Raw genomic sequence first — 57,671 nt, forward strand, 5'->3', positions numbered from 1 at the left:
CGATCCACCAAACCGGAAGCATACGGAGACTTTCTCAACACGATCTTCGACGAATGGATCACGCATGACGTGGGGCGCGTATTCGTGCAGGACTTCGATGCGGCACTGGGCGCATTGTTCGGACAGTATTCGGTATGCGTTCATGCACCGGAATGCGGCACCAATATGGCATTGGAATTCAACGGCGACGTGTATGCCTGCGATCACTGGGTGGAGCCTGACTGGCTCGTCGGCAATATCAACGACAGCGATTTTGCGTCACTCGCCAGCACGCCGGTCATGCAAAAGTTCTCCTTGAAAAAACATGCGCAACTGTCCGAACAGTGCCGCCGTTGCCCGTTCCTGCGTATGTGCAACGGCGGATGCCCCAAGGATCGGTTCGTCGGTGTTCACGACGGCGATGGGAAACCAGGGCAGAACTACCTGTGCCCGGGATTCGCAAGATTCTACGGTCACATTCGACCGGACATGATCGGCATGGCACGGCTGCTGCGCGCTGGGCGAGCACCCTACGAAATCATGGATCCGCAGGTGAGGAAAAAAGTACGAGCGAAGGTACAGGCCGCACAATGACCTGCCAGCACGACGGCACATGCCGATAGCGACAAAGGAAAGGATGACGCATGGATTTGGCGCTCGCATTGGTGATCGGACTCGGAGTGGGCGTGGTCGTTGGAGCACTGGGAGCCGGCGGCGGCATCCTCTCCGTACCCGTGCTGGTGTATCTGCTCGGGCAGGAACCACACGCGGCATCGGCCGGTTCACTGGTGATAGTCGGACTAACCGCATTGACTTCGCTGATTCCTCACGCACGTGCGGGACGTGTGCGTTGGCGCGACGGATTGATCTTCGGCGTGCTCTCATCGATAGGCACGATTCTCGGATCCCGACTCTCGGTAATGGTCGATTCGCAAATACTGATGCTGCTGTTCGGCATATTGCTGATTGGCGTAGGCATCATGATGATTCGCAAGGCGCGGCGAACCGCTGCGCCGGCGAAAAAACGACTGACTGAGGTTCATGTGGAAAGCACCGACGGCGCAGTATCCACTGCCAAACGCGGTAGCCTCCCTATGCTGATCCTGTGTTCCACAGCCACCGGCTTCCTTACCGGATTCTTTGGAGTCGGCGGGGGATTCGCCGTAGTGCCAATGCTGGTACTTGCCTTGGGATTCGGCATGAGAGAGGCCTCTTCCACATCACTGCTTGTCATGACGATTGCCTCTGCCACTGGGCTGCTGTCCCGTATCGGTACCGATATTCACGTGGATTGGGCAATCGTATTGCTTTTCGCCGTAGCCTCGATGATTGGCGGGCAGATCGGTGCGCCGGCCTCACGCAAGGTCAAGGAGTCAACGCTGACACTGTTGTTCGGAATTCTTCTGCTGCTGGTATCCGCGGGAACACTGACATCCACCGTTCTGGAAATGGTGTGAGCCAAGAGCAAGAAGGCAAACATCCCGTAGACAACAAGAATAGGATACGTCGCACGATACATCTTCAAATGTAATGCGATGCAAATTGACATTACGGTCTTTGGAACGGTGCTCCGGCGCTGGTTTGCTACCTATCTCTGAGTTCTGAAGTATTTTGGGGCCTTTGCAGATGTCAATCTCCAAGTTCTGAAGTACGTACATCGCAAATCCGGAGTATGAATGCTGCAATTCCAATGGTCATACTCCGAGTTTCCTTCGTGGAAACTTCAGAACTTGGAGATTGGTGTCTGCAAGGCTGCGAAATCACTTCAGAACTTAGAGATTGCCTCAAGAGATTGCCTCAGCTAGGAGCCCAACCGAGCTGCAGAGCGGTCTCCGGAATGGCTCGGGACTGGAAACCGAGCGAGCCCAGAGACAAAAAGTGGACGCAGTCGTTCCTAAGGAGACCGAACCCGGTCTGCCTGTGGACGACTGCGCCCACTTTCGACGCGCTGCGACTATCCCCGCGGCTAGTTACGCTTGTCGGAGCGGGCGGCGAAGCGGACGGCACCGAATCCGGCACCGACCAGCAGGATCGCGGCGGCCGCCACGATCGCCACATCCGTACCGGTCCTCGCCAGCGACTTGGCATTGGCGCTGGTCTTGACCTTGGCTTCGGTGTTTGCCGGAGCCTTGGATCCGTTGCCATTGCCGGCATTGGCGGTGGGCTTGCCGTTCTGCTGGCCCTGGCCCTGCTGCTGACCATTCTGACCGTTCTGACCGTTGTCAGCACCGCCGTTGTCAACGCCACCGTTGTTCTGGCCATTGTTGCCATTGTTCTGGCCATTGCCACCGGGCACACCGGCCGCCACCTTCATCGGCACGGTCACGGTGGTGCCGTCGGTCGCGCCGGTCACGGTCAGCGTCGCGTCACCCGCGGCCTGATCGGCCGGCACGGTCACCTTGAGCGTGGCGGTGTCGCCGTCCTTGACCTCGGCCTTGCCGACCTCGGTATCACCGATCTTGGCGGTCAACGCGGTCTCCTTCGGCACGCCCAGCGAGGTGAGGGTGAGCTTGGAGAACTGCAGTTCGAACGAATCCCCGGCCTTCACCTCGCCGGTCGGCAGTCCGGTGACGGCCACGGCACGGCGGTCGTAGCGGGGCTTGAGCGGCGAGTTCTTGGAGATGTAGCTGATCCAAGCGTCACGGTCGACGAGGCCCGTGTCCTTGGTGTCCTTGCCTTGGGCGAAAGCGCGGAAGTTGTCGCCGCCCTGCAGCAGGAAGCTGAACGAACCGATGCGGTATTCGGCGTTCGGATCGAGCGGCTTGCCGTTGACGGTCACCGACGTGATGTGCTCGCCCTGCTTGGCGTTCGGATCGTAAGTGTAGGACACGTTGTGCGACAGGCCGAGCTGCAGGTACGGGCGCGAGGGCGTGGTGCCGTCGGTCGTGGTCTGCCACTGCTGCTCGAGGGCCTCCTTGAACTGGGCGCCGGTAAGCGTGGTGGTCCACAGGTTGTTGAGGAACGGCAGCACGGCGTTGGCCTGGGCGTAGGTCACGGAGCCGTCGGCGGCGAGCGTGCAGGCGGCGTTGTCGCCGGTCTTGCAGAATTCGGCGCGCAGACCGCCGGGGTTCACGACGCCGATCTGGGCGCCGCCACGGTCGGAGCTGGACAGCGAATCGAGCAGGGAGTCGGCCACGAGGTTGCCCATCGTGGATTCGGAGGCGCGGTCGTCACGCTTGCCGTCCTTGAAGGCCGTGGTGATGTCGGCGGCCACGGAACCGACCTTCTTGTTGCCTTCCTCGGTGCCCTTGGCCACGGCCGCGTCCACGATCTTCTTGACGTTCGCAGTCACGCCGGACTTGTCGGCGGCGGCGAGCTGGGCGTCAAAGTCGGCCTTGCTCACGCCTTCCGGCGCGGTCGGGGCGGCCACGTTGCCGGACTTCTCATAGCTCACGGCGTGGGTGGTCTTGTTGTAGTCGAGCACGACCTGACCGACGTTCGCGGCGTAGTTGCCGGTCTGGATGACCGGACGGTTGTTGTGCGCGGCATCGGTGTACGAGTACTTCATGTGCGTGTGGCCGGTGAAGATGGCGTTGACGGACGGATCGGTGTCGTCGACGATGTGTTTGAACACCGGGCTGGAGGCCTTCTGCTCGTCGATCGTGGGCTTACCGGTCTTGTCGTCCTCGTTGGAGGGAGCGCCTTCGTGGTATTCGGCCACGAGCACGTCGGCCTCGCCGTTGGACTCGTCGCCGTCGGTGAGCTGCTTGGCCACGCGGTTCACGGCCTCGACCGGGTCGCCGAAGCTGATGTCCTTGACGCCGCCGGGCGAGACGAGCGTAGACGTCTCCTCGGTGACGGCGCCGATCACGCCGACCTTGACGCCGTTGACGTTCTGGATGCTGTATTCCTTGAGGGCCGGGGTCGTGGTGCCCTTCTTGTAGACGTTGGCGCCAAGGTAGTCCCACTTGGCGTTGCGGGCGCCGTCGGCACCGATCACACGGTTGGTGAGGTCGGCGTAGCCCTGGTCGAACTCGTGGTTGCCGACCGACGAGGCCTTGAGATCCAAGGCGTTGAGCACGTCGATGGTCGGCTGGTCCTTCTGGACCGACGAGTTGAACAGCGAGGCTCCGATGAGGTCGCCCGCTCCAAGGAACAGCGACGAATCCGGGTATTCGGCCTTGAGCTGCTGCACGGTCGAGGCGAACGGCACGGTCAGACCGGTATCGATACGACCGTGGAAGTCGTTGACGTTCAGCAGGTTGATGGTGGCGACATCGCCGTCCTCGGCCGGATTGGTCTCGGCGGCCGACGCGGCCTGTGCGGGGACGACCACCGCGGCGAGCAGCATCGCCGTCGCCAGCAGTCCTCCCTGCATACGTTTCATATTTCGCATTGTTCTCCCCCCTCCGTAGGCCCGCCGCGAACCGGATGATTCGCGCGAACATACACATAGACGTCTTCGACATTAGGTCCGCCACGGCAACGCGATACGGCTGGACGACGAAGTCCACGACAACACCGTATGAACAACAGAAGCCGACTACGTAGTCGCAGTCGGCTTCCATCACGTACGCCGCCGATTGTCGTCGACGACGTACGTAGTCGATATTCAGTTGTCGATGTTCAGCGGAGTGCGTTGGTCATCGTGATCATCAGTCACGACGACGTGCCATGCGCATGGCGGAGAATCCGATGCCGAGGATCACCGCCACCGCGAGCGCGACACCGCCGATGGCGACGCCGGTCTTCGAGAGCTTGCCCCTGACCGCGGACTGCCCGTTGGCGTTGGCGTGCGTGCCGGCGTTGCCACTGCCGTTCGGGCTGGCGGCGGCGTTGCCGTTCACGGAACCGTTGCCGTTGGTGCCGCTGCCGTTGTTCTGGCCCTGGCCGCCGGGCTGGCCGCTCGGGTTGTTCGGCTGACCACCAGGCTGACCGCCGGGCTGGCTGCCAGGCTGGTCGGGGTTCGTCGGTCCGGGCTGCTGCGAGGCCGTGGCTTCGATGTAGCCCATGCGCAGGGAGTGACCGTCGGTCACGGAGTCGTCGGCCCAGAACACCGGCTTGTAGGTCTTGCCGTCCTTTCCGCCGGCAATCTTGGTCGCTTCGGCGTCGGGAGTGATGGCGAATCCTTCGGTGTTGCCGGCGGCCACGGCGGCCGGTTCGTCGTTCAGCCTGGTGAGCTGGAGCGTGCCGTCCGTGCCGAACTCGTAGGTGGCGAGCATGGCCTTGGTGGGCTTCTCGTCAGCGCCGATGGTGTTGTCGCCCTGGGCGAGCAGCTGGTCGTGCTCGGCGTCCCACGTCAGGTCACGCGGTCCGGAATAGCCGGCGTTGGCGGCGGTCTCGGGCAGTGGGATCTGCGCGACCGGGAAGGCGTTGTCGTGGCCGTCCTTGGTGGTCTGGAGGGCGAACGCGTAGATGGTGTTGGTCTTCTCCAGGGCCACGAAGAACAGTCCGCCGTAGCTGTTGCCGAAGCCGTCCGGATCGTAGTCGTGCACGTTCTTCGGGTCCACGTTCACCTTGAACTTCTTGGCGGTGAGCACGGAGTCCGGAATGAATGCCACGCCTTCGACGCCGAGGTTGGCGTCGTCGCCGTCGGCGAGGTGAACGTCGAACTGGCTGAGGCCGCCGGTGAGGTTCCACTCGTGCGCAGCGGTGAGATCCTGCGCGCCGTCGCCGTTGGTGTCGGAGGTCTTGGCGCTCACGTCGTAGCTGAGGATGGACGGACGCGGCTTGTTCTTGTCGGTGTTGTCGCGTTCCGCGCCGATGAACACGCCCTTGGAGGGGTCGCCTTCGATGAGGGTGATGCCTTCGGAGTCGACTCCGCCCTTGCCGTCCTTGAAGTGCAGCTGCTTGCCGCCCTTGGCGACGCCGTCCTTGGTGAAGCCCCATCCGTCGTTCGGATCCTGCTTCCAGGAGCCGGACTTGTCGTCGTAGACGAACTTGTTGATGGAGCCGGCGCCCTTCGGCCCGGTGATGCCGAGCGTGGGGTTGAGGTCGTTGTCGGCCGCCCACAGTGTGCCGGGCTTGCCGTTGACGCCGGGCTGGTAGGCCAGTCCGGAGAGGTTGCCGTCGGTGTGTTCGCCGGTGGCCTTGCCGGCGCCGAACTCGTCAACGCCGTCGATAGCCTTCACCGTGTCGAGGCCGGGCCATGCGTCCACGGCCATCTTGTCGCCCTTGTCTCCGGACGGCTGGTCGGTGCCGCCCTGACCCTGCTTGACCATGGCGTCGGCGTCGGTGTTGGCTACATAGATGGCCTTGCCGTCGTCACCCTTCCAGGTGAACTGGAGGATCTGCTTGCCGGACTTGTCGAACACGCGCACCTGGTCGGACTTGCCGAGGCCGATGCCGGCGAGCTTGTCGAGGTTGAACTCGACCTCGCCGCCCGCCTTGAGCACGGTGCCATCCGGGATGGTGTAGATGTGGTCGGCGGAGTCTTTGTCGTCGCGGATCGTCCAGCCGGAGAGGTCGACGTCCTTGGTGTTCTTGGAGCCGAGCGTGACGGTGTCGGTGCCGACGTCGATCTTCTTGAGGTAGACAGCGGTGCCTTCGTCCTTGATGGTGTCCTTGAACGTCGGGGGAACCGGCGTCTCGTCGCCTGTGGTCTTGATGCCGACGACCACCGGATCGTGATCGGATGCGCGGAACTGGTCGGGCTGGTAGAGGTTCTTCGCGTTGTAGTTGTAGCGCGAGTACTCCAGGGCCACGGACTCCACGGAGTTGATGTTCCAGATGTCGGCGCCGGTGACGTCCTTGAGGGCGGCCTCGTTGGCAAAGATGTGGTCGAGCGAGCCGACGCCGCCGTTCGTGTTGCCCTTGCCGTCGGTCACGGTGTAGGCGTACGTGTACTTGCCGGTCTTTTCGCTCACCTGTTCGCTCAGGTCGGTGTACTTGGCGTCCACGATCTTCTGGATGGGCTTCTCGGCGTAGTAGGCGTTGAAGTCGCCGACGAGGAACACCTTCTCAAGGCCGAGGTCCTGCTTCACCGAGTCCGTGAACTTCAGGAGCGCGTCGGCCTGGGCCTGGCGCGTGTAGTCGGCGTTGCCGGATCCGTCGCCCGGATCCTTGTTCTGGTCGTTGCTGGCCGAGCCCTTCGACTTGAAGTGGTTGGCCACCACGAGGAACGCATCCTTGTCGGCGGCGTTCTTGGCCTTGAACGCCTGCGCGTCGGGCTGGCGTCCGTGCTCGTAGCCGTTCTTGCCGTTGAAGGCGTCGGAGTCGGTGAGGATGTGCGTCTCACCCACGGTCGCGACCTTGGCGGGCTTGTAGATGAACGCCGTGCGGATCACGTCCTCGGTGTCGAGGGCGGGCAGCGTCTTCGGGCTGGGCACGTACGCCCAGGTTCCGTCGCCGGCCTGTGCGTTCAGCGCGTCCACGAGCGTGGAGAGCGCGTAGTCGCGGCGGTTGCCCTTGAACGAGTCGGGCACCACGCTGGCGGCCTTGGCGGAGTTCTCGATCTCCTCGAGCGAGACGACGTCCGCGCCGAGGTTGTTGATGGCCTTGACGATCTTCGCGCGCTGGCGTTCCATGTTCGTCTTGTCCCAGGCGCCTCGCACGTCGCAGTTCTTCGCGGTCACGGGGTTGCCGTCGCGGTCCACGTAGGCGTTGCTCACGGCGCATCCGGTCTCGTCGGCCGTGGTGGAGAAGTAGTTGAGCACGTTGAACGTGCCGAGCTTCACGTCGCCGCCGACCGTCTTCAGGTCCGGAGCGTCGGTGCGGGTGTTGGAGAACGTCACCGGCTGGGCGTCGGCGTTGTCGCCGGTCAGGCGCGTCGTCGGCTGGAACCGCCACGCGTTGTTGCGGTAGTCGAACACGACCGGCTTGGTGAACGTCACCTTCTCGCCCACGCGCACGGGCTCGGTATTGCTCAGGTACGGCAGCGGGGTGTCGGCGTTCTCCGGGTACTTTGTGTCGAGGAAGTTGCGGCTGGAACCGTCGTCGAGCGTCACGCTTTCCGCTTCCAGACGGTCGACTTCGGCCTGGTATGCGGCACCGGTCTTGGCGTCGCCCTTGAGTCCTTTGACCGTCGGGTTGAGGAACGGCTTGTCCGATGCGGCGAGACCCACCTCGCCGTACTTGTTGGTGTTGTACACGTCGGAGACGGTGTAGTCGCCCTGCGGGGCCACGAGCATGCTTTCGAGGCTTTCGCGCTGGGCGTCGGTCTTCGGGAACGCGACCTTCGCCGGCGTGGGGGCGTTCACCTTGTCGGGCAGCTTGGTGGCGGCAGTGGCGTTGAGCTCGGTCAGACCGTAGTATTCGCTGACCTTGCCGCTCACCTGTACGTAGTCGCCGGTCTTGAGGCTCTTGACGTTCTTCGCGTCGTAGACGAACAGGCCGTCGGAGGCCGTGTGCTTGGCGAGGTCGACGTCGCCGCCGGTGGCCGGAGTCTGGATGGTGTAGCCGTTGAAGCCGCCGTCGGGGTACGTGGCGGTGACCACGCCCTTGGTGGTGACGGTCTGGTCGACGAGCGGGCTGGCGTCGCCGGTCCCCTGGATCTCGGCGATGGTCTTCTCGCCGGCCGGCTGGGTGCCCGGATCGCCCGGATCGGGATTGGGCTGCGAGCCGCCGTCGGTCGCGTTGGCTTTGCCCGGCGTGATCGTGGCGCTGAGCGTGAAGTCCTTGCTGTTGTCGTTCGTGTCGACGCCGTTCGTGCGGTCAAGTGACTTGACGTCGCTGTTGGACGTCGGCGCGGTGGCCGCGGCCTTTTCGAACGTGTTCGTCGCGCCGTATCCGAGCGCGTCGATGATCTGCGCGTTCGTTGTGGTGTCGCCGGCCGCGGGACTGAGCTTGTCGGTCGTGGCGGCGAGGAACAGCGTGCCCTTGGTGCCGCTGGCGTTCAGACCCGTCGCGTCGACATCGGCCGCCGGCAGGTCGGCGCCGTTGTCGCCGTTCGATCCGGCCTTGACGAGGTAGTAGCCCTTGGCCTTGATGGTTCCCGTCAGGTTCGCGCTGGCGTTTGCCGCGCCGGTTCCGGCTGCCGAACGGTACTGCAGCGACGACCCAGCCAGGTCGATGTCCTTATCGGTCGTGTTGTACAGTTCGACGAACTTGTTCTTGTATGCGGCGCCCTTGCTGCCGCCCGAAAGATACGCCTCGTTGATGACGACGCCGGCGTACTGTGACGTCGCGCCGACGGACGGCTGCACGCCCTCATCGGCGATCGCCGTCTGCATGGGAACGACCGCCGCGGCGAACAGCATCGATGCCGCCAGCAGTCCTCCCTGAATACGTTTTGAGAATCGGTCCATGTTCTTCCCCGTTCTTTCCCCCCAGTCGATTCCGTAGGCGGAACATCCGCCATACGAATCCACGCTATCGCCGCAAACGCAACGGGACGCGGAGGGAAGATGAACCATGCGACGACACATGATGAACATCGGACGCCGACTACGTAGCGGCATGCGGAAAAGCGTCGCCGCTACAGGGAGCGGACCGCCGCCGGGTTCTTTGCCCGGTACGTGCGTATACGTACATACGATGGGAGGGAACCCGGCCGTGTATGTGGATGGGGGACGATTCCACGGAATGTGGAACCATCCCCCTCCGGCTCAGCGGGTGAGGTGCAGCGCGGTCCAGGAGACCGGCGGCAGGGTGACGTGGACGGACGCGTGAGCATCGTCCGTCTCCACGCACGCGGTCGGATTCGGCTGCAGGGTCACGTGGTTCTGGTCGTCGATCGTGTTGCGGGCATTGATGTCGTCGTCGTGCAGGGTGCGGGCGTCAACGCTTACTCCGGCAACGGTTCCGGCCTTGTCCTCATGCAGCCACGACTCGGGGATCGGGATCGTCAGATCGACTGACGAATCCAGCGAGCGGTTCGTCACGAACATGGCGAGCGAGCCGTCGGCGCAGCGGACGGTCACCGAATCGATCACCGGCACGTCGCCGTATGCGGCTGTGGTCACGGTCGGACCATCCGTGCGGGATTCGAGCACGGTGCCGCCCTTGGCGAGCGAGGCCACGGCAGCGAACGGGTAGAAGATGGTCTGACGCCATGCCGGGCCGCCCGGTTCGGTCATGATCGGGGCGATCACATTGACCAGCTGGGCGAGCGACGCCGCGTGCACACGGTCGGCGTTCCGCAGCAGCGTGATGAGCAGATCGCCCACCACCACGGCGTCGAGCGCACTGTACTGGTCCTCGAGCAGGCGCGGCGCGACCGGCCAGTTGCCGATGCCCTCGGGCGTGCGGCTCGCCTCCTCGCCCGCATACCACACGTTCCATTCATCGAAGGAGATGGCCACGTTGTGCGTGCTCTTGCGCTGCGCCTTGACCGCGTCGATCACGGAGCCCACGTCCTTGATGAACCCGTCCATGTCCACGCCGGACGCGAGGAAGCTGGCGATGTCGCCGTTCGCCGGCTTGTAGTAGGCGTGGCAGGAGACGAAGTCGACCAGATCGTAGGTGTGCTCGAGCACGGTGCGTTCCCATTCGCCGAACGTGGGCATACCGTGCGAGCTCGAGCCGCACACCACGAGTCCTAGATCCGGGTCGATCTGTCGCATGCCGCGCGCCACGTCGGCCGCGAGCACGCCGTAGTCGTGCGCGGACTTGTGACCGAGCTGCCACGGGCCGTCCATTTCGTTGCCAAGGCACCACATGCGGATGTTGAACGGCTTTTCGTGGCCGTTCGCGCGGCGGGCGTCGGAGAGTGTGGTGCCGCCGGGGATGTTGGCGTATTCGAGCAGGTCGAGGGCGTCCTGGAGTCCGCGGGTGCCGAGGTTGATGGCCTCCATGAGTTCGGGCGTGGCGGGGACGGTGGCGGAGGAGGACTCAGCTGATTCTGGTTCGGAGGTGGTTTCGGCGGCGCCGGGCTCGCCGTCCTTCTCCCCTACCTTTTCCAGCCATTCGGCCATTTCGTGTAGGCCGAACGCATTGGTTTCGGTGGAGTGCCAGGCCAGATCGAGTCGGCGCGGACGCTGATCGCGCGGGCCCACGCCGTCTTCCCAGCGGTAACCGGAGACGAAGTTGCCACCCGGGTAGCGCACGGTGGTTACGCCGAGTTCGCGTACCAGATCGATGACGTCTTGCCGGAATCCGTGTTCGTCGGCCGTGGGATGGTCGGGTTCGTAGATGCCGGTGTATACGCAGCGGCCCAGGTGTTCGACGAACGAGCCGAAGATACGGCGGCTGACCGGGGCGACGGTGAAGTACGGGTTGATGGTGATGGAAGCAGAGACGGCTGGGTTGGGTGAGGTGGTTGGGTCGGCTGAGTGGGTGGAGTTTGTTGGAGTGGCCGAACTGGCTGACTGCTGTGTCATGGTTCCTCGATTCTCGCGTGCTCATGTGAGCGCGAACGTAGAATCCAGCCTACTCGCCAAGGGACACAGATACTTGGCATGCATACGGTTTCGGATGAAAAGCACTCTGGGCGGGAGGGCTTCATCGCGCGGCCGACTGTTCTGGGCAGGAGGATCCGCGCATGTTCTCGGCGAAGTTGGTTCTGCATGACCTATCTGCCGTTCGGTAGGTGGTTCAGGCTCCCCGTAGAGACCTATCCCCCGTTAAGTAGGTTCTTGCCAAAGTAGAGCATCGGCCAAGGTCTCTCAGCAACACTGTTTTGAGCGAAATAAATGATAGTTTTCGCCAAGACTCTATGGATAATGGCCGGTTGGGGGTGGGCCGCTACTTTGCGAAGGACCTACCGAACGAGGGTTAGGTCCGTGCAAGCCCCTCGAGCAACCTAGCGAAAGGCAGATAGATCATGGCAACGCCGGCAAGGCCATGAATCGGGCAGCGGGAGGTGGACGGATACGAAGACGGGAATGAGGAAAGGAGACGGCCCGGGCCTTGAACCGAAAGAACGGTGATTGCCCGAAGCCGTCTGAGGGGCTACTGCTGAGGGGCGAGGCGGGAACGGAGGAGGGCGAGGTCATCCTCGAGGTGCTGCATATGGCGGAGTTGCTGGCGGAGGAGGGCTTCCATGGTGTCGATGCGTCGGTTGAGAGCAACCAGCGAAGCTTGCTGCGAGGCGACGCCGGAAGATTCAAAAGAGGAAGCGACAGTGGGCGCGAACGGCTCGGCGTCGAATGCGGTCCGCGGCGCGAACGGCTCGAGGTCGGGGGCAAATTGCGTACCGGACGGAGCGAACGGCCCGACAGCAGGGGCAAAGGACTCGGCGTCAGAAGCGAGCGGCGTGCGCCCGGAGGCACGGCCCCTCGGCTTGCCGCCCGGCACGAACGACTCGCCATCGGAGGTAACCGACATGCCGTTCGCGGAAGACGCGCGCGGCGCATCGGCCGAAACTACGACACCATCGGTGCCACCGGAATTCCTTGCTTTACTCGAACCGACGACAGTGGCATCGGCAATCGTTGCAGCATTGTTATTCTCACCGGTCAGCTCGCCTGAATCGTTCGTGATTCCGCTCGCGCTCGAGGGATCTCGGGAGTCGGGAGATGAAGGGACAGCGTCAGTCCGGAAGACCTCGGTGTGACTGGCTTCGGCACGGGCGGCGCGGGTGCGCCAGCGCGCCACACAGCGTTCGATGCGTTTGCGACCGATGATCGAGGGGCCAAGACCGGCCGCGCGGAAGATGCGCGTAGGGGAATCGCCTGCCTCGCAACGCTGGACCACGTAGTCCTTGAACGCGTCGTTGTAGTAGATGCGACCGCTCATCACGGATTCGACGGCGGGCAGCGTTTCCAGATATGCCTTGGTCTCTGCGTCGAGTTCCTTGCCGGCCATGATTCCGACTCCTCTCAATAGGGGGATTAATGAGGGGGCATTGACCCCGTGGAATGAAAAATGGTCCGATCGCAGCCGCAAGCGCGCCGCGGTCAGACCATGACTCCTCCGGATTCGAGCGCTGCTCTCGAAGCGGGCGGATGATGTTTGTTTTTGGGGACTGTGGGGAAGGACATGGGGACAAGGAGCGTCGCCAGATGTTCGACCCCTCCCTCAGTCGCGCTTTGCGCGACAGCTCCCTCCCTCGGAGGGAGCACACAGGGAAGGAAGCCTCCCGGGGGCATCTCCACCAGTCACCTGATGAAGGGGTTCTCCCTCCGAGGGAGGGAGATGTCACGGCGAATGCCGTGACAGAGGGAGGGATTCGATTCCAACCAGCCCGCATTGACCGATCAGCCCGGACCGACTCCCCTTGACCCCATATCGTCCTTGCCAACCACAGGCCGCTGCGGACAATCATTCCTTGGCTCGAGTTGAGCGTCGGAATGAGTTCTGACGGAGAAGGGGAAGGAGATTGCGCGCTGACCTGCATCGAAGCCCTCCCTCAGTCCGGCCTGCGGCCGGACAGCTCCCTCCCTTGGAGGGAGCACGAAGGAGGAGGGCCTTCACGCGGAAGGAATCGGCGACGGGTGAAGGACGTCGATTCCTTCCACGTGTTGTGACTCCCTCACGCCGAGGGAGTCACGGAGTCGCAGGCTCAGGCGTTGAGCAGGCGACGGGTGCGGGTGGACTTGGCGTACACCGCGGCACCAGCACCGGCGAGCAGAGCACCCACAGCCACGAACAGCGCGATGCCAGCAGCACCGGTGACCGGCAGCTGGGTGAGGCTCTTCACGTTCTCCACAGTCACGGTCGAAGTGTTGCCGTCGGAGACAAGATCCAGCAGATCACCAGTCACGGTATAGGTCGGGGTTGCAACCGCTTCGCTACCGGAGCCGGAGATGTTGGCGTCAATCTTGACATCGAAGGTCAGACCAACGCTGACATAGTCGTCGGGAGCCGCGATCTCCTTGATGGTGTAGGAACCGGCGTCCAGACCCTTGAAGGAGACCAGACCATTCTCACCGGTAGTGAATACACCATCGGCTTCGGTCTTGTTCTCGTCAGCGGTCGGCTCAGCAGCGAGCTCAACCCAGCGAGCCGGAGTTTCGCCAGCAGCAGCAACATAGCCCAGCCACTTTCCAGAGGTCTTGTCCTTGATGGCGAACTTGGCGCCCTGCAGCACAGCACCGGTCGTGCGATCAATCTTCTTCAGGTTGTAGTCGAAGTTGAACACCTTGACCGGGGTACCGGGGATTTCGTCCTTCTTCTCGTTGTCGGACGGATCGTTCGGGTACACGATGGACGGGGAGTTGGGCGCACCCTGGTTACCGATGGTGCCGGTAACCGTGGCCGAGTAGGTGATCGTTACGGTCTTGCCAACCAGATCGGTCTTGTCGAACAGGGACTTCTCATCGGCGGTGCCGCTGAAACCCTGAGACTGAATGTAGGAGCTCAGGTCCACGGTGAAGGTCTTGCTGGCGGCGTCAAATCCGGCGACCGTGTACTGGTCAGAAGTCAGAGGGGTATCACCAACCTTGACGGTGAGGGTGCCAGCCTTGTACGCCAGCGGAGCATTGTCCGCGAACTTATCCTTCACCTGGAAGGTGTAGCCCTGAACCTTGTAACCGACGTAGTTCGGGATCTTCGTGGTGATGGTGTACGTGGCGTCCTTGCCGATGGCGACGGTCTGGTCATCAACGGTCTTGTCAACAGTGGCGGTCTGATTCTTCACGTTGATCGTGCCGGCGGACACGACAGTGCCATCAGACAGCGTCCACGGAGTACCGACGAGAATGGCCAGCGACTTGGAAGACTTGTCATTCACGGCGTTCTGATCGACAATCAGCCAGTAGCCGACTTCACCCAGATTGAACGTGGCGGTCGCGCCATTCACCTGCGGAGTGACTGGCGTCTGGCTCTCAGCGGTGGACTGGGCAAGAGCGTCGGCGAACTTGCGGGTCACGCCAGTGGTGCCATAGAACGGGCTGGTGCCAGAAGCATCCAGCTTGTTGTTGCTGATAGCCCACTGGAGATAGTCGGAACTCTCAGCCGGAACATCCTTGACGCCAGCAGCTTCAAGAGCGGACTTCACCAAGGCATTCATGGCCGGCGAGGCGACCAGCACCTGAGCACCAGTGGAGACATCGTACTTACCGATCTTCACGGCCTTGTAGGTGTGGTCTTTGAACTGAACGGCATTGTCGGCGTTCATGGTGATCGTCATGCTGTCCGGCCGCGTCTCAGCCGCGTTGGCGGCGGTGGCGCCGAGGGCTAGGCCGCTGAGCAGGGTGGCCGCGGCGGCTACTCCTGCGAAAAGCTTCCTCATCTTCATGAGAAACCTCTCTTTCTTCCTTGTTGTTGTGGTTGTTCTGCAACCGCGGAGGCCGAGACCCCGTTGGAGGCCTCCGCGATCCGCAAATCTTGAATCTCTTCGGTTGTGTGGAGCGTGATGCTCCGGGGCGCTCCCCTCTGTCCGACAGGGTCGGACATCTCCCCTCCGGGGGAGGGGAGACGAGAAGGGCAGTGTTGAGTTATGTGGGGCGTGACACCCCGGGGTCTCCCCTCTGTTTGGCGAGGCCAGACATCTCCTCTCCGTGGGGAGGGGGCGGGAGTTGGTATTCGGTTATGGAGGGTGGTCGCCTTGCAGCCCTCCCCTCTGTCCGACGGGGTCGGACGTCTCCCCTCCCCTGGAGGGGAGACCAAGGTTGGGGACGTGTTTGGTTATGGAGGGTGGTTGCCTTGCGGCCCTCCCCTCTGTCTGGCGGGGCCAGACATCTCCCCTCCCTGGGAGGGGAGACCAGGTACCTTATCCGTCCGGTTTGGCCGGACACCTTCCCCTCGAGGGGAAGGAGGGGTCTGGGGCGAATCGGGTTAGAGGGCGCCTCCTAGCTGCGCGTCTTGTCGGCGCTTCCAGAGGCGGTAGGTGCCGCCGCCCAGGGCTCCGGCCAGCGCCAGCGCGGCGCCGAGGAGCAGCCAGTCGCGAGCCGTCCTTCCACCGGTGAGCGGCAGGGTCGACACGTTGACGGTATGGGTGTTGGTGAAGTCGGACACCAGCACTCCGTTCCACTTGCCCTCCGAGTCGGCCTTCACCTCGACTCCGCCACCAAGCAGACCCGGCTCATTGCCCGCGTCGTTCAGCAACCTCGTGAGCTTCGGCGTGGCCTTCATCCCCTCGCCCGCCTTGTAAGTGACGGTGATGTCGAGCCGGTACTTGGCCTTGGAGTAGCGGATCATGTTCGCCATGCCACCCGAGCCGGCCTCGCCATCGCCCGACGAGTCAGTCCCAGCGCCGAGCTCCTGCACGATGTAGCCGTAGGTGACCGAACGCACACCGTCCTTAGCCGTCACGCCCTTGATGTCGTCCCAGTTGAACGAGAACGTGCCGAACGTGTCCGAGTTGACCAGACCGTCGCCCTTGTCGCCGCCGTTCGTTCCCGGCTTCGAGATCGTCACCGTGCACGACGTCGCCGCAGAACCACCGTCCGAAGAACCGCCCACAGCACCAGCACCAGCGCCCTCGCCCGACCCCGTCGACGGTTTCACGCACGCATCAGCCGGCGCCTCCGCAGTCCCCGCGCCACCGGTCGGCAGCGGCGCGTCACCAGCGCCCTTCGGCTCGACCTTCGACGCATCCAACCGGAACTTGAAGCTCACGCCCTCCGGCCACTTCGGCTCCAGACCATCCACGGTCTTCCTCACCGCCGCGGTCGCGGTCGTCGGCTCCGGCGTATCGGCCACCTGCACCATCGCGGAACCGGTGACCAGCGAACTCAGCCGCTTGCTTCCCAGATCCACACGTCCCACGCTCTTCTCCGCACCCTTCGGCGCAGCATCCTGCGTCGTGGACGGCATCAGGTAACCGGTATCCGCCACGTACACGAGATTGCCGTTGCCGGCCAGCGGACCGTACTCCTGCACCACGCTGCCGCCGGCCACCGAACCGTACGCCACGCCGATCGTCGTGCCCTTCGCGGCGCCCGTCGTCTTCACGGCACCGTCGGTCACACGCGCCGTCTGTACGTTGGTCAGCGACTCGTCCTCCGCGGCCGCAGACTCGTCGGTTCCCGTATACAGGTGCGGCGTCATCCTCAGCCAGGTCAGCGTGCTGTCGACCGTCGGCGAACTACCGTACGTGTTCATGGTCTTGACGAGGTTGCCCACGCCGCGCACCACCTTCACGCCGTCGTTCGCCTCACCGGCGTTCACGAACACGCCCCACTGGTTGATCACGACCTCCACGACCCTGTCGCTGGCCGTGTAGCCCTTCGGCGCCTTGGTTTCCACGATGTAATACGTGACGCTCTCGTCGCTGCCGTCACTGTTCGACCCACCGGACAGTTTCACGCCCGCGCTGTTCGGGAACGTGCCGGATCCGCTGAAGCGCGGTTCGGTCACGCCGGCCGCGTTCACGTCCTTCGCCGCGCCCGACTTCGTATGATCGGCCGTGGTCAGCGAGTCGACGGGCGTGCACGTATTCTGCACCATCTGCACGGCACTGGTCTTCCCATCTGAGGAACCCGTCGCCGAGCAATCGTCATCCTTGCGATAGATCTTGAACTCCGCCCCGTTCAACGGCGTCCCGTCCTGATCCACCTTCTGCACCGACACCGTGTTGCGGATGTTCGACACGTACAGCATCACGGCGAACGTGCGCTTGAACGCGCTGTCGGAATTGGTATCCGTCTCGTCGGTGTTCTCCAGCAGATGCGTGTTGTTCGCGTTCACGTCTGCATTCGTGCCGACCTCCGACCAGTAGTAGCCGACGGAATACTTGGCCGCGCTTTCGTCGCCGTTCCAGTAGTAGTAGTCGCGGATGTCGCCCGGCAGATCCTCGAGCATCACGTCGTAACTGCCGCTCGACGACAGGCGGAACTTGTGCGGACTGTTCTGGAACGCCTCCATCACGGCCTTCATGTCGGAGTCGCCGCCCTGGCTCTCCGCGGATGTGGTCTTCCAACCGTCGATCTGATCGCCGTAGATGCCACGCCACTTGCCGTTGGCGTCCTTCTGGAACACGACGGCGAACAGCGTGCCGTTCTTCACCTTGTCGGCGTCCAGATGATGCTTCTTGCCGCTCTTGTCGGTGTAGTACAGATTGCTTTCGTCGGGCGCGCTGACCTGCACCTGCGCCATGGCGAGCGAACCCGTGTCCCACGCGTTGCCGTCACTGCTCGACGTGCTGGGATCGCTGACGAGCACGCCGGAGTCGCTGGCGCTGCCAACGCTCGACGGATTCGTCTGATACAGCAGATGCATGTCGCCGGCCTTGCGATAACCGTCCGGCACGGTGGTCTCCGACAGGATGAAATGATTGCCGTGCTCCTTGGCGATGACGTCCATGAACACCGGTTCGCCGTCGCTCGGATCGACGAGGTTCAGATGACCGTTGTCGTCGGTGGTGCCGGCCGCGACGATCTCGCCCGTCTTCGAGTACTTGTCGTCGCTCGCGTACAGCGTGAATCCGGCACCCGGGACGGCGTTGCCCTCCTGGTCGATCTTGATGACGTTGCTCTCCGGCGCGGTCACAAGGTTGAAGCGCAGACTCATGTCGGAGTCCGTCCAGCCACGTTCCATGTAGTAGAACTTCAGCGTGTGGTAGGTGTTGTCGGCAAACTTGTCGCCATCCCACGAGGTGGAGCCCAATCGACCCGCCGCCGCGAACGCCTCCCTGAGCGTGGTGGTCTCGACCGGACTGACCACCTCGTTCTTGTTGTTCAGTACGGCGCGCTCAATCTTGCCGGTGCTGAAGTCGATCTTCAGCGAGGCGCTGTCGTGGATGCCGCCCAGATCGCCGACGAGCACGTCGTCGATGAACACCCACACGTCGTCGTCGCCGGAGAACTCGTAGGTCACCGGCGTGGTGGGGTCGACCACCGTATGACCGCCGTTCTTCTGTACGAAACGGCTGCTCATGGTCAGGCCAAGATAGTGGTTGAGTCGCGGATCGCGCGAGGTGACGCTTCCGTCGTACACCAGGTGACCGTTGCCGTCCGTCACCGGCTTGGTGCCGTTGTCGGCGGTCTTGAACACTTCCGCAGCCGTGTTGAGCGGGAAGAACTGGCCGGGTGCGGTGTTGTTTCCTGACATCACGGCCTTGGCGTCGTACAGACGGAACGAATTGCTCGTCTTGTCGTAGGACGCGAAGTTCTGCTGGCTGTTGTACGTGTAGTAGCCGTCGATGAGCTGGAACAGCCCCTTCACACCCGTGTACGAGCGCTTGCCGTCCTGTGCGGACGTGTCGAACAGGTACGACAGCGATTCGTCCCGCACGAGACCGGTGACGTTGTGGTCAGCGCTGTCGTCCTTCTTAAGCTTCGGATAGCCGTCCACCAGCGTGTTGTAGACCATGCCGGATCGGTAGGGGCCATAAGTCTTGCCGGCCGGAGCCATCCAGCTGTTGTGCAGCTTGTACTGTTCCAGGGAATACGGATAGTCGGGATCCTTGTGCGCCTCGCGGTTGAAGTGCAGCTGATGGCCGTTGTTGATGCTGCCGGTCCAGTACGGGTAGGCGCCATTGATCGCCTGATACTGCCCGTCGGACGCGTCCTCGGCATCCCACCAGTAGTCGAACAGATTCGTGGTGGTGCCGCTCGGGTTCTCTACATCTTCAGTGACGATGTGCTTGTCGAAGATGCTGTTGTCGACGGCGGTGGCCGGACGCTTGCAGTGCAGCTTGGACTGGTAATCAGAGACGGTCTCGCAGTCGATCAGGTCGGCAGCGGTGATGGACGTATCCGCGGCGGCGGAATCAGCGGACTGATCGGACTGGGAGTCGGGTTCGTCGGAGGACTGAGAGTCGTTGTTGCTCTGGGTGTTCTGCGTATCGGCGCTGGCGGACGCATCGGCGTTCGCGTCACTGGTGGTTTTCTGCGACTGGCCGGCGTCGGCGGACGCGCTGTTGGACGCATTGCCGGACGCAGAATCGGTGTTTTCTCCGGACTGCGAATCGGACTTCGCGTCGGTGGAAGAGGATGCGCCGGATGTCTTGGCATCGGTCGCGCCGGACTTGGTGGAGTCATCGGCGGTCGCGCTGTCGGATGCGGACGTGGTGTCGGTCGACGCAGTCGATGCGGCACTGTGCGCGGTCGCAGACGAAGTAGATGAGGACTCCGACGGGGTGGCTGCGGAGGCGGTCTCGACGGCTGCTAGGGATCCGAGCATGCACACGGCCGCCGTCGCGGCAGCGACGGAACGCAGGGAATGTCCGATTAGAGGACTCCAAAACCGGAGCCCCCCCCCCGCGAAAACTTCGGCAACCTCATGCTCTACTCTCTCCTTCCAGCATGTCACCGGGATGTCCACGCAATGTTCCCGATACGACGTAGCGAATCAATCAGCATTACCGCATCATTGGGCCACATACCCTCGCATACGAGGTAAGTGTACCCACCATGTATGATTTTCGGGGGCATATCTCACAAAATGATTCAATCGTTGCAACCGTTGCAACCATTGACATACACCCCTTTTTGCGAGCATAACCCCCTATTGCCATAAGGGGTATAGGGGTTATCGTCATTGTCCGATAGAAAATATGAGAGCGTTCACTTGGCTGGAAATCCCGGCGTCGCGATCATCATTAATCGCCATTCGCACGAGCACACCCAATCGGCGATGCGGAAAACACGAATCAGAAAGTGCCCCCCGTTATCCACCCTTTGCAAGAACGTATCACACTGTGAAACGCCCGACATGGGTGTGCGGTTGACACACCGGAAGGAGGGCCGAGGAAATTGGGGGTCGAGTTGCTTTGCTCTCGGTCGTGCGGCTCGAGCACGAAAGACGGTGACGGGATGCGGGGCGCCCACGGAGTTGACCCCTCCCTCAGTCCGCCTTTGGCGGCCAGCTCCCTCCCTCGGAGGGAGCACGCGCTTTGTATCGTTGTGCTCCCTCCACGGGAGGGAGCTGTCACGCAAAGCGTGACTGAGGGAGGGATCGCACACCAGCATCACACACCCCATACAAAAAACGGGACCAGGCACAGGCCTGATCCCGAATATTGACTAATCCGCTCGCGCGAGCGTCAGTACACGCGGCGGGGCTGGAAGCCGGCGGCGCGCAGAGCGGCGAGAATGCGGTCGATATGATCCGGACCGTTCGTCTCCACCGTCACGCCCAGCGACACGGCATTCGTGTAATGACCGGATGCCTTGAACTGGTCGTGATCCAGCTGGATCACGTTCGCACGCTGCTCGGCCAGCAGCGTGGCCACCTTCACCAGCTGACCCGGCGTATCCGGCAGCTCCACCTCGAAGTTCATGATGCGACCACGCGCGATCATGCCCTTCTGGATCACCGCGCCGATCGTCACCGTATCGATGTTGCCGCCGGACATGATCGGCACCACCACATGCGGGCCGGGGGCCGACGCAAACTTGCGCGAACGCAGGTTCAGATGCTCGAGTGCGGCCAGCGACACCGCGCCGGCGGCCTCAACCACCAGCTTGTGCTTCTCCAGCATGAGCAGGATCATCTCGTTGATGTCGCGCTCGGTGACCGTCACCAGATCGTCAAGGAACTCGTTGAGCAGCGCGAACGTCAGATCGCCCGGATGCTTCACCGCCACGCCCTCGGCGGACGTGACCACCTGCTCGGCCTCAACCACATGACCGGCGCGGAACGAATTCAGGAACGCGGGGCTGCCCTCCGGGATCGCGCCGATCACGCGCACCTCCGGACGGAACGTCTTGATCGCGAGCGCCACGCCGGCACCCAGACCGCCGCCGCCCAGCGGCACCACCACGTCGGTCACGTCCGGAACATCCTCGAGGATCTCCAGACCGATCGTGCCCTGACCGCACACCACCTCGTAGTCGTCGAACGGCGGCACGAAGATCATGCCCTGCTCGTCGCTCAGCTTCTGCGCGTAGGCGGCGGCCTCGTCAAACACGTCGCCGTGCAGCACCACGTCGGCGCCGTACGCCTTGGTGGCATCCACCTTGAGCGGCGGGGTGATCTGCGGCATGCAGATCGTGGCCTTGGCGCCACGCTCGCGGGCGGCGTACGCCACACCCTGTGCGTGGTTACCGGCGGACGCGGTCACGATGCCGCGGGCCAGCTCCTCGTCACTGAGCGAAGCGATCTTGTTGTAGGCGCCGCGGATCTTGAACGATCCGGTGACCTGCAGGTTCTCCGGCTTAAGGAGAATCTTATGGCCGGTCAGGTCGGACAGGGCGGGGGATTCGATGATGCGGGTATGGCGAGCCGTGCCCTTGAGTCGCTTCGCCGCGAGCTTCAATTCCTCGGCATGGTCGCGCTGCAGATTTTTGATGACGTCTTTCTGATCCATGAGTGTCAATCTTAAGAGGCTGTCTCAACAAGCGGGCGGCATGACGGGGGCGGATTCCGTCATGCGGGCAGACGGCGGGGCGCGGTCAGGTCGGCGGACGGGACAGGGGGACGGAGTCGCGCAGGGGATGATGCATGGGGCGACATGTGAGAACACACATGAGGTGCATGAGGTGGAGGATATTTTCAACAAAACGTAACGCGGTATTCAGTTTGGTAAGCGAACTTGGCCATATTGGGACTCTAGATTCGGCATTGACAGTCAAAGGAAACAGGAAACGGCATGATGAGCATGGGCAAGGAGACGGAAATGGGCGACTTGATCTTCTCCAGGGAACCGCAGAGGCCGGCAGTGAAGGATATCGCGAATGAGCGCGGCGGGCGGAACGGCAGCGAGCAAAGAAACGTTGGAGGCAATGAAAACGGTCTTGGTGCACGTGGAATGCGTCGGATGAGGGCGAAAATCGCGGCCATTCTGGTCGGCGCCGGTGCGGCGCTCGCCATGCTGCTGTCGCCGGCACTGGCACTGGCCGCCGAGGCCACCGGCAACGTGGTTTCCGACCGTACGCCGCTCACTGGCATGGACATGGTCAGTGTGGTCGGGCTGATGGTTGTGATGGTGGCGGTGGGCGCGTGCATTATTCTTCACCGCATGCACTCCGGCAGTTCTTCCAGTCGAGAATAGGATCCGGCAAGTAGGATCCAGCCGGACGGGAATGAGGTTATGGCGTTGCGCCGCCGCAGGCATCTGCCATTCATCCGCCTATCCATGCTTCGCTAGGTTGTTTATGGGAGCTGCAAAGGTCTATCCCTCGTTCGCTAGGTTCTCGCGAAAGTAGAGCCTTCGCTGGAAGTGCAATAAAAAGCAGATGTGCCCATAAAACAATGAAATCAATGCAATTGTCGATTGCGCGCATTCATCGGCTACTTTGCCAAGAACCTAGGGAACCGAGGTTAGACCCACGCGAGGTCGCCAAAGCACCTAGCGAGAGGCGCATAGGCGCTGTCGAATCGAGCAATCCCCTGATTCGGAGGTCTTTAAGGGCCACGGTCGAAAGCTATCTAGCAATTGCGAGGTCCTTGGAAAAGTAGAGTTCCAGCTCCCACATACACAAACCTGCAATATCTCATCGTTGGAGCAGAAAAGCTATCTTCCAGAACCACCCGCAACAATGGGTCCGCAGACGGGACAACCTCCAAATCGATGGATAGATCTCTGCACGGGCCCGCAACAACATCACAACTGCGAGATAGGTCCGCTGCCATAGAAAATGCCGCCTTCCAACGAACTCGTGCAGCGGACGTTGGAGGACGGCAAGCGTTATTCTCGGCCATACAGCAGCAGAGCCGAGGTCCTACAGGCGGAACCGGTCACTTGGAACCGAAGCCTAGTCGAAGCGGACGGCGGGCCCGACCGACTCGGGCTCCGAATCGGACGAATCCTCCGCATCCACCGGCATGGTGACGGTCACGCGAATCGTGTGATCCGCAGGACCCGCGCCGAAAAACTGATCGGACACGAATCGCAGAATATCGATCCTGCTCATGGCGAAATCCATCATGCGCCTCCTTTCGGTCCGTATTGCGCACGGCACCGGCCTTCCGGCGCGTACGCCGATGATCAACGATCATCATGCCGCTAACGCTAGGCGCAGCAGGCACGGATTCGATTGCCTCATGGTTTCGTAGGCGTTACCCGTGTAACGCGAACATGACGGGATATAGCGGATGATGGGGGCGCCGGGGATTTGCGGCGGCACGACCAGACGGCAGCCCCGGCCGCCCCGTCTCCGCCGCATGCCTGACGATCACCGGCGAGCGGTGAAGAACTCAGCGAGCAGGGCGCGGCACTCGGCTTCGCGAACATCTCCGATCACTTCAGGGACTGAGCCGACATGCGGATCACGGGGGATGTCCCACACCGAACCGCAGGCGCCAAGCTTCGCGTCCCACGCGCCGAACACGATACGACCAATGTGCGTGGTGAGACAGGCGCCAGCACACATCGGACACGGCTCCAATGTGACCACGAGCGTGCAGTCCTCCAGATTCCAGCGGCCGCGGGTTGCGGCGGCCTCGCGCATGGCTTGTACCTCGGCATGAGCAAGCGGGTCGCCGTCCTCCTCGCGACGGTTGCGACCACGGCCGATCACTGCACCGTTCGTGTCAATCACCACCGCGCCCACAGGAACGTCACCGTGCGCGGCGGCCTCACGGGCGAGCGCCAACGCCTCCTCCATCATCCGATCCACATTGCTCATACCGTCACTCTAACCAATCGCCGCCCCTCCGGCGCCCTTCTCCCAATCGCCTCCGGCTCCCCTCCCGGGGAGGGGAGCTGTCTGCGAAGCAGACTGAGGGGAGGGATCAGCCCCCTGTAACGGCTGAGATACCAGGCCCATAAGTGACCAAACCCGCGCAGACCCCACCCCACCGTCACCTCATCGGTCATGATTACGTCCGACAGCGTCCTGCAGGTAATGACGGACTACGGCCGCAAGTTTTCTGCTTGCCTGTCGGCTCGTCTTCACCTCATCAGTCAGGCTACGCCTGACAGCTTCCCCTCAAGGGGAAGCGAGGGTGGAAGAGAACCTTTACGACTCAGCCCCTCAAGGGGGAGTCGGGTTAGTCCATAATCCGGCTCCTCTCCCCAGTCATCTCCGTCTCCTCTCCCAAGGAGGGGAGCTGTCTGCGAAGCAGACTGAGGAGAGGGATCAGCCTCGGCAACGCTCCAAATGGCAACAACACTCATGCGGCTTCGTGTTCGGGGGAAGTCGGGGGCGGTCAGCTACTAGACTTGGACAGTATGAGTATGGAACTGCATGTCGTATCCCACCCGCTGGTGGAGCATAAGCTCACTGTTCTGCGCGACAAGAACACCCCGTCCAACACCTTCCGCGAGCTCGTCAGCGAGATCGTGATGCTCGAGGCCTACGAGGCCACGCGTGATCTGCTGCTGGAGGACAAGCCCATCGAAACGCCGGTCGCCCCCATGGTCGGCAAGCAGATCGCCCCGCCGCGTCCGATGATCGTGCCGATCCTGCGCGCCGGTCTCGGCATGCTCGACGGCATGATGAAGCTGCTGCCCACCGCCGAAGTCGGCTTCCTCGGCATGAAGCGTGACGAGCAGACTCTCGACATCATCACTTACGCGAACCGTCTGCCCGACGATCTGACCGGCCGCCACGTGTTCCTCGTGGACCCGATGCTCGCCACCGGCGGCACCCTCGTGGCCGCGATCCACTACCTCGCCGAGCGTGGTGCCCGCGAGATCACCTGCATCGACGTGCTTGCCGCGCCGGAAGGCCTCAAGCGCCTCGAGAAGGAAGTCAACCCGGACGTCAACTTCAAGGTCGTGGTGGCCGCGGTCGACGATCACCTCAACGATCAGGCGTACATCGTGCCGGGCCTCGGAGATGCGGGCGACCGCCTCTATGGCGTGGTCGACTGATCAGGCAATCTGAATCTGTAGGTTTCGCCTCGATCTCTTGATGCTTTGGCGTGGAGGGAGGGGCATGCGTTTCTCGATACACTCAAGGCCGTTCGGCCTCGCTCCGGGATTTGTTTGCGAAGCATAACAAATCCCTTCGCTGCTTACGATCGAGAAACGCATGCCCCTCCCTCCACTTGCGTGTATCGGAATTTGGGGCGCGGGTACGGCATCTGGAGCCCGACAGGGAACAGCGAGGCGGTCGGGGCCCGGGAAGGGAAAGGAAAGAGGAGTATGAGGATTACGGTTATTGGGGTGGGGAAGATCAAGGAGCGGTATCTGCGCGACGGCATCGCGGAGTACGCCAAACGACTTGGCCGCTACTGCAAGCTCGACATCGTGGAAGTGGCCGACGAGAAGACGCCCGAGCATGCGAGCGAAGGCGTGGAACGACTGATCAAGGCCAAGGAGGGCGAGCGCATCGCCAAGCATCTGCGCGACGACGCGTACGTGATCGCACTGGCGATCGACGGCAAACAGTCGACGTCGGAACAGTTCGCCCGGCAGATCAACGATCTCGGTCTGCACGGCATGAGTCACATCCAGTTCGTGATCGGCGGATCGATCGGTCTGGATGATGCGATTCTGAAGCGCGCGGACTATCACCTGAGCTTCTCCAAGATGACGTTCCCGCATCAGCTCATGCGCATGGTGCTGCTTGAGCAGATCTACCGCGCGTACAAGATCAACGCGGGCGAGCCGTATCACAAGTAGTTCAGGCGGTGCGATACGAAATTGAGAAGCTGCGCCGATAGACAAGCGGACCAAGGCGAACCGGAATAGATCGGGGTTGGTTCCCTCCCTCTGTCACGGCTTTGCCGTGACATCTCCCTCCCATGGAGGGAGAACGCGGGTATGCAGTGTGCTCCCTCCATGGGAGGGAGCCGGACGGCGAAGCCGTACTGAGGGAGGGATCCGCCCCACCCCGCTCCCCTACTTCGCGGGGGCTCCGGGCACGAACGCCTCGAAGATCATGTGATCGAAGTACGGCGCGGACCGCTGGAATTCCACGGAACTACGCACCGTCCACGACACGGTGGTCGCGCCGAGCTTGCGCGCGAACCGCACCTGGGCGCTGTCGCCGCCATGCCAGTCATAGGCCACGAAATCCGGGCGCCCCAGCCAGTTGAACACGAGCAGGCCGCACAGCCAATCCTTCCAGTTCTTGGCCGGATTGCCCTCCTCCGCCAGCTGTCCGCGGTTCACCTCGGGGCAGTGCTGCCGGTACCAACGCACGGCACTCGGATGGAACGACTCGATCACGTACGGTCCGTCGTACGCGGCCAGCAGCTCGGAACCCTTCCGCATCAGCTCCTCGCAGGAATCATCCCAACCGTAGCCGTCGAACTTGTACTCCACGATGATCGGCACACGCCCGCCCACCACAGCGAGCACGTCGGAGAACAGCGGCACATGCTGGTAGTAGCCGGCCGGCTTCTCATCCCACTTGCCGTCGGCGCGCGTGGCCGCCACGGCGTCGCCCGGCTTGGCCGGATCGGGGAACAACGGAATACGAGTCAGCTCGTCGTAGGTCAGATCCTTGATCTTCCGCGGATCGCCGGCCACACGCTTGAGATCGGCATCATGCACGACCACCACCTGACCGTCGCGCGTCAACTGCAGATCAAGTTCGATGCCATACCCGGCCTCACGCGCGGCCGCGAACGAAGCGAGCGAGTTCTCCGGCGCGATCGGACCGTCGAAGTCGGCGCTGCCATAGCCGGCCTTGAGCGCGCTGCGCCGGGCGAGATCCACGTACGCGCAGCGCTCGCTCACCGTGCCGACGGACAGTCCGGAACCGGCGTCGTGCAGTCCGCGATGCGCGTAGTGCACGTACGGAATGGACGGCACACGATAGCGGCGGGTCTCGATGCGCGAGCGCGGGGCCAACGCCCATGCGCCGATTCCGGCGGCCATGCCTCCGGTGATCACGGCGTTGCGGAACAACGCACCGAGGCCGAATCCCCCCAATCCCCTGCCATGCTTGGCGAGTTTTGCCGATCGAACCGCAACCGTCTTTGCCCTACGCGACATCGGTACCTCCTGACTGGCCGTTTTCAGCCTGACCGCAGTCGTCCGCATCATCCGTTTCAACGACCCGCGGAGCGCTCCCCATGGTGTCGAACACGACGGATCAGACGACGTTTCTTCCCGTCATTATCGCCCAAACCGCGCACAACACCCAGTGCGACAAGCCGCCAAATTCGGCACGACGCCCGACGCACACCGAATCTTCAATATCGCGCATATCGCCGCTCGCGGCATCATCACCGATCGCGGCCACGATTACGGTCCATCACGGAACTTCATCGGAACGTAATCGGAACGATGTTCATGAGTACGTTCCGTCGAGAACCGTCAACGGAACGTAACCGAAGAGGCGCGTTCGAGTACGTTCCGTCATGCGTTACGAACGCATCGTAACCGAAACGTCTCATCCGAGTACGGTCCGTTGTGAATCCATGCCGAAACGTAATCGAATGCACGCGGCCCGATTCCAGTGCCGGCACTCAACCGCTCGGCGCCGTCACCGCCGCCACCACCGGCACTACCATCACCACCTCCGTCACCATCACCGAATCACCTGGCGACATTCGCGCGTCTGTTCGTAACAGTCGCCGTTGCGTTGGTCGTTTATGCTTGTGCCGAAGTCGACGGACCTCATACCTTTCCGGGCCTGCCGACCGGTCCGACCCACCCTGAAGGAGGCACGATGCTGAGCGTAACGGACATGTTTTCGACTGGCATCGGACCGTCGTCGTCGCATACCGTGGGTCCCATGCGCGCGGCATGCGAGTTCGTGACGTCGCTACACGAGCGCGAGATTCTCGACCATACGAATCGCGTGCGCGTGGTGCTGTCGGGATCGCTGGCGCAGACCGGACTGGGTCATGGCACTGATCGAGCGGTGCTGGCCGGGCTGGAAGGCAAACGTCCGGAGACGGTGGATCCACAGGATGTGCTGCATGATCTGGATCGGTGCAGTGAGCGCGGTTCGGTGACGCTGGCCGGCGTGCATGAGGTGCCGTTCGCACGTGACGACATCGAGTTCAATACGTGGCATGCGCCGCGTTTGCATCCGAATCGTATGGAGTTTCAGGCGTTGGATGCCAAGGGGCATGTGATCGCATCCGCGGTGATCTATTCGATCGGTGGCGGGTTCATTGCGTACGAGGAGGAGCTGCTGCGGCAGCGCGAGGCGCAGAAGCGCGCGGCCCGGCGCACCGACAGCACGAGCGTGGCGCCTGGCGTGGGCGGCGGTTCCGGGAGCGGCGAGCGTGGCGGTGGTGCCGACGATGGGTCGACCGTGCCGTATCCGTTTACGTCGGCGGCGGAACTGTTGGCCATGTGCGATCGGGAGCGGTGTTCCATCGCGGAGATCATGCGGCGCAATGAAGCGGCAATACGCCCGGCCGAGGAGACGCGCGCGGCGATGTTTCACGTGTGGAAGACCATGCGCGACTGCGTGATCAATGGGTGCACGAGTACTGTGAAAACACTGCCCGGAGGGCTTAATGTTCCACGCCGCGCAGCACCGTTGTATCAACGTCTTCGTCCGCGTGGGCACGATATTTTCGAGGGGAATGTTTCACGTGAAACATTCCATGAAAACGCGTCGGACGGCGAGTGGGTGGATCTGTTCGCGCTGGCCGTGAGCGAGGAGAACGCCGGCGGCGGTCGCATCGTGACTGCGCCGACGAACGGTTCGGCCGGCATCATCCCCGCCGTGCTGCACTACTACTGGTGGCTCACCGAAGGTGCGAGTCTGGACGGCGTCTGCGATTTTCTGCTTACCGCCACCGCCGTGGGATATCTGTTCAAGCGCAACGCGTCGATCTCCGGCGCCGAGGTCGGCTGCCAGGGCGAGGTCGGCTCGGCGTGCTCGATGGCGGCGGCGGGACTGTGTGCAGTACTCGGTGGCACGCCGCATCAGATCGAGAACGCGGCGGAGATCGGCATCGAACACAATCTCGGCCTCACCTGCGATCCGATCGGCGGACTCGTGCAGATCCCCTGCATCGAGCGCAACGCCATGGCCGCCAACACCGCCATCAATGCGGCACGCATGGCACTGCTCGGCAACGGCTCGCACATCGTCTCGCTCGACTCCGCCATCCGCACCATGAAGGAGACCGGCCGCGACATGATGAGCAAATATAAGGAGACGTCGGAAGGCGGCCTCGCCGTCAACGTAACCGAATGCTGAGCCAGCGAATCTCCGGGTGGTCTGCCCCCGCTCGCCCCGGCGCTGAATCCGGTTTTGGTAGTCAAGACGCGACATTTTCCAACTTGGTAGTCGAAACGTGACGTTTCGGAGGATTGTTACCCCTCACAATGTTGCGTTTCGACTACCAAGTTCGCTCCGACTACCAAGAAATGTTGCGATAGTCCATGTTCGTTCCGACTACCAAAACCAGCCCGTCCCCAACGACCGCGCCCGGAAACGCCAAAAAGTGTCCCGCGGACGACTGATATCCGCGGGACACCTCAAGGCGTGAAACGAAAACAATGTAGTACGGAGAGTTGGTCTTACAGGCGGCTCCTTTTCTTGGTTTCCTAGGGTTGGGTACCGATCCGGCACCAACGTTTGGCTGCTAACCGTCGGACATCAGCAGCCAGGGCAGGCGTCGATTGGCAGCGACGGCAGATGGATCAGGCTTCGGCAGCCGCGGCGGCGGCGTGACGTTCGGCGAGCTCCTTCTTGATCTGCGGCTCCATCTTCTCGAAACGACGGTAGAAGAGCATGATCACGGCCACGATGATGTAGACGATGATCGGCAGCCAGATGAAGCAGAAGCTGATGGCGTCCTGTGCGGACTGCGACTGGGTCGCGAGGTTCGCGTCATAGCCGGCCGCACCCATGATCTCCAGCGGCAGGAAGGCGCCGAAGCCGGAACCGACCTGGATGCAGAAGGCGGAGCCGACGGCGGTCAGGAAGCCGGCCGCGTGCACGCCGGTCTTCCACTCGCCGTAGTCGACGGTGTCGGCCAGCATGCCGAACGGCATACCGATGGCGATGGCGGCGCCGAGCACGCCGATGGTCCAGAAGGCGACCAGGAGCGGCACGTTCTGACCGGCGAGCGGCATGAGGGCCTGGCCGATGCCGCCGATGGCGAGACCGATGAGCATGGTCAGGGTCTTGTTCTTGGTCTTGTTGGCGATGATCGGCATGGCGATGGTGCCGAGCAGGCCGACGACCTGCACGCCGTTGAAGAGGGAGGTGAGATCGCGGTTGTTGAGCACGTACTGGGCGTAGTAGGTGGACACACCATTACGGGTGGACTGGGCGATCCAGTAGATGAGGAAGGCGACCACGAGGATGATCCACGGCCAGTTGCCCTTGGCGGCCTTGAGGGAATCCTTCAGCGGAATCGACTTGTTGAGTTCGGGGTGGTAGTTGTGCTCGGTGAGGTTCTTGAAGGAGAACAGCAGCAGCACGATGGCGACGATGCCCCAGATCGCGGTGACGATCATGAAGCCGGTCTTGTCACCGCCGCCGAAATGCACGCCGAACCAGCCGACCAGCGGGATGGTGAAGGACGAGGTGATGAAGGAGCCGATCTGACCGCCGGCCATACGGAACGAGTTGGCGTTGTTGCGCTCGGTCGGATCGTCGGTGAGGTTCGGCAGGATGGCGGTGATCGGGGTCTGGATGCCGGTGTAGACGGCGCCGGCGGCCAGAATGTAGGTGATCAGGGCGTACCAGAACTTCGGCGCGCCGTCGGGCAGACTCGGAGCGGTGAACGCGATGAACACGGTCACGGCGAACGGGACGCACAGCCACAGGAACCACGGACGGCTCTGGCCCCACTTGGTGTTGGTGTGGTCCACGATGGAGCCCCACACCACGGCGGAGATCGCGTCGGCGAAGCGTGCGACCAGCAGGATGGTGCCGGCGCCCAGCGCGCCGGCGGCCGGGATGTGGAACACGTTCGTGTAGAAGTACATGATGTACGAGGAGATCGTCACGTACAGCAGGTTGCCCGCCATATCGGTGAAGGAGTAGGCGATCTTCTCCTTTGTGGTGAGCCTGATCGCCGAAGCGGTCGAAGCGGTCTTGGTTGTTGCGCTCATGGTTTCCTTCTTCGTTGATTGTGGCATGAGTGTGCCATTGGGTTATAGAGCCCCCTTACCCCCGCTCGAACAACGGCAAAAGAGCGAGGGATGAGGGCAAATCTTGAATTATCGGAGGGATGATGATCGAGGATTGGATCCGTCGAATCAGAAATCGGAGTCGAACCACACCTGCATTTGACCGACCTCGCGATTAGCCCAGGCGTAGTACGGAATCAGTTTCAACGTGGCCTGTGTCGGCGCGGCGATGCCGGCGGCCACGTCGGCATACAGCGGGGCGTCGGCCTCCTCGTCCACGCGCTTGGCGGCGGGAACGGTGAGCACGGTCACGCCGTCGAGCTCGTCGGAACGGTATTCGGCGGTGGCGCCGGACACCGCGGCCGCGGACAGACGGTAGTTCCACAGCGGCCCCTCGTTGTCGGCCTCCTCGGCGCAGTACACGACCGGGCCGCGCATCACGGCGACCTTGCCGGCGTCCTGACGCACGGCGTTCTTGGAACGCATGAACTTCACGCGCATGTCCAGACCGAGCCTGATCACCACGGCGGTGCCGGACGCGACCTCGACGGTCACGAATCCGTCGTTCACCGGAAGATCGGCGGCGTCGGCGCCGTTCACGGTAAGCGTGTACCGGCCGGCAGACCACGATGGGATGCGCACCAAGAACCTCACGCCCTCAACGCCCTTCGGCACGGTCACCGTGAAACGAACGTCGCCGTCCCACGGGAAGTCGGACTCCTGCACCACCTTCACGCCATCGAAGAACTCCGCCTCGTTGGCGATGAACTGGTGGGCGACGATCGTGCGGTCGGACTCGCGCACGTTGTACAGATAGCGGTCGATCGAGGCGATGAAGCGGGCGATGTTCGCCGGGCAGCACGCGCAGCCGAACCATTCGGCGCGGTGCATGAGCACATGCGCCTGATCGGGATTGTGCGCGCTGGCCTTCGGATCGGCCTCGAGCGGATTCACGTAGTAGAAGTGCTTGCCGTCGAGCGCGATGCCGGAGATGCCACCGTTGAAGATCTCCTTCTCCAGCACGTCGGCGTACTCGCCGCGCGGCGCGATGTCGAGCATCTGACGGGCCACGAAACTCAGGCCCACGGACGCGCACGACTCGCCGTACATGGTCTCGTTCGGCAGATCGTAGTCGTAGGTGAACGCCTCACCGATATGCGTGGAGCCGATGCCGCCGGTGATGTACATGCGACGGCGAACGATGTCCTCCCATAGGCGCTGCGCGGTTTCCACAAGTTCGGCGTCCTTGGTCAGACGGGCCACATGCGCCACGGCGGTGAGCAGATACACCACGCGCACGGCATGGCCCTCGGCGGTCTGCTGCCGGCGGATCGGACGGGCCGACTGCGTGTACTCGTGCGTCCAACCGCGCATCTGCGGGAAGATGTCGGTGGAGCCGTTGCCGATCTTCGCGTTCTGCTTGTCGTAGAACGCGGGATCTTGGCCACGCACGTCGATGAAGAACTTCGACAACGTCAGATAGCGCTGCTCACCGGTCACCTCGTAGAGGCGCGCGAGCGCCAGCTCGATCTCCGGGTGGCCGTCGGAACCGTGGATCTTGCCGTCCTCGGGGCCGAAGTTGGCGTCCAGACAGTCGGCCATCTTCCTCGCCACATCGAGCGCCTGCTCGTTGCCTGTCACCTCGTAGTAGGCCACGGCCGCCTCGATGTAATGGCCCATCACGTACATCTCGTGCGACTGCTGGATCTGCGTGAAGCGCTCGCGGGTCTCGAACGCGCCGGACTTGATGATGTACGGGGTGTCGAGGTAGCCGTCCTCGCGCTGGGCGCGGGCGATCAGGTCCACAAGGCTATCGCACAGTTCGCGCAGATCGGCGTCGTTGGTATAGGCGAGCGCGTAGGCGGCCTCCTCGAGCCACTTGTACACGTCGGAGTCCTGGAAGACGAAGCCCTTGAACGGGCCTTCCTCGTCGCCGGCCGCGATGCGCAGGTTGCGTACGGCGCGGCTGTAGTGGTTGTCGATGTCCTGCTTGGCGCCGGAGGGGTCCTCGGGGATGTCGATCTCACGTTCGTCGTTGATGACCGACCACTGGTAGGGGATGACCTCCTTGGCCACGTTCTCGCGGTAGCGTGTCCAGAAAGGCGACGTTACCTTCACTGTCGTCGTGCTCATGTAGCTGCCCTTTCATTGTTTCACGGTTGCGCGCATATGCGATTTTGCATACGCGGATCCCGTGATGTCCCATCGTTTCGTTGTCGCGGTTTTCGCAGAGCTTCCCCCATGGTCTGGCCATTGCGTATCGGCGGAAAACTACTCCATCGAGTCCGCCCATGAAGCATGATCGCTGGAATCCCGGCCATGGAACCCAATCGATCAGCCCCTGCGATTGCTGTTGACTGTGATATTAAGAGACCGTTTTTCGCCTTGTGCCCGGTTGTTGCGAAAGGGAAAATTTTCCCATATCGTGGAGGCTGCGACGACATGACTACGACGGAAAGAGGCGACGATGCCGAAGAAGGTGACGTTGCATGACGTGGCGAACGCGGCGAATGTGTCGGTGGCCACGGTGTCGAAGGCGCTCAACGGCACGGGACGCATATCGGCGGCCACACGGCGACAGGTGGTCGCGACCGCGCAACGGCTCGGCTATCACAAATCCACCGCTGATACGCACAGGCGTTCCGGCCTGGTCGGTCTGATCACGTCGGACTACAACGGACGGTTCTCGCTGCCGCTGCTCACCGGTGCGGAGAGCACGCTCGGCGCATCAAATCACGCGGCGCTGCTGATGAGTTCGCACGGTCGGGCCGATCTGGAACGCAATCACATCGATCAGCTGGCGGCGCGCGGCGTGGACGGGCTGATCGTGGTGGGTGACACGACGAATCCACGGCCACCGCTCAAACCGTCGACCACCATGGGACTGCCCGTCGTGTACACGTACGATCCGTCGACCGATCCGAACGACTGCAGCATCATCTGCGACAACGTGGGGGCGGGCGCGCAGGCCATAGAATATCTGCTCTCGCTCGGCCGACGTTACATCGCGGTGATCGGCGGATCCGAGGATTTCCAAGCGGCGAAGGATCGCGCGCGAGGAGCACAACGCACGTTCACGCTCTACGATTTCCACCCCGTGGAAGTGCTGTTCGACATGTGGAGCGAGGAATGGGGCGAGCGATCCGCGCGGATACTGCTTGATCGGCATCCGCATCTGGACGGCATCTACTGTCTGAGCGACGAGATCGCGCGTGGCGCGGTGCGCGGACTGCTGGCCGCGGGGAAACGCATACCGCAGGACGTGGCGGTGATCGGGCACGACAATTGGTTCGTGTTCTGCTCGAACTCGCATCCCACGCTCACCACGTTCGACAACAACATTCCGTTGATCGGCAAGATGGCCGCAACGTATCTGATCGACGCGATCAACGGACGGCCGCACCGTGGCGTCTTTGCCGTGGAGTGCCCGATGATCGTGCGCGAATCCACCGATCCGATGCGCCGCACCGCACTCGACAATTCCGACCGCATATTCCGCAAGCGCTAGCTGGTCCGATCATGCCGATTTCGGCTTGGCGCCGTCCGTGCGGGTACGTAGGTGGGTTTGGTAGTCCGAACGTGACATTCCGTACCGAACTTGGGAGTCGAAACGTGACATTTCCCAACTTGGTAGTCGAAACGCGACGTTTTGGAGAAGTGTTATCCCTCACAATGTCGCGTTCGGACTACCAAGTTCGCTCCGACTACCAAAAATGTTGCGATAGTCCATGTTCATTCCGACTACCAAATCCGGTCACCGAGTCTCACCGCGTCTTACCTCGTTCTCGATCGCAACGCGGAATTTTCTGCACCATTTTCTGCATCATCACCGCTTTTCTGCATCATATTCGTACGATATGATGCAGAAAACCACCCCATGAGGCAGAAAAGCAGAAAAGGCGAGGCGCCAAATGAAGGAATTCGATTACATACAAGCGGCAACGACGTTGCTCACCCCGCAAACCACAAGTCTTCTCACGGCGATCCATGAGGCGAAGGGCCGGCAAAGCGTAACGGCGGCCATACGCCCAGACGTATTGGATACGCTGACCACCGTCGCGCGAATTCAAAGTACCGACGCGTCCAATCGCATCGAGGGCATCTCCACCAGCGACAAACGACTCGGCGAACTCGTCATGGAAAAGGTCACACCGCGTAATCGCGCCGAGGAGGAGATCGCCGGATACCGCGACGTACTCGCCACCATCCACGAGAGTCACGACTATATTCCATTGACTCCAAGCGTGATTCTGCAGTTGCATCGCGACCTGTTCCGGCATACCGCGCCGACGTTCGGCGGCCATTTTAAAGACGGTGACAACGTCATCGTCGAACGCGACGCCAATGGCAACCGTACGATCCGTTTCGCTCCACCGAACGCACTCATCACGCCGGAATTGGTGGATCGCGCCTGCACCGCCTATGCGGAGGCGCTGCATGAAGGGCATACGGATCCGCTGCTCGCAATCGCCATGTTCATATTCGACTTCACCTGCATCCATCCGTTCAACGACGGCAACGGACGGATGAGTCGTTTGCTCACACTGCTACTGCTCTATCGCAGCGGCTATATGGTCGGCAAATACATCAGTCTCGAGCATCTCATCGAGCAGTCCAAAGACACCTACTATGAGGCACTGGCGGCCAGTACCCGCGGATGGAACGACAACGACAACGATTACGCTCCATTCGTCAACTACCTGCTTGGCGTGATTCTCCGAGCATGCAAGGAATTCGACGAACGCGTCGGCACGCTGCTCAACGGTGCGAGCAATGGTCATGGAAACGGAACGCCTACCCGCACGGGAACGCCAACGAAGGAACAGCGAATCGCCGCCCTACTCGATCGCACATTGTCTCCGATATCGAAGGCCGACATCCGTACGCAACTGCCCGATATCAGCGTCTCCACCATCGAGCGCACACTCAAATCGCTGCTCGACGCAGGTGAGATTCTGAAAATCGGCGCCGGACGCAATACGAGGTACGTCAGAAAACGATAATCGGAATGAGCATCTCAGAATCCCGTCGTTAATAGTTCACCCAGAAAATAAAAGGCTCTTCGCGATCGATGGGGATCGTGAAGAGCCTTGGAATGCGCGGAAAACGTTGATCAGCGAGCGGTGATCTGGAGTACCGTGCGACGGTAGGGTGCGGCGGAACGACGTACGCGCTGCACTTCGATGACCTCGCCGTCGGCGGCGGCCTCGAACACCACGTTGCCTTCCATACGACGACGCAGCTGACGGTTCTGGCGCTTGAGCTGACGGTTCTCCTCCATCAGCTGCAGGATGCGCGTGATGCCGGCCAGATTGATCGATTCCTCCTGGCTCATGCGCTGGGCCTGTGCCAGACGGTCGATGTCGCGCAGACAGTAGCGGCGAGCGCCACCCGGCGTGCGCTGCGGCACGATCAGTCCCAGACGATCGTACTGACGCAGCGTCTGCGGATGGATGTCGGCCAGTTCCGCGGCGCGACCGACGCTGAAAATCGGAAAGTCGGCGTTGAGCCCGATCTGATCGACGGTGTCGAGGCTCACTCGGCCAAGTACCAACGCCTGAGCGCACATCGTGTATGCCTGACGAATCTTCGGCGTGATCTTAGCCATGGTTCACCTTCTTTCCGAAATGTTGCGATAGTCCATGTGTTGGGTGGGGGGACTTGGGCCTTGCGGGTGGGCATCCCTCCCCTCAGTCCGCGTTGCGGACAGCTCCCCTCCTCAGGAGGGGAGCCCGAGGAGTTTGGGCTCACCTCCGGGGAGGCTGAGTCCGTGAAGTAAACGCCAGAGGCGTTTATAGGACTCAGGCGAGCCGACAGGCGAGCCAGATATCGCGGCCAAAGGCCGTCCATTCTTGCAGGACGAGCTGGCGGCGCAGCCGACTGAGGGGAGGGAGACACAGCGAAAGCCTCTGCTTCCTCCGCAAGCCTTAGAGGCCACCGCCTCATCTCGGCACAGAGGTCAAGACCCCATTCGCTCCCCTACCGAACCGGCTCACTCGCCGGAGCGGGAGGCGGCCACCTTGGCGTTGAAGTCCTCGCTGAGGTTGTCGAAGTCCTTGAGGGCCTTCTTCTGGCGCAGGCCAAGCGAGCCGGGCACCTGAATCATGATCCGGCCGATCAGATCGCCGTTGCCCTTCGGGCTGGCCACGCCCTTGCCCTTGAGCCGAACTTCGGCACCGCTGGACGAACCGGACGGCACCTTGAACGTCACCACGTCGCCGTCGATGTCGCGCGCGGAGACCTTGCCTCCAAGCGCGGCCTCGGAGATCGTGACCGGCAGGTCCATCACCACGTCGCGCCCACGCATGGAGAACGTGTCGTCGGACTTCACGTGCACGGTGAGGTACAGATCGCCATGCGATCCGCCGTTCAGTCCGGCATGACCCTTGCCGGCCAGACGGATCTTCTGCCCGTCCTTCACACCGGCGGGGATGTGCGTCTTGAACTTGCTGCCGTCCATGCTCAGCGACACGGTCGCGCCCTTCACGGCCTGACGCATCGTCAGCGTGATCTTGGAGTTGCGGTCCCTGCCGCGTTCCGGCTTCGGCGGCTCCTCGTAGGAGTATCCGCCGGCGCCGTAGCCGCCGGCACGCTGGCCGGCCGCGCCACCGAACGCGGAGAAGATGTCGTTGAGGTCCGGGCCGCCCTGGCCGCCCGTGGAGAAGCGGATGCGCGAGCCGCCGGGGCCGCCGGCGCCCGCACCGAACATCGAACCGAAGATGTCGGAGAATCCGCTGGCGTCGAAACCGCCCTGACCGGAGCCGCCTGCGAAGCGGGCCCCGCCCATGCCGAACTGGCGGATCGCATCGTACTTCTGACGCTGATCCTTGTTGCTCAGCACGTCGTACGCCTCGGAGATGTCCTTGAACTTCTCCTCGGCCTCCTTGGTCTTGTTCAGATCGGGATGGTATTTGCGGGCGAGCTTACGGTAGGCCTTGGTGATCTCTTCGGCCGAAGCGTCTTTGGAGACACCGAGGACTTTGTAGAAGTCTTTGTTCAGCCATTCATTCTCAGCCATTCAGGTCTCCTTTCAAAAGTCTGTTGATTTGGTATGTTCCTACTGTTATGGTGCTCCCTCCTTGGGAGGGAGCTGTCGGACTTGTCCGACTGAGGGAGGGATCGGTTCCGGAATGGTTCCGAAGCCCTCCCTCAGTCACGGCTTTGCCGTGCCAGCTCCCTCCCCGGGAGGGAGCATGAATCCTAATGCGCGCTCAGTTCTGCGGGGAGACGACGACCACACGGGCGGCGCGGATCACGCGATCGCCGATGCGATAGCCGGCCTCGACCACGGCGTCGACGGTCTCCTTCTCGGCCGCCGGGTCAGGACGGTGCAGGATCGCCTCATGCTTGGTCGGGTCGAAGTCCTCGCCCTTCACGCCGAACTTCTCGACGCCGAACTTCTCGAACGCCTTGTCGATCTTGGTCGCAACGGCCTTGAAGGAGTCGTCCATCTCGCTGTGCTCGCGGATGCGATCGATGTCGTCGAGCGCAGGCAGCAGAGCGGTCAGCACGTCGATGATGCCATGCTGGCGGAAGACGTCCTTCTCCTTGGCGGTGCGGTTGCGGTAGTTGATGAACTCCGCACGCTCGCGCTGCAGGGCCTCGAGGTAGTCGGCGGCCTCCTTCTTGGCCTTGCCGAGCGGGGTGAGGGTGTCGTCGTCGCCCTTGGAGGCATCGGCGTCCTTCTCGTCCTTGGAATCAGCCTTGGCATCGGCCTTGGGGGCGTCCTTGGAGGTCTCGGACTCTCCTTCGGTCTTAGCGTCCGCCGAATCGGCGGCCTTGTCGGAGGGAGCGTCCGAAGCGGGGGCAGAGCCGGCGGATGCCGGGTCGTTCTTCAACGACTCGGCATCCTCCATGTCGTTCAGGTAATCGTCCTTGTTGAACTCAGACATGATTACTTGTTGTCCTTGTCGTCATCGTCGTCCACGACCTCGGCGTCCACCACGTCGTCGTCGCCACCGTTGTTGTTGGAGGCGGCGCCAGCGCCAGCGGCACCCGCACCGGCAGCGCCGGCGGCACCGGCCGCGGCCTGCTGCGAGTACAGGGCCTCGCCGATCTTCTGGGCGGAGGTCATAAGCTCGGTCTGCGCGCTCTTGATCTTCTCGATGTCGTCACCCTTCAGGGCTTCCTTCAGAGCGTTCACCTTGTCGGTGACCTCCTTGGCGACCTCGTCGGAGACCTTGTCCTTGTTGTCGTTGACAAGCTTCTCGGTCTGGTAGGCGAAGGCCTCGGCCTGGTTGCGGGCCTCGGCGTCCTCCTTGCGCTTCTTGTCCTCGGCCTCGTGGGCTTCGGCTTCCTTGACCATGCGGTCGATTTCGTCCTTGGGCAGGCCGGAACCACCGGTGATGGTCATCGACTGCTCCTTGCCGGTGCCCTTGTCCTTGGCGGACACGTGCACGATGCCGTTGGCGTCGATGTCGAAGGTGACCTCGATCTGCGGGACGCCACGCGGAGCCGGAGCGATGCCGGTCAGCTCGAAGGTGCCCAGCGGCTTGTTGTCGCGAGCGAACTCACGCTCGCCCTGGTAGACCTGGATCAGCACGGACGGCTGGTTGTCCTCGGCGGTGGAGAACACCTCGGAGCGCTTGGTCGGGATGGCGGTGTTGCGGTCGATCAGCTTGGTCATGATGCCGCCCTTGGTCTCGATGCCCAGCGAAAGCGGGGTCACGTCGATCAGCAGCACATCCTTGCGGTCGCCCTTGATGACGCCGGACTGCACGGCGGCACCGACGGCCACGACCTCATCCGGGTTCACGGACTGGTTAGCTTCCTTACCACCGGTGAGCTCCTTGACGAGCTCCTTGACGGCGGGCATACGGGTGGAGCCACCCACCAGCACCACGTGGTCGATCTGGCTCACGGAGATGCCGGCGTCGGACAGCACGTTGTTGAACGGGGTGCGGCAGCGACCCAGCAGGTCGGAGGTCATTTCCTCGAAGTGCGCACGGGTCAGGGTCTCGTCCAAGTGCACCGGAGTGCCGTCGGGCGTCATGGCCAGGTACTGCATGGAAATGCTGGTGGAGGTCGAGGAGGACAGCTCCTTCTTGGCCTGCTCGGCGGCTTCCTTCAGACGCTGCAGGGCGATCTTGTCCTTGCTCAGGTCAACACCGTACTTGTTCTTGACTTCGCCGACCAGCCAGTCGATGATCTTCTGATCCCAGTCGTCGCCGCCCAGACGGTTGTCGCCGTTCGTGGCCTGCACCTGAATGGTGGAGAAGCCATCGTCGTCCTTGCCGATCTCCAGCAGGGAGACATCGAAAGTGCCGCCACCGAGGTCGAAGACCAGGATGCGCTCGTCTTCCTTGCCCTTCTCAAGACCGTAGGCCAGTGCGGCGGCGGTCGGCTCGTTGATGATACGCAGCACATTCAGGCCGGCGATCTTGCCGGCGTCCTTGGTGGCCTGACGCTGGGCGTCGTTGAAGTAGGCCGGGCAGGTGATGACGGCGTCGGTAACCGGCTCACCCAGGTAGGCTTCTGCGTCCCTCTTCAGCTTCATCAGCACCTGAGCGGAGATCTCCTGCGGAGTCCACTTCTTGCCGTCGATCTCGACGGTCCAGTCGGTGCCCATGTGACGCTTCACGGAGCTGATAGTGCGGTCGACGTTCGTCACGGCCTGGCGCTTGGCGACCTCGCCGACCAGAATCTCACCGGACTTGCTGAAAGCCACGACGGACGGCGTGGTGCGAGCGCCCTCGGCGTTCACGATAACGGTGGGCTGGCCACCTTCAAGAGTAGCGATGCAGGAATTCGTGGTTCCCAGATCAATACCAACTGCGCGTCCCATAATTTCCTCCTATGGTTAGGTTTCGTTCTACGTTTATCGCTCAAGCTTCCGGCCTCGGCGACCTTCCGCGACCGACTGCGTCGATCAACCGAAGCCCGGTAGGCTTTTTCGCTTTCCAAAACTTGAGCCTACACCACTCAACTTTAGAAGTCCAATTATTATTCCCGGATTCTCGGGAAAAATTTTTGGGAAATGTGCTCGATTGTTTTGGAATCGCCTGCGGCGATGCTGTGTGGCCGCCTGCGGCGGGTCACCTCATCCGTCGGCTAGCGCCGACACCTTCCCCTCAAGGGGAAGGCAACAATACTTATGATCTTGCCCGGGAATGCTTCACTTGCAATATGCCGGCTTCCCCTTGAGGGGAAGCTGTCGAGCGAAGCGAGACTGATGAGGTGACCCGCCGCAGGCGGAAAACATCGCATCGGCCGCGGGCCGATTCCATTACACTCGCCGTCCTGCACCCCGTTCCTATAGAAAAACGCCCTTTCCCACGCATCGAATCAACACATGGGAGAGGGCGTCGGCAAATCCGGTCGGACGATCCGATCACGGGATCGAATCAGTTGATCGGATCAGGCGTTGTCGCGGGACTTGGCGAACTTGATGGCCAGACCGCCGGCCACCAGGGCCAGGGCGAGCAGGGCCACGCCGAGCACGGTGGCGCCGGTCTTGCCGAGCACGCCGTTCTGCTTCGGAGCGGTCACCTTGCCGGAGGCCACGGGCTTGCCGTTGTCGGCCGCGCCACCGTTCGGGTTCACGTCGGCCGCGCCGTTGCCTTCGGTGCCGTTCGGGCCGGCGAAGTCCTTGATCTCAACGGTCTTGCCGGACTGCTGGCCGGTCACGGTCAGCGTGTACTGGGCGTCGGAGGTGATGAACTTGCTCAGGTCGAGCGTGGTCGTGCCGGCGGTCTTCACGCGCAGGCCGGACAGCGGGGTGCTCGCGTCGGAGGCGGAGACGACCTTGCCGTCCTTGTCCTTGAGCTCGTAGCGGAGCACGGCGTCGCCGTTGAAGCCGGCGATGTCGAACACCTGGTTCTTGTTGTCCTTGGCGGTCACGGTCGCACCGTCGGACAGCCTGTCCTGATCGGCCTTGTCGGTGGCGAGGCCGAGCGCGTGGCCGATGGTGTAGAAGTTGTCGGTCTGATCGGTCAGGCCGTCGACGCGGGAGGCGCCGGGGCCGGAGGCGGCGATGCGCAGCTGGGTGCCGGTGTGGCTCATGTTGCCCTGGGCCTTGCTCGGATCGGCCTTGCCCTCGACGTCGTTGCTGGTGTCGGTGCCGTTGCCGTACAGGTCCTCCTCGGAGGTGCCGTAGGAGATGGTGGTCTTGGAACCGTCACGGTTCTTCAGCACGGTGCTCAGCGCGTAGATCGGCTGGGATTCCACGATCTGGCTGGTGTGCGCGTGGTCGGCGGTCACGATGACCAGGGTGTCGCTCAGGTCGATCTTGCCGAGCGCGGCGGAGATGGCCTTGTCGAGGTCGTCGGTCTCGCCGATCTGGCCGCAGGCGTTGGCGTTGTGGTCCTGCTTGTCGATCGAGGCGCCCTCGACCTGCAGGAAGTAGCCGTTGTCCTTGCCGTTCTTGTTGTTCTGCAGCAGGTCGATCGCCTTGCTGGTGAAGTCGGCCAGGGAGGCGCCCTTCTTGCCGAGCCACTTGTCGTTCACGGTGCACTCGGTGGGGTTGGCGTCCTTGGCGGGATCCTGCTTGGTGGCCACGGACGGGTTGAACTGGGTGGGCAGGTTGCCGTCGCCGAGCAGGGCGAGGACCGGCTTGTCCTGGTTGGCTTCGCCGAGGTTCTTGAAGCCGTCCACGTCACCGGACTTCACGGTCTGGAAGCCCTGATCAGCGGCGTCCTGCCACAGGGTCTTGCCGGACTGGTCCAGCTGGTTGAAGTACTTGGCGCCACCGCCGATGGTCACGTCGGCGCGGGTGTCGATCAGCTGCTCGGAGATGGAGCCGATGCCGCCATTGGCCTTGAGCTGGTTGGAAAGGCAGCTGCCGATGCCGGCCGCCTCGGCGTCCTTGAGGTCCACCACGCCGTCGCCGTTCTTGTCAGTGCCGTCCCACTTGCCCTGCGGGCCGTAGCAGGCGCGCTCGGAGGAGTGGGATTCCAGCACGGCCGGGGTGGCGTCCTGGATCTCGGCGGTGGTCACGTTGCCGGTGGCCTTACCGGCGGCCTTGGCGAGCTCGATCAGGTTGAGCTGCGGGTTGCCCTCGACGTCCACGTCCACGGCGTTGTTGTAGGTCTTGGTGCCGGTGGCCCAGCCGGAGCCGGAGGCGGAGGAGTCGGTCACGGGGGTGATCACGCCGGCGGTCTTGCTGCCGGTGAGCTTGCCGCTCTTGTCCTTGGCCATCAGCGAATCGTTGGAGTTGTTGCCCAGCGAGAACGTGGTGTACTGGCCGGTGCCGGTCTCCACGCCCTTGTTCAGGTTCGGCTGGCCGATCTTGTCGAGTCCGTCGAAGCTGCCGTTCACACCGTGCAGGTAGTTGCGGGCCACGGTGATCTCGGAGTCGCCCATGCCGTCGCCGATGAACAGGATGACGTTCTTGGCCGTGGCGTTGCCGTAGACGCCGGCGATGCGCTGCGCGGCGCCGTGCTCCTTGAGCTGCTCGACGCCCTGCCCGTCGGCCGCGTTGGCCAGACCGGCGAAGCCGAACAGCGTGGCCGACGCGATGAGCGCGGCGACCGTCCCCTTCAAAGCTTTGCGAGTGTTCACTTCCATACCTCAATTCCGTCTTCATACGACGGATCGCGTATGCCGTTCATCGTGATGTCCAACCTTGCCATCACCTGACCCACGCAACCGCCGAGGGAATGCTCCCTAGTGCGCGAGGGTAGGCCCGTCATTCGTCCGCAAGGCATCCCTCGGGCAACCACTACATGAACTTCGGCAACGGACGGTGAACGCCCGCCGAACACTTCACCAAGTACTAACCGGGCACTATCCCAATCGCAGCAGCAGATAGCTTTGCGGACCGAGGGTTAGGGTGGCGCCGTCGAGTCTCACGTCGCCCAGACGCAGCATCGTGCGGACACCGTCGGCGGCAAAGCCCTCGGCCATGTCGCCGTTGATCGAGACGGTCGCGTTGTTCCGCAGTCCGGCAGCTGCGCCAGACGCCACGTCGTGCGGCAAGTCAAACGGTTCAACATAATGGCCGGGGTTGAGCGCCACGAGCACACGGCACGGTTCCGCACCATCGCCGACAATACCGTCACCGCCAACGCCAACGACACCGTCGCCACCGCGATCGTCGTTCGGCACAGTCCGTACAGTGCGCACATACGCGAACCGACGCCCCACATGCGGCGCCTCGATCACGTCGAACGCGGCACCGGAATCCAACGCACGGCAATCGGCGCGCATGGCAAGCACACGACGAACCCACGAGCAGAGCGAATCGTCACGACTCAGCTGATCGGCCACGTTCGTCGCATCGTCGGCCGGATTAATGGGCAGATACAGACAGTCGGCCGGCGCGGTGGAAAAGCCACGGTTCACGCCGGAATCCCACTGCATGGGCGTGCGGCTGCCGGTGCGCACATAGCCGCCCTCCTTGGTGGGCAGCCGACGATAATGCATGCCGATCTCGTCGCCGTAGTAGACGAACGGCGCGCCGGGCATGGTCAGCAGCATGCCATACGCGAGTTTGAGCTCCCGTTCGGTCAGACGCTGGCCGACGCGCAGCGTGTCGTGATTGCCGGTGATCAGACAGAACAGTCCGCCAAGCCGTTCGGCGTCACGCAGCTGCGGCAGATACTGATCGAGGAAACCGTGGACCGATTCGCCCGTATCAGCGTTGAAATAGCTGCGATCATTCTCGCGGACCATCGGCGTATCGGTATTGCGCAGCAGAATGTTATAGCCGTTCGGATTGCCAGCCCAACGCCAGTCCAGATAAAAGTCCATGTCGAATCCGGCGTCAAGCGACTCGTACGGCCGACCCCATTCGGATACAAACGCGGCGTCGGGAAACTCGGGGCGGATCCTTGAGAACATGTATCGCCAGGTGCGTTTGGTGAGCGGCTTGCCGGAATCGTCGTTCTTGACGAGACTGTCGGCCATGTCCACGCGGAAGCCGTCCGCGCCAAGACCCAGCCAGAAACGCATGACGTCGACCATCGCATCGCATGTGGCGAGCGCGTCGGGGCCGAGCGCGGGCCTCTGCCACGATTGGGAGGGGTGAGCGAACCCGTAGTTGAGCGCGGGCTGACATTTGAAGAAGTTGAGGATGTACGTGCCGTCGCGCGGGGTCTCACCGCCCACGAACGGCAGACCGTTGCCGCCGGAAATCCAACAGTCGGTCCAGATGTAGCGTTCCGACATGCTGACGCCGTCGAGCATACGATCCTCAGGGCGCTCGCGGCCGCTGGCCTGGAACCATGCGTGCTCCTCGCTGGTATGGCCGGGAATCAGATCGAGCAGGACCCTCATGCCGCGTTTGTGCGCCTCAGCGAACAGACGTCTGGCGTCGTCGAGCGTGCCGTAGCGGGGCGCGACGGTGCGGTAGTCGCGTACGTCGTAGCCGGCGTCCTTGAACGGTGAATCGTAGATCGGGTTGACCCACAGCGCGTTGCATCCCAGATCGCGGATGTAGTCGAGGCGTGAGATCAGGCCGGGCAGATCGCCGATGCCGTCGCCGTTGGAGTCCTGGAAACTCTGCGGATACACCTCGTAGAATCGGGCCTGTTCCAGCCATGCCGGACGAGGCCGACGCTGCCACTGCTGCCATTCCTGTTGCCATTGTTCCGCGGTGTTCTCTGTCATGTCGACTCCTTCGTCGGAACGATCACCGCCTCCACCCTATCGCATGCCGGTCAATGTATCGACTGCCAAATCGCGCCGAACAGGTCGTCTATGACGATTTTCGTATCCGATCCGCACCGGCCCGCAACATATTCCGGGCAGTTCGCGATCACACGATTGACGACGAACGCAACTGCAAACAAGACGGCACCGTCGAGACACGAGTCAAGACGATGCCGGCAGATCAAAGAAGGGCAGCATCATGAGCAACACGAACTTCGGACCGTACCAGAACGGCACTTCCAACGGCGCTTCCCCATCGAACCCGGGCAACCGCAATCCTTATGGACAGAACGGTTTCAACCAGTCCCCCGCCCCAACCGGCCCGTCCGGCGAACAGTATTCCTGGGCAGCGTTCCTGCCGTACACCATCAAGATCGGCAGCAGCCAGTGGGACACCTGGACCCTCATCAGCGTGGCGCTGATGGTGCTCGCCTTCATCCTCCCCGCCTTCAACCTCTTCCTTGGCGACTTCCTCGCCGTGCTCATGTTTGTCGCCTCACTTCTGGCAACGGTTCAGATCCATCGGGCACGCAACGCCTACAGTCCGAATGAATCCGCCCAAAGCGTCAAGCTCAGGGCGCCCCGCGGCTGGGTGATCTCGATCATCCTGCTGGTTCTGGGCAGCCTCGCCACCCTCGACTTCATCAGCAAGATCGTCATCGGCGCCTACTAAACACGATTTCCCGAAGCGCCATGAAGGACGGCTGCGACACCGAGTCGAGCCGTCCTTCGTTGCGTTCCGACCATCGAATCACGCCAAACGCCCGGACGCCATCAAACGCTCGGACGCCGCCGCGCCTACTTCGACACCTTGTACTGGTATCCGCGGTGGTTCGGGTTGAGGTAGTCGCCCTTGCCGAACAGCTTGTTGCGCAGCGTGCCCGGCGCGTATTCGGTCTGGTAGACGCCGCGCTCCTGCAGGATCGGCACCACGTAATTGATGATGTCCTCGAACGTGCCGGGGTTCGTCACGTAGGCGAGGTTGAACCCGTCCACGTCGGTCAGCTCGACGATGCGCTGCAGTTCGTCGGCCACCTGCTCGCCAGAGCCGACGATCACCGGACTGTTGCCGCCGATCGCACGACGCACGGCGATGTCGCGCACCGTCCAGCGCCTGCCGTCCTCGCCGGTCACCTTCTGCATGTTGGCCGCCGTGGACTGGATGGCGTTGGAGTCGATGTCGTCGAGCGGCTGGTCGAGATCGTACTTCGACAGATCGGTGCCGATCCAGCCGGAGTACAGCGTGAGCGCGCCCTCGGTGGACGCGTACCGCTCGTAGTCGTGGTACTTGTCCCACGCCTCCTGCTCGGTGTTGCCGGTGATCACGGTGAGCATCATGAGCACACGCGCATCGTAGCGTCCGCGGCCGGCGGCCTCGAGCGAGTCACGCACCTTCTTCACCTGCGGCGCGACGAGCTCCGGCGTGGGGCCGGTCACGAAGATCGCCTCGGCGTTCTCGGCCGCGAACCGGATGCCGCGCGGCGAGGTGCCGGCCTGGAAGATCACCGGCGTGCGCTGCGGCGACGGCTCGCACAGGTGGATGCCCGGCACGTCGAAGAACTCGCCGTGATGGTTGATCTCGTGCACCTTCGCCGGGTCGGCGTACACGTCGTGGGCCTTGTCCTTCACCACGGCGTCGTCCTCCCACGACCCCTCCCACAGCTTGTACAGCACGTCGAGGTATTCGTCGGCGTAGTCGTAGCGATTGTCGTGCGGAATGTCCTTCTGACCCATGTTGCGCAGCGCGGACGGCAGATAGCCGGTCACCACGTTCCAGCCCACACGGCCCTTCGTCAAATGATCGAGCGAACTCATGCGCCGCGCGAACGTGTACGGATGCTCGTAGAAGACGCCGGCCGTCACACCGAATCCGAGGTTCCGCGTGGCCACGGCCATCGCCGACACCAGCGTGGTCGGATCGTTGATGGGCAGCTGCGAGGCGGTACGCAGCGCGGAGTCCACGTTGCCGCCGTACACGTCGAAGTAGCCGACCAGATCGGCAATGAACATCGCGTCGAACTTGCCGCGTTCGAACAGTTTCGCCAGTTCGATCCAATGGTCGATGTCCGTGTATTCCGTCGACCGGTCACCCGGGTATCGCCACATGCCGGACGACTGGTGGCCCACGCAGTCCTTGACGAATCCGTTGAAATGAATCTGGCGTTTGGACTGATTGTCGGCCTGGCTGCTGGCACTGGCGTTGGCGGCGTTGATCCCCACTACGACGTCCTTTCATGGCGGCATCCCACTGCGGATGCGTTCGGCGAAATCGGCGCGCGCGTCCCCCGGCGCGTACCGCGAATACCGTCATTATGCCGCTCCGGAACGCATGGGGATCCGCGAAATCGCCAAACGCCGTATAGACGTTGCTTATCGGCGCTTATCAATCGGCGTGCTTTCGCGCGAGCGTGTTTCGGCGGCCGGCCGTTCCTTTGCCGACCACCGACCGGTCAGCCGTTCCGCCAGACGCAGAAGGCGCGCGGGGGGATGGCGATCTGCCGCTCATGCCCCTTGGTGTAGCTCGCCCAGTTCGCCTCGCCGCACGCCTCGGGACCGCGCGAACTGAACACGCACTCCCACGCGGAGTCGTCGAGCGGCGCGAACTGACCATAGTCGTGCACGGCGCGTAACGCCGACACGGTCTGCCATGCCGTCTGCCGCGTCGGGTTGACGGTCACGCAATCGTTGCCCACGCGGAACACGACCACGGAATCGTCGCGCGCGGGCACGATGCGGGGGCCGCCGAAATACGCGGGGTTGCTTCGGCGCAGACGGATCAGCGCCGCATAGTAGTCCACCAGATCGCTCAGCCGCCGCGCGCGACGCCAGTCCAAGCGGTTGAGTTCGGCGGAACGGTCGTACGAGTTGTCGCAGCCGTGCTTGGTGCGTGCGAACTCCTCGCCGGACAGCATGAACGGGACGCCCGCCGACGTGGCGATGATGCCCGCTGCCATGCGGTTCGCCTCCATGATGTCCTCGGTCAGGCTGGGGTCGGCGTCGTATTCGGCGTTCGTCGGGCCGGAGTCAGCGGCCGACCATACGCCGCTCAGCATGCCAAGACCGTTCATGCCGGCCAGGCCGGAGTCCGCCGGCGGACGGGCGTCCGCGTCGAACGAGCCGGAGCTAGCATCGGCGGGATTAGCGGCACCGGCGGCGCCGGACGAACCGGCATTGGCGGAGTGGTCGGTGTGGAGTGTGCCCGTATGGCCGAACGCCACCGATCGCATGGCCATGCAGAGCTTGTCCCACAACGTCAGATCGTCGTGTGCGGACACGTATTGCACGAACTGCCCCACGCTGGCGGCCTCGACCTGCGTGCCCCGCCACGCATCGACGGCATGGCGGACGGCGGGCGCGAACTCGCGGGCCGCGCCGGATACGTAGCCGGGCTTGTGATGGTGGAAGATGTTGCCGCGGATGGCGTCACGCGTGTCGTCGCTGAAGAAGCCGATGCGCGGATTGAGTTGCGATAGTCCACGTTTTCCGGCCAGCACGACATCGGGCGAGACGGCGGTCATGTCGGCGGCCCATGGCTCGCCGTATATGATCGTTCCGGCGCCGCCAGGCAGCGAATCCAAGCGGGCGCGCACCGCGTTCATGGTGTCCACGTCCATCAGACCCATGAGGTCGAACCGGAAGCCGTCGATGTGATATTCGCGCGCCCAGTACTCCACGGAATCGACGATGTACTTGCGCATCATCGGCCGCTCAGACGCCATGTCGTTGCCGCAGCCGGAGCCGTTGGACAGCGCACCCCCGGCGTAGCTGCGGCAGAAATAGCCGGGCACCATGCGCTCCAGCCAGTTGTCGGCGGAGTACATATGGTTGTAGACCACGTCCATGATGACTTTGAAACCGTTCGCGTGCAATGCCTGGATCATTTGCTTGCACTCGCGGATGCGTGTTGCACCGTCGAACGGGTCGGTGCTGTACGAGCCTTCGGGAACGTTGTAGTTGACAGGATCGTAGCCCCAGTTGTAGGCGCGGCGGAGCGGATCGCCGTCGCGGGCGGCGGCCTCGTCCACCGAACCGAAGTCGAAGATCGGCATGAGCTGCACGGCGGTGACGCCCAGTCGGCGCAGGTAGGCCATGCATGTGGGGAACTCGCCGCCGCCGTCCACGCTCGTGTCGGGATGGGTAAACGCCAAATAGGTGCCGCGATGTTCGGCGGGGATGCCGCTGTGGGGGTCGTTGCTGAAGTCGCCGACATGGGTTTCCCAGACCACGAGCTCGCTCATCGGGGTGTTCGGGGAATGGTCGACGGCCCAGCCGTCAGGGTCGGTCTTTCGCAGGTCCACGACCATGCTGCGTCGGCCGTTCGCGCCGGCGGCCCGGGCCCACGGGTCGGCGGTGCGGGTCGCGCGGCCGTTCGGGAAATGCACCATGTAGTCGTAGTAGGTGCCGTGGCCCACGTCGTCGACGTGTATGGTCCAGGTGCCGTCATCGGGATGGGAGGCGGCTCCGGAGGTATGGGAGGCGGCGGTGTTGCGGTTCATCGCATAGGTGGCGTATGGCCGGTCCGAGGCATCCGCATCGGAAGCGGGGCCCTCTGCATACACGCCTGACGCGCAGGCTCCGCCCTCGTAGAACAGCCGCAACTCCACGTTGGCCGCGGTCGGGGCCCACACGCGGAATGTGGTGCCGAGACCGGACCTGTCGGGGATCGCGCCCAGATCGTCGCCGGCATACACTGGCAGCTCATCAACCGGTAGAACACCCATACGGCACCCCCATTGGCACATCGCTTATCTATCCAGCAATCTACCAGCAGTCCCGAACCCGGGCCGGCTCGCTCGCCGTCGCCTACATACAGGCACTCATACGGGCAATCCGCGAGTTCTGAAGTGATTCCGAGGGCATGCGGACATCAATCTCCAAGTTCTGAAGTGTCGCAGCACGATATGGCGAGTATGGGCCTTGGAATTCCAACGACTATATATGGGGATGAGCCATTTCATACTTCAGAACTTGGAGTTTGATGTCCGCAAGGAGCGAGAATCACTTCAGAACTTGAAGATTGCCGCGTATTGCTAGCTCGCGCATGCACCCGGATTCATCCGCACGTATGGATTCTCCTATGCGATGGGCCGGATGGGGATGCGGCGCGCGTGAAGAGCCTCGACGATGTCGTGATGGTGCGTGGAGACCAGGATGGTCTTGCCCGCGGCAACGAAACTATTGAGCACACGCACCACGAGGGCGGTGTTGCGCTCGTCGAGACCGTCGGTGGGCTCGTCGAGCACGAGCAGGTCGGGGTTGAGCGACATGCAGCAGGCGATGGCGACCCGCTTCTTCTCCCCGCCGCTCAGCCGGTAGGGCGCGCGATCGCCGAAGCGTTCGAGCTCGAACAGTTGCAGGATGTCGTGCACACGCCGCTGGATCTCATCGTCCGGGAGTCCCATCTGCGCGGAGCCGAAGGCGATCTCCTCCCCCACCGACGGGCAGAACAGCTGGGTTTCGGAATTCTGGAAGACGAAGCCGATGCGTTGATGCAGCCGCTTGGCGAATCGCTTGTCGGCGAGTGCCTCCCTCGTGACAGGATCGCCGTCGAACCGGTATTCGCCGCCAGTGAGGTTCTCCAGGCCGTTGAGGATGCGCATGATGGTGGTCTTGCCGCTGCCGTTTGGGCCGAGCAGCGCTACGGATTCGCCACGGACGAGGGTCATGTCGAAATCGCGCAGCACCTCGCGCGGGGGCTCCCCGTCCACGCCCGGATACGTGAGCCCGCCTTGCGCAGTTCGGCAAGGGGCTCAACCACCGAGGCTCATGATCGCAGCGATTGCGAGAGCCGCAGTTTGCAGCGCCAGTGATGTTCTGGCCATGCGCTCCTCGCCCCTTTACCCTATGAATGCAACAGGGAACAGTACGGCAGCGTTCGGCATCGAACGTGTTGACCGATTATTTCGGTTCCGTCTCGTAGATGACGGGCAGGCCGTGCGTCTTTTTATCTTTTTTGACTTTCGGACTCAGGTTAAGGGTCCGGACGCCTGCAACACTTGCGCCGCGCAGCCTCTTCCCCATGCAAAAGGGCCCATGCTCTACTCGGCGCATGGGCCCTCGCATCGTTCCGATCGATCCAGCGTCATGGTCGGCATGGTCAGTATGGTGGCCGAAACATTTGGAGATCGGAACGGATCTAATGGTTTGGACGAACTTGGCGGACAGAACGAACTTGGTCGTCAAAGCGAATTTGGTAGCCAGAACGATACGGCGTGATCGTTCACAACCCGCTCAATCCGTCACGTTGTCAACTACCAAACCCGTCTGTTGTCGCATTCCGACTACCAAATTCGCATCATGGATCGCGACTACTTCTCTTCGCTCCGACGAGCGCCGGACTTCACGGGCAGGTGCACGCCGCACAGGTCCTCGCCTTGGCCGGCGAGCACCGCACCCGGCGTGAAGTCGAGCGGATTCGACGACGTGGAGGCGAACACGGAAGCGGCGGAGGCACTCACCGCGCCACCCTGAGCTGCACCCTCCTTGGCCTCGATCGTTACGCGCTCGCCGGAACGCCCAGCTGCACCACGGGCCGCCTCGATCGCGTCCTCATCCTCTTCCACGAATTCCTTGCGCAGATAGTAGAGGTCCTCGTCGAGCTGCTTCTCGCTCGCGGCCACGACCACGGCCGTGTTGGCGGCACCGGCCACGTTGAGCGCGGTGCGGCCCATGTCCACGATCTGCGAGATCGGCTGGGTGATCGCGATGAACGGGATCGGCAGGCCGGCGGCGGCAAACAGGGACGTCGCGGTGATCGTGGCGGTGCCGGGCACGCCGACCGTGCCGATCGACACGAGCAGCGCGAGCACCACCAGGAAGCCGTACTGCGCCGGCGAATAATCCAGACCCTGCGCGTTCACGGCGAACACGGCGAGCAGCACGGGCCACACGCCCGCGCATCCGGGCATGCCGAGGTTGGCGCCCAGACCGGCCACGAACGACGCGATGTCGCCGGGCACGCCCGCGCCGCGCAGCTGGCGCACGGTCACCGGGATCGTGCCGATGCTGCTTTCGGAGGTGAACGCCACCACGCCGGCCGTCCAGAACGTCTTGAAGAAGTACACCGGGTTGAGACGGGTCACGCCGGCCAGCACGAGCGGCTGCACCACGAACAGCTGCAGCGCCATGGCGATGTACGCCACCACCAGCACCACGAGCAGCGGCAGCAGGGCCGCTACGTCGCTGCCGCTCACGGCCGCGGCGATGAGCGAGAGCACGGCGTACGGGGTGAAGCCGACCACGATCTGCGTGGCGCGCGACAGCACCACGTTGCCGGCGTCGACGAGCGCCTTGAACGGCGCGATGGCGGCACGGCCCTTCTCAGTGGCTCCGGCGGCGTTGTAGGCCACGGCCACCAGGATGGCGAAGATCACCACGGGCACCACCTGGTTCTCGGACCAGTTCGCGGCCAGATTCGTGGGGAACAGGTTCACGATGGTGTCGAGCACGGCCGGCACCTCACGCTGCTGGTAGTCGGTGGGCAGCGTGTACTGGAAGCCCTTGCCGATGCCGAACGCGAGCGACAGGGCAAGCGTGATCGCCGCCGCGGTGAACGTGTTGAGCAGCAGCAGGAACACGGTCTTGATGCCGATGTTCTTCAGTCGGATGGATTCGCCGAGGTTGGTGATGCTCGCGATGATGCTGAACAGCAGCAGCGGCACCACGATGGCGGAGATCACGTTGGACCACACGGTACCGAATGCGGCCACGTAGTCGGTGTGCCCCTTGAAGATCACACCCAGACCGATGCCCAGCACGGTGGCGAGCAGCACGCGCGAGGTGAATCCCGCCTTCTTCTTCACACTCAGCAGTCCGAGGCCCGCGAACAGGACGACGGTGACGCCGAGCGCGACCCAATTGAGTGTCACGTCTGACATTGCTCTTGTATCCCCTTGTATGTCGATGATCATATCCCTGCGATCGCTGTCACGATCGCTCATGCGATTGCGAATCACCTATTGTCGTTATTCCGCAACGCCTCTGCAAACGATTACAATCTAGCGATTCGGACAACCTACCACACCGTCTTCGATATCGCCGTTGGCTATAAGCGTCTATCAGCGCCATACGGCAGAGAGCTTGCGAAAAATCGCAGAACTGCAATATAGGGGTTTCCGGCCGTTGGAATTTCAACGGCGTGCGAACCGTATATTGCAGTTCTGCGATTTTTCTCGCAGGCAATGGCCCCTTCTCACCTCGCATGGCCATCTTTGGTGATGTTATGACGGTAAATGGTAAGGAATGTTCGGTTTCTCTTCCCCCGGCGGTTCACAAATCGAAGATACCGGGCGCATCGGCCCACATTGCAAGGGGCCACATGGGATATCTTCGATTTGTGAACCGCTGCGAGCGGAGCCCCCGGCACGGACCCCACGACCATCACTCAACATCGAACATCTTTGACGCAAAACCTCGCATCCCGCGAAAATCCAGTCGTCCAGGACTCCCGTCGCCATCCGCAACACGCCGAGGTGTACGAATGTACACCACAGTCGGTCGGATGAGATAGTATTAGAACGTTCAAATTCAGACTTCATGAGACACCTTCGGCACCGACACCCAGCCATCGGCCATCGACGACCATATATGGCGAACGTCGGAACACGGAACCATCCCACGGAAAGGACGATCAATGACGGCGAACAACCTCCACGACGACTGGTGGAAGCAGGCGGTGGTCTATCAGGTCTATCCGCGCAGCTTCAAGGACATGAACGGCGATGGCCTAGGCGACATCAAAGGCGTGACCGATCGCATCGACTATCTCAAGGAACTCGGCGTGGATGCGATCTGGCTAAGCCCGTTCTACCCCTCCGAACTGCACGACGGCGGCTACGACGTCATGGACTATCGCAACGTCGACCCGCGCCTCGGCAGCATGGACGACTTCGACGAGATGGTGGCCCGCGCGCACGAGGCCGGCATCAAGATCGTGGTGGACATCGTGCCGAACCACAGCGCCGACAAGCACGTCTGGTTCCAGGCGGCCCTCGCCGCCGCCCCCGGCAGCCCCGAACGCGACCGCTACATCTTCCGTGACGGCCGTGGCGAACACGGCGAACTGCCGCCGAACGACTGGCAGTCGATCTTCGGCGGGCCGGCATGGGAGCGCGTGGCCGACGGCCAGTGGTACCTGCATCTGTTCGCCAAGCAGCAGCCCGACTTCAACTGGAAGAACCCCGAGGTGCACGAGGAGTTCCTCAAGACGCTGCGTTTCTGGTCCGATCATGGCACCGACGGCTTCCGCGTGGATGTGGCGCACGGTCTGGCCAAGGACCTCGAATCCAAGCCGCTCGAGGAGCTCGGCAAGTGGTCCACGCTCTACCAGTTCAACCCGAACGGCGACAACCCGCTCTTCGATCGCGCCGAGGTGCACGACATCTACCGCGAATGGCGCAAGGTGTTCAACGAGTACGATCCGCCGCGCTTCGCCGTGGCCGAGGCCTGGATCTCGCCCGAACATCAGGCCCTGTACGCCAGCCCCGACGAGCTCGGCCAGATCTTCAACTTCGAGTTCGCCAAGGCCGACTGGCGCCAGTCCGACATGCGCGCCGCCATCGAGGATGGCATGGCTGCTGCCGAACGCTCCGGCTCCACCACCACGTGGGTGATGAACAATCACGATGTGCCGCGCTCGGCCAGCCGCTACGCGCTGCCGCAGGTGAAGACGTTCCAATACCATCAGATGGCTGAGGCATGGCTGCTGCGCAACGGCGAGTTCGTGGAGGAGGATCGCGCCGCCGGTACCCGTCGCGCCCGTGCCGCCGCGCTCATGGAGCTTGGCCTGCCCGGTTCCGCCTACATCTATCAGGGTGAGGAGCTCGGCCTGTTCGAAGTGGCCGACATCCCGTGGGACCGCCTGGAGGACCCGTACGCGTTCAACTCCGAGCGCGAGTTCAAGGTGAAGGGTCGCGACGGCTGCCGCGTGCCGCTGCCGTGGACCGCGTCCGACGAGCCGCAGCCCGCGGAGTGGAGCGAGAAGTTCGGTGACGGCACCACCGGCACGTTCGGATTCGCGCCGACGTCCGGCAAGCGCGCCGACGGCTCGCCGATCGCCGATCCTCACCTGCCGCAGCCGTTGTGGTTCAAGGACTTCGCCGCCGATACGGAGGACGCCGATCCCGCGTCCATGCTCAATCTGTATCGTGCCGCGCTCGCCCTGCGCCAGCGTCTGCTCACCCCGACCGGCGACACGTCGATCACATGGCTGGATGATTTCGACACCGCCGAGGGCGGCACCGCGATCGCGTACAGTCGTCCGACCGCGGACAACCGCACGTTCGCCAGCGTGACGAACTTCGCCGACGAGCCGCTCGTCCTGCCTGCCGAGGCCGAGGTGCTGCTCGCGTCCGCCTCGCTCGACGAGGAGGGCCGCCTCCCGCAGGACGCCACCGCCTGGCTCGCGTTCTAATCCGGCCTCCCATCCCTGTCCGTACGTAGAACGGTTCTGGGTATAACCGCATCATGAGGACCCCAAAAACGGGCTCTAGATGTCCGGTTAGACCCAGAACCGTTCTTATATACCGGTTAGACCCAGATTTATTGGACCGGATATACCCAGAACCAGTCCAGATGGATTCGCCCCCGTCCGGTTATACCCAGAACTCTGTCCGGTTATACCCAGAACCCAGTCCGGTTATACCCAAAACCAGAACCAGACCCATCCGTAAATCCCCGTTCCCGACCACCAACCACCGAACACCGACCACCAACCACCAACCACCGCGGTCATCCAGCGTCCACGCGGCACCCCCTCCCAACGAATCCGCCGGCCAAACCGCCGACTAATCTGATACCGAACGGCCGCGCGACTACAGGCCCGCGCCCACACCACGAAGGATACGAACCGAGGGACACCATGCCGCTGATCATCGCATTCGGTCTGCTCGCCATCGTGCACGTCGCGCTGCGGTTCGATCGTGAGCACCGCCGCCGCGCCCGTCTGCGCGGCAGGAAAGGCACCCGCCAATTCATCGACGAACTGAAATCGGCCGGGGTCTCCGATCGAGACATATACCTCGCCAACGCAGCGGATTCCGTACCCGAGCTGATCATGCTTCTGGGTTGGCTGTCACTCCCGCTGATCCCCATCCTCGGCACCGCAGTCTGGCTTGCCGTCGATCCCGTATCCGCACCGGCGCGATGGCTATGGGCCACGGTCGACGCAATCATCATCGGTACGGCCCTACCCGGCTACGGCCATCATCAGACACAGGTCGAACGTCAACAGGCCGGTCTGCCCGAACTGGAACAGCGCACGCGCGGCGAGACCATCGCGTTCTGGATATCCTGCCTGGTCACGACCGCCATACTGACCGTCACCCTGGCATTCGGCTACGCTCCCGAAAACCTGCGCCTCACCATGACGCCGCCGGAAGCGCTCATCCGCGCCGGCATATTCCTCGCCGGTTTATGGACGGCCTACGGCGCAAGCCGGCTCGGCGCCCGCATCGCGGCCATGTTCTCCTCGCCGCGGTTCGAACTGTACGCCGACAACACCACGCTGTTGTATCTGCGATCGTTCAACGACGACAACATCGGCATGTACTCCCCCATGGCCGATCAG

35 protein-coding genes (1 of these 35 running past the window's edge) are annotated in these 57,671 nt (G+C 62.8%); 12 read left to right on the forward strand and 23 right to left on the reverse strand.

The genetic code is table 11. The features are described from left to right. The first annotated feature begins 69 nt into the window (after positions 1-69). Together D2E23_RS09575 and D2E23_RS09580 are read left to right on the forward strand one after the other, a co-directional pair. Positions 70-573 carry an SPASM domain-containing protein gene (locus D2E23_RS09575; protein WP_241227275.1) on the forward strand — a complete coding sequence of 168 codons (504 nt, stop codon included), beginning with the start codon at positions 70-72 and terminating at the stop codon, positions 571-573. Positions 574-623: 50 nt separating this feature from the next. Beyond that, positions 624-1,436: a sulfite exporter TauE/SafE family protein gene (locus tag D2E23_RS09580; protein WP_126030688.1), complete on the forward strand. Its 813-nt coding sequence runs from the start codon at positions 624-626 to the stop codon at positions 1,434-1,436. Between the two features lie 509 nt (positions 1,437-1,945). Here the strand turns inward: D2E23_RS09580 and D2E23_RS09585 are convergent. The 7 genes from D2E23_RS09585 to ilvA form a co-directional block, all read right to left on the reverse strand. Then, positions 1,946-4,315, reverse strand: a complete 2,370-nt coding sequence (locus tag D2E23_RS09585; protein ID WP_126030689.1) for a 5'-nucleotidase C-terminal domain-containing protein — start codon at positions 4,313-4,315, stop codon at positions 1,946-1,948. Between the two features lie 259 nt (positions 4,316-4,574). Continuing rightward, on the reverse strand, positions 4,575-9,164 hold the full coding sequence (locus tag D2E23_RS11870) for an ExeM/NucH family extracellular endonuclease (RefSeq protein ID WP_241227276.1): 4,590 nt from the start codon (positions 9,162-9,164) through the stop codon (positions 4,575-4,577). A 300-nt stretch (positions 9,165-9,464) separates the two neighbouring features. Beyond that, a complete protein-coding gene (locus D2E23_RS09595; RefSeq protein ID WP_126030690.1) occupies positions 9,465-11,177 on the reverse strand; it encodes an alpha-N-arabinofuranosidase in 1,713 nt (570 codons plus the stop codon). Positions 11,178-11,748: 571 nt separating this feature from the next. Next, positions 11,749-12,603 carry a TroA family protein gene (locus tag D2E23_RS11720; RefSeq protein ID WP_206432031.1) on the reverse strand — a complete coding sequence of 285 codons (855 nt, stop codon included), beginning with the start codon at positions 12,601-12,603 and terminating at the stop codon, positions 11,749-11,751. 697 nt (positions 12,604-13,300) lie between these two features. Further along, positions 13,301-14,977, reverse strand: a complete 1,677-nt coding sequence (locus D2E23_RS09605) for a SpaH/EbpB family LPXTG-anchored major pilin (protein WP_126030691.1) — start codon at positions 14,975-14,977, stop codon at positions 13,301-13,303. Positions 14,978-15,516: 539 nt separating this feature from the next. Next, positions 15,517-19,806 carry a SpaA isopeptide-forming pilin-related protein gene (locus D2E23_RS09610; protein WP_126030692.1) on the reverse strand — a complete coding sequence of 1,430 codons (4,290 nt, stop codon included), beginning with the start codon at positions 19,804-19,806 and terminating at the stop codon, positions 15,517-15,519. Between the two features lie 862 nt (positions 19,807-20,668). Beyond that, complete coding sequence (gene ilvA, locus D2E23_RS09615; protein ID WP_126030693.1) at positions 20,669-21,934, reverse strand: threonine ammonia-lyase; 1,266 nt, start codon at positions 21,932-21,934, stop codon at positions 20,669-20,671. Positions 21,935-22,216: 282 nt separating this feature from the next. Between ilvA and D2E23_RS09620 the strand changes: the two genes are divergently transcribed. Further along, complete coding sequence (locus D2E23_RS09620) at positions 22,217-22,618, forward strand: hypothetical protein (RefSeq protein WP_126030694.1); 402 nt, start codon at positions 22,217-22,219, stop codon at positions 22,616-22,618. A gap of 703 nt (positions 22,619-23,321) precedes the next feature. On the opposite strand, the gene D2E23_RS11645 is transcribed toward D2E23_RS09620, so the two are convergent. Then, the gene (locus D2E23_RS11645) at positions 23,322-23,495 is read right to left on the reverse strand and encodes a hypothetical protein (protein WP_164520773.1); all 174 of its coding nucleotides are present in this window, start codon (positions 23,493-23,495) and stop codon (positions 23,322-23,324) included. Between the two features lie 246 nt (positions 23,496-23,741). Further along, positions 23,742-24,194, reverse strand: coding sequence for a nucleoside deaminase (locus D2E23_RS09625; RefSeq protein WP_126030695.1), 453 nt, complete (start codon positions 24,192-24,194; stop codon positions 23,742-23,744). A gap of 551 nt (positions 24,195-24,745) precedes the next feature. On the opposite strand from D2E23_RS09625, the gene upp reads away from it, so the two are divergent. Both upp and rlmH read left to right on the forward strand, forming a co-directional pair. Continuing rightward, entirely contained in the window at positions 24,746-25,384 is a 639-nt protein-coding gene (upp, locus tag D2E23_RS09630) for a uracil phosphoribosyltransferase (protein ID WP_093961188.1), read from the forward strand. Positions 25,385-25,657: 273 nt separating this feature from the next. Further along, entirely contained in the window at positions 25,658-26,137 is a 480-nt protein-coding gene (rlmH, locus tag D2E23_RS09635; protein ID WP_126030696.1) for a 23S rRNA (pseudouridine(1915)-N(3))-methyltransferase RlmH, read from the forward strand. Positions 26,138-26,356: 219 nt separating this feature from the next. On the opposite strand, the gene D2E23_RS09640 is transcribed toward rlmH, so the two are convergent. Together D2E23_RS09640 and D2E23_RS11650 are read right to left on the reverse strand one after the other, a co-directional pair. Next, positions 26,357-27,340 (reverse strand): glycerophosphodiester phosphodiesterase family protein, encoded by a 984-nt coding sequence (locus tag D2E23_RS09640; RefSeq protein ID WP_240541696.1) that lies wholly within the window; start codon positions 27,338-27,340, stop codon positions 26,357-26,359. Positions 27,341-27,557: 217 nt separating this feature from the next. Beyond that, positions 27,558-27,707: a hypothetical protein gene (locus D2E23_RS11650; RefSeq protein ID WP_164520774.1), complete on the reverse strand. Its 150-nt coding sequence runs from the start codon at positions 27,705-27,707 to the stop codon at positions 27,558-27,560. A gap of 429 nt (positions 27,708-28,136) precedes the next feature. On the opposite strand from D2E23_RS11650, the gene D2E23_RS09645 reads away from it, so the two are divergent. Next, a complete protein-coding gene (locus D2E23_RS09645) occupies positions 28,137-29,630 on the forward strand; it encodes an L-serine ammonia-lyase (RefSeq protein ID WP_126030698.1) in 1,494 nt (497 codons plus the stop codon). Between the two features lie 446 nt (positions 29,631-30,076). Here D2E23_RS09645 and D2E23_RS09650 read toward each other — a convergent pair whose 3' ends face one another. After that, a complete protein-coding gene (locus D2E23_RS09650; protein ID WP_126030699.1) occupies positions 30,077-31,498 on the reverse strand; it encodes an MFS transporter in 1,422 nt (473 codons plus the stop codon). A gap of 147 nt (positions 31,499-31,645) precedes the next feature. Continuing rightward, on the reverse strand, positions 31,646-33,649 hold the full coding sequence (locus D2E23_RS09655) for a glycoside hydrolase family 127 protein (protein WP_126030700.1): 2,004 nt from the start codon (positions 33,647-33,649) through the stop codon (positions 31,646-31,648). A gap of 334 nt (positions 33,650-33,983) precedes the next feature. Here D2E23_RS09655 and D2E23_RS09660 point away from each other — a divergent pair, with 334 nt between their 5' ends. Both D2E23_RS09660 and D2E23_RS09665 read left to right on the forward strand, forming a co-directional pair. Next, the gene (locus D2E23_RS09660) at positions 33,984-35,024 is read left to right on the forward strand and encodes a LacI family DNA-binding transcriptional regulator (protein WP_126030701.1); all 1,041 of its coding nucleotides are present in this window, start codon (positions 33,984-33,986) and stop codon (positions 35,022-35,024) included. Positions 35,025-35,427: 403 nt separating this feature from the next. Beyond that, positions 35,428-36,519, forward strand: coding sequence for a Fic family protein (locus D2E23_RS09665; RefSeq protein WP_126030702.1), 1,092 nt, complete (start codon positions 35,428-35,430; stop codon positions 36,517-36,519). Between the two features lie 110 nt (positions 36,520-36,629). On the opposite strand, the gene D2E23_RS09670 is transcribed toward D2E23_RS09665, so the two are convergent. From D2E23_RS09670 to D2E23_RS09695, 6 genes are all read right to left on the reverse strand, one after another. Continuing rightward, positions 36,630-37,124, reverse strand: a complete 495-nt coding sequence (locus D2E23_RS09670) for a heat shock protein transcriptional repressor HspR (RefSeq protein WP_126030703.1) — start codon at positions 37,122-37,124, stop codon at positions 36,630-36,632. A gap of 384 nt (positions 37,125-37,508) precedes the next feature. Further along, positions 37,509-38,534, reverse strand: coding sequence for a DnaJ C-terminal domain-containing protein (locus tag D2E23_RS09675; RefSeq protein WP_126030704.1), 1,026 nt, complete (start codon positions 38,532-38,534; stop codon positions 37,509-37,511). 193 nt (positions 38,535-38,727) lie between these two features. Then, positions 38,728-39,408 (reverse strand): nucleotide exchange factor GrpE, encoded by a 681-nt coding sequence (grpE, locus tag D2E23_RS09680; RefSeq protein ID WP_126030705.1) that lies wholly within the window; start codon positions 39,406-39,408, stop codon positions 38,728-38,730. A 2-nt stretch (positions 39,409-39,410) separates the two neighbouring features. Next, positions 39,411-41,300 (reverse strand): molecular chaperone DnaK, encoded by a 1,890-nt coding sequence (gene dnaK, locus D2E23_RS09685; protein WP_126030706.1) that lies wholly within the window; start codon positions 41,298-41,300, stop codon positions 39,411-39,413. 572 nt (positions 41,301-41,872) lie between these two features. After that, positions 41,873-44,014 (reverse strand): alkaline phosphatase, encoded by a 2,142-nt coding sequence (gene phoA / locus D2E23_RS09690; protein WP_126030736.1) that lies wholly within the window; start codon positions 44,012-44,014, stop codon positions 41,873-41,875. Between the two features lie 225 nt (positions 44,015-44,239). After that, a complete protein-coding gene (locus D2E23_RS09695) occupies positions 44,240-46,063 on the reverse strand; it encodes an alpha-amylase family glycosyl hydrolase (protein WP_126030707.1) in 1,824 nt (607 codons plus the stop codon). Positions 46,064-46,304: 241 nt separating this feature from the next. Between D2E23_RS09695 and D2E23_RS09700 the strand changes: the two genes are divergently transcribed. Then, positions 46,305-46,778 carry a hypothetical protein gene (locus tag D2E23_RS09700; protein ID WP_126030708.1) on the forward strand — a complete coding sequence of 158 codons (474 nt, stop codon included), beginning with the start codon at positions 46,305-46,307 and terminating at the stop codon, positions 46,776-46,778. Positions 46,779-46,903: 125 nt separating this feature from the next. Here D2E23_RS09700 and D2E23_RS09705 read toward each other — a convergent pair whose 3' ends face one another. The 3 genes from D2E23_RS09705 to D2E23_RS09715 all read right to left on the reverse strand — a co-directional run bounded on the left by D2E23_RS09705 (position 46,904) and on the right by D2E23_RS09715 (position 51,813). Continuing rightward, entirely contained in the window at positions 46,904-48,325 is a 1,422-nt protein-coding gene (locus tag D2E23_RS09705) for an LLM class flavin-dependent oxidoreductase (RefSeq protein WP_206432032.1), read from the reverse strand. 230 nt (positions 48,326-48,555) lie between these two features. Then, the gene (locus tag D2E23_RS09710; RefSeq protein ID WP_241227277.1) at positions 48,556-50,826 is read right to left on the reverse strand and encodes an alpha-amylase family glycosyl hydrolase; all 2,271 of its coding nucleotides are present in this window, start codon (positions 50,824-50,826) and stop codon (positions 48,556-48,558) included. A 354-nt stretch (positions 50,827-51,180) separates the two neighbouring features. Continuing rightward, positions 51,181-51,813: an energy-coupling factor ABC transporter ATP-binding protein gene (locus D2E23_RS09715; protein WP_126030710.1), complete on the reverse strand. Its 633-nt coding sequence runs from the start codon at positions 51,811-51,813 to the stop codon at positions 51,181-51,183. 58 nt (positions 51,814-51,871) lie between these two features. Here D2E23_RS09715 and D2E23_RS09720 point away from each other — a divergent pair, with 58 nt between their 5' ends. Then, positions 51,872-52,321: a hypothetical protein gene (locus D2E23_RS09720; RefSeq protein ID WP_126030711.1), complete on the forward strand. Its 450-nt coding sequence runs from the start codon at positions 51,872-51,874 to the stop codon at positions 52,319-52,321. 92 nt (positions 52,322-52,413) lie between these two features. Here the strand turns inward: D2E23_RS09720 and D2E23_RS09725 are convergent, their stop codons facing one another. Further along, the gene (locus D2E23_RS09725; RefSeq protein ID WP_126030712.1) at positions 52,414-53,982 is read right to left on the reverse strand and encodes a dicarboxylate/amino acid:cation symporter; all 1,569 of its coding nucleotides are present in this window, start codon (positions 53,980-53,982) and stop codon (positions 52,414-52,416) included. Between the two features lie 755 nt (positions 53,983-54,737). Between D2E23_RS09725 and D2E23_RS09730 the strand changes: the two genes are divergently transcribed. Both D2E23_RS09730 and D2E23_RS09735 read left to right on the forward strand, forming a co-directional pair. Continuing rightward, a complete protein-coding gene (locus D2E23_RS09730) occupies positions 54,738-56,516 on the forward strand; it encodes a glycoside hydrolase family 13 protein (RefSeq protein ID WP_126030713.1) in 1,779 nt (592 codons plus the stop codon). A gap of 447 nt (positions 56,517-56,963) precedes the next feature. After that, positions 56,964-57,671, forward strand: the 5' end (the start) of a protein-coding gene (locus D2E23_RS09735; protein ID WP_126030714.1) for a hypothetical protein. 1,623 nt of this gene lie beyond the right edge of the window; only the first 708 of its 2,331 coding nucleotides appear in the window; its start codon is at positions 56,964-56,966; the stop codon falls past the right edge of the window.

This window comes from Bifidobacterium callimiconis (assembly GCF_003952005.1).
GTDB classification, from domain to species: Bacteria; Actinomycetota; Actinomycetes; order Actinomycetales; family Bifidobacteriaceae; genus Galliscardovia; species Galliscardovia callimiconis.

Coding starts and splice junctions, on each gene's coding strand:
- D2E23_RS09580 (WP_126030688.1), top strand. CDS start 624: ATGGATTTGGCGCTCGCATTGGTGATCGGACTCGGAGTGGGCGTGGTC.
- D2E23_RS09585 (WP_126030689.1), bottom strand. CDS start 4,315: ATGCGAAATATGAAACGTATGCAGGGAGGACTGCTGGCGACGGCGATG.
- D2E23_RS11870 (WP_241227276.1), bottom strand. CDS start 9,164: ATGGACCGATTCTCAAAACGTATTCAGGGAGGACTGCTGGCGGCATCG.
- D2E23_RS09595 (WP_126030690.1), bottom strand. CDS start 11,177: ATGACACAGCAGTCAGCCAGTTCGGCCACTCCAACAAACTCCACCCAC.
- D2E23_RS11720 (WP_206432031.1), bottom strand. CDS start 12,603: ATGGCCGGCAAGGAACTCGACGCAGAGACCAAGGCATATCTGGAAACG.
- D2E23_RS09605 (WP_126030691.1), bottom strand. CDS start 14,977: ATGAAGATGAGGAAGCTTTTCGCAGGAGTAGCCGCCGCGGCCACCCTG.
- D2E23_RS09610 (WP_126030692.1), bottom strand. CDS start 19,806: ATGCTCGGATCCCTAGCAGCCGTCGAGACCGCCTCCGCAGCCACCCCG.
- ilvA (WP_126030693.1), bottom strand. CDS start 21,934: ATGGATCAGAAAGACGTCATCAAAAATCTGCAGCGCGACCATGCCGAG.
- D2E23_RS09620 (WP_126030694.1), top strand. CDS start 22,217: ATGATGAGCATGGGCAAGGAGACGGAAATGGGCGACTTGATCTTCTCC.
- D2E23_RS11645 (WP_164520773.1), bottom strand. CDS start 23,495: ATGATGGATTTCGCCATGAGCAGGATCGATATTCTGCGATTCGTGTCC.
- D2E23_RS09625 (WP_126030695.1), bottom strand. CDS start 24,194: ATGAGCAATGTGGATCGGATGATGGAGGAGGCGTTGGCGCTCGCCCGT.
- upp (WP_093961188.1), top strand. CDS start 24,746: ATGGAACTGCATGTCGTATCCCACCCGCTGGTGGAGCATAAGCTCACT.
- rlmH (WP_126030696.1), top strand. CDS start 25,658: ATGAGGATTACGGTTATTGGGGTGGGGAAGATCAAGGAGCGGTATCTG.
- D2E23_RS09640 (WP_240541696.1), bottom strand. CDS start 27,340: ATGGCCGCCGGAATCGGCGCATGGGCGTTGGCCCCGCGCTCGCGCATC.
- D2E23_RS09645 (WP_126030698.1), top strand. CDS start 28,137: ATGCTGAGCGTAACGGACATGTTTTCGACTGGCATCGGACCGTCGTCG.
- D2E23_RS09650 (WP_126030699.1), bottom strand. CDS start 31,498: ATGAGCGCAACAACCAAGACCGCTTCGACCGCTTCGGCGATCAGGCTC.
- D2E23_RS09655 (WP_126030700.1), bottom strand. CDS start 33,649: ATGAGCACGACGACAGTGAAGGTAACGTCGCCTTTCTGGACACGCTAC.
- D2E23_RS09660 (WP_126030701.1), top strand. CDS start 33,984: ATGCCGAAGAAGGTGACGTTGCATGACGTGGCGAACGCGGCGAATGTG.
- D2E23_RS09665 (WP_126030702.1), top strand. CDS start 35,428: ATGAAGGAATTCGATTACATACAAGCGGCAACGACGTTGCTCACCCCG.
- D2E23_RS09670 (WP_126030703.1), bottom strand. CDS start 37,124: ATGGCTAAGATCACGCCGAAGATTCGTCAGGCATACACGATGTGCGCT.
- D2E23_RS09675 (WP_126030704.1), bottom strand. CDS start 38,534: ATGGCTGAGAATGAATGGCTGAACAAAGACTTCTACAAAGTCCTCGGT.
- grpE (WP_126030705.1), bottom strand. CDS start 39,408: ATGTCTGAGTTCAACAAGGACGATTACCTGAACGACATGGAGGATGCC.
- dnaK (WP_126030706.1), bottom strand. CDS start 41,300: ATGGGACGCGCAGTTGGTATTGATCTGGGAACCACGAATTCCTGCATC.
- D2E23_RS09695 (WP_126030707.1), bottom strand. CDS start 46,063: ATGACAGAGAACACCGCGGAACAATGGCAACAGGAATGGCAGCAGTGG.
- D2E23_RS09700 (WP_126030708.1), top strand. CDS start 46,305: ATGAGCAACACGAACTTCGGACCGTACCAGAACGGCACTTCCAACGGC.
- D2E23_RS09710 (WP_241227277.1), bottom strand. CDS start 50,826: ATGGGTGTTCTACCGGTTGATGAGCTGCCAGTGTATGCCGGCGACGAT.
- D2E23_RS09720 (WP_126030711.1), top strand. CDS start 51,872: ATGATCGCAGCGATTGCGAGAGCCGCAGTTTGCAGCGCCAGTGATGTT.
- D2E23_RS09725 (WP_126030712.1), bottom strand. CDS start 53,982: ATGTCAGACGTGACACTCAATTGGGTCGCGCTCGGCGTCACCGTCGTC.
- D2E23_RS09730 (WP_126030713.1), top strand. CDS start 54,738: ATGACGGCGAACAACCTCCACGACGACTGGTGGAAGCAGGCGGTGGTC.